The 47,441-nt window shown below is 49.8% G+C and carries 45 protein-coding genes and 1 riboswitch (1 of these 46 running past the window's edge); of the genes, 24 read left to right on the forward strand and 21 right to left on the reverse strand.

Annotation, left to right across the window (positions count from 1 at the left end):
- The 4 genes from B152_RS0117630 to B152_RS24230 all read left to right on the forward strand — a co-directional run.
- Positions 1–673, forward strand: the 3' portion of a protein-coding gene (locus tag B152_RS0117630; RefSeq protein WP_020593761.1) for an ABC transporter ATP-binding protein. Its footprint begins 83 nt before the window's first position; only the last 673 of its 756 coding nucleotides appear in the window; the start codon falls outside the window, past its left edge; its stop codon occupies positions 671–673.
- Positions 670–1,419: an ABC transporter ATP-binding protein gene (locus B152_RS0117635; RefSeq protein WP_020593762.1), complete on the forward strand. Its 750-nt coding sequence runs from the start codon at positions 670–672 to the stop codon at positions 1,417–1,419. The genes B152_RS0117630 and B152_RS0117635 overlap by 4 nt, the downstream gene beginning before the upstream one ends.
- 176 nt (positions 1,420–1,595) lie before the next feature.
- The gene (locus B152_RS0117645) at positions 1,596–2,243 is read left to right on the forward strand and encodes a LysE family translocator (protein ID WP_020593763.1); all 648 of its coding nucleotides are present in this window, start codon (positions 1,596–1,598) and stop codon (positions 2,241–2,243) included.
- 63 nt (positions 2,244–2,306) lie between these two features.
- Positions 2,307–3,086: a retropepsin-like aspartic protease family protein gene (locus B152_RS24230; RefSeq protein WP_020593764.1), complete on the forward strand. Its 780-nt coding sequence runs from the start codon at positions 2,307–2,309 to the stop codon at positions 3,084–3,086.
- A 221-nt stretch (positions 3,087–3,307) separates the two neighbouring features.
- Here B152_RS24230 and B152_RS0117655 read toward each other — a convergent pair whose 3' ends face one another.
- Positions 3,308–4,027 (reverse strand): helix-turn-helix transcriptional regulator, encoded by a 720-nt coding sequence (locus B152_RS0117655; protein WP_020593765.1) that lies wholly within the window; start codon positions 4,025–4,027, stop codon positions 3,308–3,310.
- An 87-nt stretch (positions 4,028–4,114) separates the two neighbouring features.
- Between B152_RS0117655 and B152_RS0117660 the strand changes: the two genes are divergently transcribed.
- Entirely contained in the window at positions 4,115–5,059 is a 945-nt protein-coding gene (locus B152_RS0117660) for an alpha/beta fold hydrolase (protein ID WP_020593766.1), read from the forward strand.
- Positions 5,060–5,250: 191 nt separating this feature from the next.
- On the opposite strand, the gene B152_RS0117665 is transcribed toward B152_RS0117660, so the two are convergent.
- Positions 5,251–5,520 (reverse strand): hypothetical protein, encoded by a 270-nt coding sequence (locus tag B152_RS0117665; protein ID WP_020593767.1) that lies wholly within the window; start codon positions 5,518–5,520, stop codon positions 5,251–5,253.
- A gap of 279 nt (positions 5,521–5,799) precedes the next feature.
- On the opposite strand from B152_RS0117665, the gene B152_RS0117670 reads away from it, so the two are divergent.
- Complete coding sequence (locus tag B152_RS0117670; RefSeq protein WP_020593768.1) at positions 5,800–6,042, forward strand: CDGSH iron-sulfur domain-containing protein; 243 nt, start codon at positions 5,800–5,802, stop codon at positions 6,040–6,042.
- A gap of 21 nt (positions 6,043–6,063) precedes the next feature.
- Here B152_RS0117670 and B152_RS24235 read toward each other — a convergent pair whose 3' ends face one another.
- The 7 genes from B152_RS24235 to B152_RS0117705 form a co-directional block, all read right to left on the reverse strand.
- Entirely contained in the window at positions 6,064–7,167 is a 1,104-nt protein-coding gene (locus B152_RS24235) for a carbohydrate kinase family protein (protein WP_020593769.1), read from the reverse strand.
- A gap of 86 nt (positions 7,168–7,253) precedes the next feature.
- The gene (gene fbaA, locus B152_RS0117680; RefSeq protein WP_026261674.1) at positions 7,254–8,324 is read right to left on the reverse strand and encodes a class II fructose-bisphosphate aldolase; all 1,071 of its coding nucleotides are present in this window, start codon (positions 8,322–8,324) and stop codon (positions 7,254–7,256) included.
- Positions 8,325–8,380: 56 nt separating this feature from the next.
- Positions 8,381–9,457 carry a Gfo/Idh/MocA family protein gene (locus tag B152_RS0117685; protein WP_020593771.1) on the reverse strand — a complete coding sequence of 359 codons (1,077 nt, stop codon included), beginning with the start codon at positions 9,455–9,457 and terminating at the stop codon, positions 8,381–8,383.
- Positions 9,454–10,611, reverse strand: a complete 1,158-nt coding sequence (gene nagA / locus B152_RS0117690) for an N-acetylglucosamine-6-phosphate deacetylase (RefSeq protein WP_020593772.1) — start codon at positions 10,609–10,611, stop codon at positions 9,454–9,456. The genes B152_RS0117685 and nagA overlap by 4 nt, the downstream gene beginning before the upstream one ends.
- Positions 10,612–11,652, reverse strand: a complete 1,041-nt coding sequence (locus B152_RS0117695) for an SIS domain-containing protein (RefSeq protein WP_020593773.1) — start codon at positions 11,650–11,652, stop codon at positions 10,612–10,614.
- Complete coding sequence (locus B152_RS0117700; RefSeq protein WP_020593774.1) at positions 11,652–12,422, reverse strand: GntR family transcriptional regulator; 771 nt, start codon at positions 12,420–12,422, stop codon at positions 11,652–11,654. Before B152_RS0117700 ends, B152_RS0117695 begins: the two co-directional genes overlap by 1 nt.
- The gene (locus tag B152_RS0117705; RefSeq protein ID WP_211212236.1) at positions 12,412–13,311 is read right to left on the reverse strand and encodes a glucosamine kinase nucleotide-binding domain-containing protein; all 900 of its coding nucleotides are present in this window, start codon (positions 13,309–13,311) and stop codon (positions 12,412–12,414) included. Before B152_RS0117705 ends, B152_RS0117700 begins: the two co-directional genes overlap by 11 nt.
- A 277-nt stretch (positions 13,312–13,588) precedes the next feature.
- On the opposite strand from B152_RS0117705, the gene B152_RS0117710 reads away from it, so the two are divergent.
- From B152_RS0117710 to B152_RS0117750, 9 genes are all read left to right on the forward strand, one after another.
- Entirely contained in the window at positions 13,589–14,497 is a 909-nt protein-coding gene (locus B152_RS0117710; RefSeq protein ID WP_020593776.1) for an N-acetylmuramic acid 6-phosphate etherase, read from the forward strand.
- Between the two features lie 108 nt (positions 14,498–14,605).
- Entirely contained in the window at positions 14,606–15,823 is a 1,218-nt protein-coding gene (locus B152_RS0117715) for an ABC transporter substrate-binding protein (protein WP_020593777.1), read from the forward strand.
- A 111-nt stretch (positions 15,824–15,934) separates the two neighbouring features.
- The gene (locus tag B152_RS0117720; RefSeq protein WP_020593778.1) at positions 15,935–16,867 is read left to right on the forward strand and encodes a carbohydrate ABC transporter permease; all 933 of its coding nucleotides are present in this window, start codon (positions 15,935–15,937) and stop codon (positions 16,865–16,867) included.
- 9 nt (positions 16,868–16,876) lie between these two features.
- The gene (locus B152_RS0117725; protein WP_020593779.1) at positions 16,877–17,710 is read left to right on the forward strand and encodes a carbohydrate ABC transporter permease; all 834 of its coding nucleotides are present in this window, start codon (positions 16,877–16,879) and stop codon (positions 17,708–17,710) included.
- A gap of 81 nt (positions 17,711–17,791) precedes the next feature.
- Complete coding sequence (locus tag B152_RS0117730) at positions 17,792–18,967, forward strand: ABC transporter ATP-binding protein (protein WP_020593780.1); 1,176 nt, start codon at positions 17,792–17,794, stop codon at positions 18,965–18,967.
- A 268-nt stretch (positions 18,968–19,235) separates the two neighbouring features.
- Positions 19,236–19,508 (forward strand): chaperone NapD, encoded by a 273-nt coding sequence (locus B152_RS24240; protein WP_020593781.1) that lies wholly within the window; start codon positions 19,236–19,238, stop codon positions 19,506–19,508.
- A gap of 26 nt (positions 19,509–19,534) precedes the next feature.
- Positions 19,535–22,039, forward strand: coding sequence for a nitrate reductase catalytic subunit NapA (napA, locus tag B152_RS0117740; RefSeq protein WP_020593782.1), 2,505 nt, complete (start codon positions 19,535–19,537; stop codon positions 22,037–22,039).
- Position 22,040: 1 nt separating this feature from the next.
- Complete coding sequence (locus B152_RS0117745) at positions 22,041–22,493, forward strand: nitrate reductase cytochrome c-type subunit (protein ID WP_020593783.1); 453 nt, start codon at positions 22,041–22,043, stop codon at positions 22,491–22,493.
- Positions 22,493–23,101, forward strand: a complete 609-nt coding sequence (locus tag B152_RS0117750; RefSeq protein WP_020593784.1) for a NapC/NirT family cytochrome c — start codon at positions 22,493–22,495, stop codon at positions 23,099–23,101. The genes B152_RS0117745 and B152_RS0117750 overlap by 1 nt, the downstream gene beginning before the upstream one ends.
- 80 nt (positions 23,102–23,181) lie before the next feature.
- On the opposite strand, the gene B152_RS0117755 is transcribed toward B152_RS0117750, so the two are convergent.
- Positions 23,182–23,352, reverse strand: coding sequence for a periplasmic nitrate reductase, NapE protein (locus B152_RS0117755; protein ID WP_020593785.1), 171 nt, complete (start codon positions 23,350–23,352; stop codon positions 23,182–23,184).
- A 168-nt stretch (positions 23,353–23,520) separates the two neighbouring features.
- Positions 23,521–23,633: riboswitch (TPP riboswitch) on the forward strand.
- A 75-nt stretch (positions 23,634–23,708) separates the two neighbouring features.
- Here B152_RS0117755 and thiC point away from each other — a divergent pair.
- The 5 genes from thiC to B152_RS0117780 are packed head-to-tail and all read left to right on the forward strand — an operon-like array spanning position 23,709 to position 28,205.
- Positions 23,709–25,598: a phosphomethylpyrimidine synthase ThiC gene (gene thiC / locus B152_RS0117760; protein ID WP_020593786.1), complete on the forward strand. Its 1,890-nt coding sequence runs from the start codon at positions 23,709–23,711 to the stop codon at positions 25,596–25,598.
- Positions 25,588–26,643, forward strand: coding sequence for an FAD-dependent oxidoreductase (locus B152_RS0117765; protein ID WP_020593787.1), 1,056 nt, complete (start codon positions 25,588–25,590; stop codon positions 26,641–26,643). Before thiC ends, B152_RS0117765 begins: the two co-directional genes overlap by 11 nt.
- On the forward strand, positions 26,628–26,825 hold the full coding sequence (thiS, locus tag B152_RS0117770) for a sulfur carrier protein ThiS (RefSeq protein ID WP_020593788.1): 198 nt from the start codon (positions 26,628–26,630) through the stop codon (positions 26,823–26,825). The genes B152_RS0117765 and thiS overlap by 16 nt, the downstream gene beginning before the upstream one ends.
- Positions 26,826–26,833: 8 nt before the next feature.
- Positions 26,834–27,622: a thiazole synthase gene (locus B152_RS0117775; RefSeq protein WP_020593789.1), complete on the forward strand. Its 789-nt coding sequence runs from the start codon at positions 26,834–26,836 to the stop codon at positions 27,620–27,622.
- Positions 27,615–28,205, forward strand: a complete 591-nt coding sequence (locus B152_RS0117780) for a thiamine phosphate synthase (protein WP_020593790.1) — start codon at positions 27,615–27,617, stop codon at positions 28,203–28,205. Before B152_RS0117775 ends, B152_RS0117780 begins: the two co-directional genes overlap by 8 nt.
- An 89-nt stretch (positions 28,206–28,294) precedes the next feature.
- On the opposite strand, the gene pyc is transcribed toward B152_RS0117780, so the two are convergent.
- Entirely contained in the window at positions 28,295–31,750 is a 3,456-nt protein-coding gene (gene pyc, locus B152_RS0117785) for a pyruvate carboxylase (RefSeq protein WP_020593791.1), read from the reverse strand.
- 428 nt (positions 31,751–32,178) lie between these two features.
- On the opposite strand from pyc, the gene B152_RS0117790 reads away from it, so the two are divergent.
- Complete coding sequence (locus B152_RS0117790; RefSeq protein ID WP_020593792.1) at positions 32,179–32,739, forward strand: tetratricopeptide repeat protein; 561 nt, start codon at positions 32,179–32,181, stop codon at positions 32,737–32,739.
- A gap of 15 nt (positions 32,740–32,754) precedes the next feature.
- On the opposite strand, the gene B152_RS0117795 is transcribed toward B152_RS0117790, so the two are convergent.
- Positions 32,755–33,264, reverse strand: coding sequence for an A24 family peptidase (locus B152_RS0117795; RefSeq protein WP_020593793.1), 510 nt, complete (start codon positions 33,262–33,264; stop codon positions 32,755–32,757).
- Positions 33,265–33,465: 201 nt separating this feature from the next.
- Between B152_RS0117795 and betI the strand changes: the two genes are divergently transcribed.
- A complete protein-coding gene (gene betI, locus B152_RS24245) occupies positions 33,466–34,068 on the forward strand; it encodes a transcriptional regulator BetI (protein WP_083921937.1) in 603 nt (200 codons plus the stop codon).
- Positions 34,069–34,121: 53 nt separating this feature from the next.
- A complete protein-coding gene (betA, locus tag B152_RS0117805; protein ID WP_020593795.1) occupies positions 34,122–35,786 on the forward strand; it encodes a choline dehydrogenase in 1,665 nt (554 codons plus the stop codon).
- A 75-nt stretch (positions 35,787–35,861) separates the two neighbouring features.
- Here the strand turns inward: betA and B152_RS0117810 are convergent, their stop codons facing one another.
- Both B152_RS0117810 and B152_RS0117815 read right to left on the reverse strand, forming a co-directional pair.
- Entirely contained in the window at positions 35,862–37,448 is a 1,587-nt protein-coding gene (locus tag B152_RS0117810) for an ABC transporter substrate-binding protein (protein WP_020593796.1), read from the reverse strand.
- A gap of 191 nt (positions 37,449–37,639) precedes the next feature.
- On the reverse strand, positions 37,640–38,464 hold the full coding sequence (locus B152_RS0117815) for a helix-turn-helix domain-containing protein (protein WP_157231153.1): 825 nt from the start codon (positions 38,462–38,464) through the stop codon (positions 37,640–37,642).
- 239 nt (positions 38,465–38,703) lie between these two features.
- Between B152_RS0117815 and B152_RS0117820 the strand changes: the two genes are divergently transcribed.
- Positions 38,704–40,701, forward strand: a complete 1,998-nt coding sequence (locus B152_RS0117820) for a CocE/NonD family hydrolase (RefSeq protein ID WP_211212237.1) — start codon at positions 38,704–38,706, stop codon at positions 40,699–40,701.
- Between the two features lie 166 nt (positions 40,702–40,867).
- On the opposite strand, the gene bioB is transcribed toward B152_RS0117820, so the two are convergent.
- The 7 genes from bioB to B152_RS0117855 all read right to left on the reverse strand — a co-directional run bounded on the left by bioB (position 40,868) and on the right by B152_RS0117855 (position 47,419).
- Positions 40,868–42,007, reverse strand: coding sequence for a biotin synthase BioB (gene bioB, locus B152_RS24250; protein ID WP_020593799.1), 1,140 nt, complete (start codon positions 42,005–42,007; stop codon positions 40,868–40,870).
- Positions 42,008–42,204: 197 nt separating this feature from the next.
- A complete protein-coding gene (gene bioA, locus B152_RS0117830) occupies positions 42,205–43,521 on the reverse strand; it encodes an adenosylmethionine--8-amino-7-oxononanoate transaminase (RefSeq protein WP_020593800.1) in 1,317 nt (438 codons plus the stop codon).
- A 3-nt stretch (positions 43,522–43,524) separates the two neighbouring features.
- Positions 43,525–44,178 carry a dethiobiotin synthase gene (gene bioD / locus B152_RS24255; RefSeq protein ID WP_020593801.1) on the reverse strand — a complete coding sequence of 218 codons (654 nt, stop codon included), beginning with the start codon at positions 44,176–44,178 and terminating at the stop codon, positions 43,525–43,527.
- A gap of 42 nt (positions 44,179–44,220) precedes the next feature.
- Positions 44,221–45,033 carry a methyltransferase gene (locus tag B152_RS0117840; RefSeq protein WP_020593802.1) on the reverse strand — a complete coding sequence of 271 codons (813 nt, stop codon included), beginning with the start codon at positions 45,031–45,033 and terminating at the stop codon, positions 44,221–44,223.
- Entirely contained in the window at positions 45,030–45,674 is a 645-nt protein-coding gene (locus B152_RS0117845; protein WP_020593803.1) for an alpha/beta fold hydrolase, read from the reverse strand. Before B152_RS0117845 ends, B152_RS0117840 begins: the two co-directional genes overlap by 4 nt.
- A complete protein-coding gene (locus tag B152_RS0117850; RefSeq protein ID WP_020593804.1) occupies positions 45,674–46,870 on the reverse strand; it encodes an aminotransferase class I/II-fold pyridoxal phosphate-dependent enzyme in 1,197 nt (398 codons plus the stop codon). The genes B152_RS0117845 and B152_RS0117850 overlap by 1 nt, the downstream gene beginning before the upstream one ends.
- A gap of 201 nt (positions 46,871–47,071) precedes the next feature.
- On the reverse strand, positions 47,072–47,419 hold the full coding sequence (locus B152_RS0117855) for a pterin-binding domain-containing protein (protein ID WP_425402034.1): 348 nt from the start codon (positions 47,417–47,419) through the stop codon (positions 47,072–47,074).
- Positions 47,420–47,441: the final 22 nt, after the last annotated feature.

Genomic DNA, 47,441 nt, shown 5'->3' on the forward strand with positions numbered 1-47,441 from the left:
AGGCTCTGTTCACGCCATTATCGGCCCCAACGGAGCTGGAAAATCCACTTTCCTGAATTGCCTGGTCGGAAGGCTCACCCCCGATACCGGGAGCGTCACCTTCAACGGCGGATCTCTACTGGGGATTACGCCGCATGAAATCAACCAGGCTGGTGTGGCCAGGGTGTTTCAGACCCCGGAAATTTTCGGTGATCTGAGCCTGTTGGATAACGTTATTATTCCAACATTTGCCACCCGAGACGGCTCCTTTACCCTGAATGCCTGGAAGCGGGCGGATCAGGACTGGGAAGTTCGGGAAAAAGCTGAACATATGCTTGAAGATGTGGGATTGATCGAAAAGAAAGATGCCATTGCGGGCAGCCTTTCGCGGGGGGACAAACGTCGCCTTGAGTTGGCCATGTGTTTGGTACAAAACCCGAAGCTGCTGCTGCTTGATGAGCCAACCGCGGGCATGTCCCGCGCAGATACCAATAATACAATCGACCTGCTGAAGCGTATCGGCAAGCGGGGGATTACCAAGATCATTATCGAGCACGATATGCATGTGGTCTTTTCGCTTGCCAACAAGGTCAGTGTCATGGCGCAGGGCACCGTAATTGCCGAGGGACTGCCCGAGGATATCAAGGGAGACCCTCGTGTGCAGGAAGCTTATCTGGGGGGAGCCCACCTATGAGTATGACCCGCGTTGAACCCGTTACCAACAAGGGCGGAGCCCCTTCCTTTTTCTCGGCCTGGGACCTGCATGCCTATTACGGGGAAAGTTATATCGTTCAGGGGGTAAGCTTTGATATTCGCGAAGGCGAAATCCTGGCACTCCTGGGGCGTAATGGTGCTGGTAAAACCTCGACCCTTCGGGCAATTGCCCGAACAGCAGATCCCATGTTGACTCACGGAGAGATCTGGCTGGACCATAAACCGCTGCATTCCATGAAATCCTTTGAGGCAGCAAGGAATGGTGTCGGGCTTGTACCAGAAGATCGCAGAATTATTCCTGGTCTGACGGTCGAGGAAAACCTGCAACTCGCGCAGATATCAGAACCTGTCGGCTGGACGATTGAAAGAATTTACGATCATTTTCCCCGTTTGGCAGAGCGACGTAACCAGGAGGGAATAACCATGTCCGGGGGGGAGCAACAGATGTTGGCTGTTGCCCGGGCATTGGCGCGGGATGTCAAACTGCTGTTGCTGGATGAGCCTTATGAAGGCCTCGCGCCAGTGATTGTACACGAAATTGAAAGCATCCTTCGTGAGATCAAATCACATGGCCTGACCACGATTATTGTGGAGCAGAACGCTATTGCAGCGCTCAATCTGGCAGACCGTGCCATCATTCTTGATATGGGGCAGGTGGTGTTTGATGGTACGGCCCAGGAAGTGCTGGATGACGCCGGGCTGCGACAGGAATATTTGGCCATATAATCACTGGGTTATATCACCAGGCTTTGATTCACTTGCACGACTTGAAAGGGAGTTTTTAAACTCCCTTTTTTTACGACAACAGTATCATTCCTACTGATCAGGAATGTTCTTTCTGTTCTTTCTTGCCTCTTTCCCCAAAGGTCTGACATGATTTGAACAGAGCAGGGGAGTTGAGCATGACAGAAATAATCGCAATTTTCAGTATTCTTGGCGTTATTGCCATCGGAGCGATCACGCCTGGCCCCAGCTTTATTCTTGTTGCCCAGATCTCTTTATCCCGTTCACGGAACCATGGTATCGCCGCTGCCGCGGGTATGGGGGCTGGAGCAATTCTGTTTGCTATACTTGCTCTTCTCGGGCTGCAGATGATCTTTATCGAAATTGACTGGCTCTATGCTGCTTTCAAGATCTTTGGCGGTCTCTATCTGGTTTATCTCGGGATCCGGATCTGGCGAGGGGCAAAAAACAGCCTTGTGTCTGTAGATACAGCCGGGTGTGAGGTCGGGATCAGCCAAGAAACAGCAGAAAAAACCACTTGTTTTCGCGCCTTTGTCCATGCCTTTATGACCCAGATCAGCAACCCAAAGGCGGCGATCATCTATAGCGGAGTTTTTGCTGTATTCCTGCCAAGCGAGACATCTTTCTGGTTTCCGCTGGTGCTTTTACCAGCAATCATGCTGCTTGAGACAAGCTGGTATATTGTTGTTGCCTGTGCCCTGTCGGCACCGGTTTCTCGCACTATCTATCTGCGGGCAAAAACTGGGATTGATCGTGTTGCCGGTAGCCTGATGGGGTTACTTGGCCTCAAGCTGATGACAAGCTAGCCCAGAGTTAGTCTGTTTGTGTTTCGCTGCTATCTTACTCTGTTAATCTGGATGATATTCACCATGTCAGAACGCCCGGGCAATCCTTTTCCAAACAACAATAAAAAAGATCGAAAAGTAATTGAAAAAAAAGGAATATCACCTTTTCTACTTGTCCTGATTCTCTTGGTATTAACTGCCGTCGGGCTTTATTTTCTTGCGGAGAGTTTTCCCGCGACCTTAACCAACGAAGACAACCAGATTGATCTGGTCAGGCTGCTGGCAATCCTTCTGTTGATTATGTCCTCGGCAGTTGGCCTGCGCCGCATCAGCGTTGCAACTTTGCCCAGATACTTGCGGGACATCGCGATCTGGGTCTGTATCTTTGCCGTGCTGTTACTGGGGTATAGCTACAGGGATCTTTTCAGTGACGCCGGGCAACGCATGTCTTCTGTGCTTTTGCCAGGTCAGGCCCATGTTACAGATCATGGAGAGCTGGTTTTTTCCAGATCCCGAGATGGCCATTTTTATATTGATGCCACGGCAGATGGTACAGCGGTACGTTTTCTGGTTGATACTGGCGCAAGCAGTCTGGTGCTCAGTCCATCAGACGCCGACAGGCTGGGGTTCGATTTTAACCAGCTGCTGTTCAACCAGACCTTCGAGACAGCCAACGGCACGGGCAGGGGCGCCAGAGCTCAACTGGGCAGCATGACCCTTGGAACTGCTACCTTTGAAAGCATTCCTGTCTCGATCAATGAAGCCCCAATGTCGACGTCTTTGCTCGGCATGTCGTTCCTCAAACGCCTGCACAGTTTCGAATTCCAGGGAGATCAATTAATCTTACGTGTTGATGGGGGATGAAATGGAAGCCGTTACGGAAACAAAACTACGGTGTCCCGGGGGACAAAATTAATTGAATTTTGCATAGAGATAATTCGCATAATTTATATTATGGAAAATATTTTCCTATAGACATTACAAACTAGTCGGCACCGCAGCGAATGTTGAGTTTATGGAAGTAAAGCAGATTGTCATTGTATTTCCAGTCGCAACCACCCGCGCGCAAAGAGAAATTAAAAGAGTCAGAAAGGTGAAAGTTGAATTGGGCGGACGTTATCCTCGAATGGTACATGCCGTCTCCGAAATGTTGTGTCCTGGACGTATTCCGGTCTGCTGATCCGGTCCATACGAAAATGCCGGAAGTCTTTACGTATAGGATCCCAAGCCACTAAATACCATAGTGGTGGCAGGATCAGCATCGCTTGTGGCTCAACGGTTCGGATGGTTACGCTCCCTTTTGCGTCGCGGTACTGGAATCTCAGATGTTGCCGTTGGAGAAAAGCTGTCTCGAAGGCAGGTAAAAGCGCCGGGTCCATTGTTCCCATGTCGGATATGTCGACCTGTGGTGAGAGCTGTCCGACGTACAGGCAATCCAGAAAGCGTCGCAAATCGCGTACCTTGTCAGAGGGCAAGGCTTTTTCGATTTTGGCAAGTCCGGCATCTGCGAGGTCCGAAAATGGTAGATTTCCGGCGGCCCGCATGGACGCCACGCTGATAAGCAGTGCAAATACTTCCGCGACCGAAAGCCGCGTTGTGGTCTGAAGCGACTGCGGGTCGAGTTGCAGGCCGCCGCCGCGTCCAGGTTCCGAATGAATGACAAAACCCTCATCCCGCAATACGCTGATGTCACGCAATACGGTGCGTCTGGACGCGCCAACCTCCTCGGCCAAGGCGGCGACTGTCGAAGTGCCGTTGCGCCGAAGTCTGCGTACGATAACGTCATGTCGGAGACGAGGTTTCATTTTGCAAGGCTATCCTTCTATGGTGACAGAATTTGGCACCATTGCAAATTAGGTACCCATTGAACATGCCTAAAAGGAGATATTGTTATGTTTAGCCCCATCGATTTTCCCAAACCCACCTCTATCGCTGTCAATGGTATCGAACTCGAAGTCTTTGAAGCAGGACGAAAAAATGGAGGAAATCCGATTGTTCTCTGCCACGGTTGGCCAGAACATGCCTTTTCTTGGCGGTACCAGATACCCGCTCTCGCCGCAGCAGGCTATCATGTGATTGCCCCAAACCAGCGGGGGTATGGCAACTCATCCCGTCCGACGGAAGTAACAGCCTATGACCTTGAACACTTGTCGGGTGATCTGATCGCACTTCTCGATTACTATGGATACCAAGACGCGATCTTTGTCGGTCATGATTGGGGTGCCAGTGTCGTTTGGGGGATGGCCTTGTTACATCCAGAACGGGTGAGCAAAATCATAAATCTTGCCTTGCCTTACCAAGCACGTACTGAAAAACCTTGGATCGAGTTCATGGAAGAATTTCTTGGCGACGACTACTATTTCGTTCACTTTAACCGACAGCCGGGTATTGCGGATGCAGTGCTGGATGAAAATATTTATCAGTTCCTTCGCAATATGTTCCGTAAAAATGTCCCTCCTGCACCACCAAAGCCAGGTATGATGATGATCGATCTCGCCAGAGCAGAAGCTCCACTTGGCCAACCTCTTATGAATGATGACGAACTGGCTGTTTTCGTTTCCGCCTTCGAGAAAACAGGATTCACAAGCAGTATAAATTGGTACAGGAACCTTGATCGCAACTGGCAAATCTTAGCGGATGTTAACCCAATCATTCAAAAACCTGCTCTCATGATTTACGGAGATCGTGATTTAATCCCGAAATCTGAAAATCTAACTGATTTCGTTCCCAAAATTGACGTGGTAAGCCTAGATTGTGGTCATTGCATCCAGCAAGAGAAGCCGGAAGAAACAAATGAAGCGATCCTGAGCTGGTTGCAAAAACAGGCTGAAATTTAGTCCCATTCTACAGAGCTGTGGGCAGCAAGCATCATTGTTCCCAAACAGAGATGTGAAATGCACTAACCTGACTGAACCTTGTATTTCATAATCTCCGGGAAAAATAGATCAGAGAAAAATCAAGTCAGAGGATAACACTGTTATCCTCTGACTTGGATTAAACGCCAAAAATGAATGGAGATTGTGTCTCCCTAGGGGGAAACGGTGTGATCTTGAAATTGATCACCATATTTGTGGTCGGCCCATTTGGCCAAAACGATTCCTCCAATTGCAACAACAGCAGCAATAACTGCTGATGTAAGGAGAGGCTCCAATAGTAACTGAGTATTATTTCCCAGACTCGGCACAAGACTGGCAAATGCGCTGGCTGCAAAAATTGTTGCCAACAGAGTTCCAATTCGGCTTAAAACCCAGCCGGAAGACTTAAGTATCACTGGTAAATACGCTGTTTTCTTACTCATGATACAACCACCTTTCTCTGTAGCTGAAGAAGGTACCTTACTGGAGATCAGTTCGCTTTTCAATCTTCTACTCAAAAAAGTCACAGCTTTGGGGTAAATATCTACCGATTATTTCTTATGATGATTTCTTCCTTACCTATGGTAATTAATTGAAATATATTGAATATTTATAAATGTAAGCAATGAATTTTAATATTCTTCTTTTGGGTGTTTTAATGATAAAATATCTAAAAAATTCAATTGTTTGTTAAAAAGCAATACAAGTAATAGGAGAAATTTATGGAAACCCCTGTTGTTGCAGAGGCTGCTCCTGCGATTGTTGATCTGGTCGAAGGAAAAACTTATTTCTGGTGTGCCTGTGGGCGCTCTAAAAAACAACCCTTTTGCGACGGTAGCCACAAAGGCACTTCTTTTCAGCCAGTTTCTTTTACCGCGGACAAAAGCAAAAAACACTTTCTTTGCCAATGTAAACACAGCACAAAGAAGCCCTTCTGTGATGGCAGTCACAAACATCTGCTGTAAAATCTACGCTAGACGGGGTATTCAGTTTTTGGCCGGATAGCGATTGAATTTACCCCAATCAGACTTGGGTATCCGTTGTAGAATCTCGTCTTTGCCAAGCAGGCCGGACTGGGTATCCATAACCGAAACAACTGATGCCGCGTTGATAGCAGCTGCTTTCAGGGCTGTTTCATCCCCCTGCCCCACGGCAATAAAGGCAGAGAAGGTCGAGGCAAAGGAATCTCCGGCCCCGGCCGTCCCCATTACCCTGGCTTTTTGCGCAGGACAGAAAACGATCTCCTGATCGGTTCCAAGATAAGCGCCTTCCTTGCCATTCGTGACCAGCACCTGTTTGGGGCCAAACTGGGTAATGGTCGAGACGAAACCCTCCAGAGACAGACGTGCACCGGGTATACCAACCCCTTTCTTGAGAAGTTCAGGAAGATTTTTTTCGTTTGAATAGGCACAGCAGCCGGTAAAATCCTGTTCCGATTTTGCCGAGACAAAGGGTAACAGACGGGCAGCTTCAACCTCGTTGAGAACCAGCACGTCTATATGGGCAAGAGAATCCCAGAATGACTGGGTTCGCGAGGTCAATTGACGTATTCCCGGGTTGGCCACGACGAGACTGCCAGCTTCTTTTGCCAGGCGAACGATCTTTGGAAAACAATCTGCCGATGCGCCACTGAGACCTGTAACATAGGTAAGGCCGACATCGGCAAACATCTCTGGCGTAATTTCATCGGGTGTAAGTAGGGTATTGGCACCACGGGCGACAAAGATTGTCGGATTGCGGACGTGGGAAGAAACCATAACTGCGCAACCCGTCGGCAGTTCAGAGCCGTTAATCACCCACTTGCTGTCAATACCTGTTTGTTCCAGACGTTTGAGTACCATCTGGCCTTCGATATCATCGCCAAGCTTGACGACACAAGATATATCGAGGCCGAGTTTGGCCATAGAGACAGAGGCATTGATGGCACCGCCACCGGTGTGGGTTTCAATCGTTTCCGCCTCAACCTTCTTGCCTTCCTCGAGCAAAAGAAAGTTGGTGATGGCGTTGTGCATTGTCATGCGTTCGATTTCATCATCCGAAACCGAAGCGATGATGTCTACCGTTGCCCCACCCAGTGCCAGTGCCTTCATTATTATTACCCTGCCTTAAACAATTGCTCCCGAACCCAGAGAACCCAGGTTCTGGTCATTATTCTGCTTGCTGTCGCCTCGCCAGATTAACTGGCGAGGGTTTTCCCGGGAGAGCCGAGCACAGTAAAGATTTCATCCAGTTTTGCCCCAAGGCCTTTTTCTGCCTGCCGCATCCACTTGCGTGGATCATAGGCACTTTTCAGCGGTTTTCCGGTTTCCGGGTCAATCTGGGCCAGAAAGGCGTTCTGGTTGGCATTAACATAGGCACCGACGGGTTCAGAATAGGCGTACTGGAGGTCCGTATCGACGTTCATTTTGAAGACGCCATAAGACACGGCTTCACGAATTTCTTCTGCAGAAGAACCTGAGCCGCCATGGAAAACCAGATCCAGAGCATTTTCATCGAGATCAAAACGCTGTGATGCAAGAGCCTGGGAATCCTTGAGGATCACAGGGCGTAGCTTGACGTTGCCGGGCTTGTAGACACCATGAACGTTGCCGAAAGAGGCCGCGATAGAGAAATGCCCCAGTGGACTCAAGCGTTTGTAGGCCAAAGCAACGTCTTCTGGTTGGGTGTAAAGTTTGGGATTGTCGGCACCGGTATGTTCCGTGCCGACACCGTCTTCCTCGCCACCAGTCACACCGAGCTCGATTTCCAGGCTCATATCCAGCGGTGCCATCTTTTCCATGTAGCTGGCACAGGTCTCAATGTTTTCCTCGATTGGCTCTTCAGAGAGGTCGATCATGTGAGAGGTATAAAGCGGTTTCCCTGTTTCTGCGCGGAATTTGGTGCCCTCTTCAAGCAATCCGTCAATCCAGGGCAAGAGACCGCGATTGGCGTGATCGGTATGGAGGACAACACAGACCCCATATCCTTCGGCCATCAGGTGAACATGCCGGGCAAGGGAAACTGCGCCCAGAACTTTGCCTTTCATGCCATCGGGGTAAGCCGGGCCACCAAAGAAAGCAGCGCCACCGTTCGAGACCTGGATAATTACATCGGACTTGTTACGCGCTGCGGCTTCAAGTACGGCGTTGACGGTGCTGCTGCTGGTTACATTGATAGCGGGAAGTGCATAATTCCCTGCTTTACAAGCCTGCACCAGTTTCTCGTAATCCTTACCGGTGACCACACCGGGGCGAAGTTTTTCGGACACCGCCGTTCCTCCCTCTTGTCGTATTTCATCTCTGCCCAGAACAGGCATTGACCCTGTTACAGATAGACCACCTGTCCGCTTCGGATCGATTGATCCGCCGCCAGCACAATCTTCATGCTGTTGACCGCATCCTGCAGGTGGTTATCCAAATCTAAATCTTCCGTGATTGCCTTTAGCAGAAAATCCTGCTCTCTCAAACAAAGAGCGTCATGATCAGGCTCATCCTGCATCTGAATCAAGTGATCTTTGTGAAAAAGTCCAGACTTTTTATCCAAACTTGCGGAATGACAGAGAATTGCCGAAGTTTTTGTGTGGCTGTCGATACTGTCCGATTCCATATCCGGGTTCTGTTCAGCCGCAACAATGGATACTGAGCCTTTGGGGCCAATGACATCTTTCACAAAATAGGCTGTCTCGCTCATCATGGGGCCCCAGCCTGCTTCATACCAGCCAATCGACCCGTCTTCGTAAGTAACCTGAAGCTGGCCATAGTTGTACATGTCCGGGGCAATTTCGTCGCTCAGACGGGCGCCAATCGCGTGTACCTTTACCGGACGGGATTCGGTCATCAGACACATCATATCCACGTAGTGCACTCCACAGTCGATAATGGGCGAAATACTCTTCATCAGCTGTTTGTGAACCTGCCAGGTATCCCCCCTGCTCTGCTGGTTGAGGTTCATCCGCATTACCAGGGGTTTCCCCAGGGTTCTGGCCTGGCGGACAAATTCCTGCCAGGAAGGGTGGTGCCTGAGAATATAACCCACCACGAGTTTGCGGTTTTTGGCCTTTGCGGTGGCAATAACCCTTTCGGTGCCCTCGACAGTTTCGGCAACCGGTTTCTCCATAAACACATGAGCATCAGATTCCAGAGCCTTGATTGCAAAGGTTTCATGTGTGTCAGGCCAGGTGTTGATCGAAACGACATCGGGTTGCAGTTGCTGCAAGGCCGCATCATAGTCGCTGAAGCGGGGATATCTGGAAAGTTCATCAGGCAAAACAGTCTGCTGGTCCAGGCTTCTACTGCACAGTCCGACGATCTCAAATCCGGCGAGGGCATGATAAGCCTTGGCGTGTGAAATGCCCATGTTGCCCAGACCAACGACCAGTACCTTCTGTGGTTTCCTCATCATACAATTCCGTCTGCAGCCATATCCTTGCCCCTTATCCAGCATTCCTGGACTTCAATGTCTTTGCTTAGCTGAACCAGCGAGGCTTCGTACCCCTTTTCAATACGGCCATAGCTTTCTCCTAACCCCAGGAACTCCGCAGGGTAAAGTGATGCCATGCGCAGAGATTCATCGAGTGTAAGGCCAAGCAGGGAAACGCTGTTTCGCACGGCAGATGCCATATCAAGGTCGGCACCCGCGAGGACGCCATCATCGGTTATACAGCGCCCTTCCCTGCTCCAGATTTTTTGGCCGTAAAGTTCAAAAAAATCTTTACTGCTGCCAACTGTTGGCATGGCATCGGTTACCAGCAGCATTTTGCCAGGGTTTTTGGCTTTGATGGCTGTTCTCAGACTGGCCGGATGAACATGATAGCCATCAACAATAAGCCCGCACCAGCTCTCTTTATGATCCAGAGCAGCACCAACGGCACCGGGTTCCCGGCTGCCCAGGGGGGACATGGCATTAAACAGATGAGTGAAACAGGATAATCCCTCGCGGAAGGCCCGCTGGAAATCTTCGTAGTCCCCCGCTGTATGACCTGCGGCGACAAGAACACCTTTGCTGACAAGTTCCTGTATTACCCCGGGTGCGGCCCTTTCCGGCGCCAGGGTGATCAGGGTTTTCCCCTGCTCAAGGCCTGTGATAACCGAGAGGGCATCTGCTTCCATAAAGCGTATCCGGGATTCCTGATGCACGCCTTTTCTTAAAGGATTGAGATAAGGCCCTTCCAGATGTATTCCCAGCACCCCTGGTTCTTTGGCGTGAAGAGCTTGTCGCATCGCCGAGATTGCCCGGGTCATAACGGAACGTTCATCGGTAATCAGCGTCGGCAGCATACCCGTGGTGCCAAAACGCCTGTGGGCACGGGCAATGGCCCGGATGCCCTCGATGTCTGGCTGATCGTTGAAAAGCACTCCTCCGCCACCGTTTACCTGGATATCAATAAAGCCCGGAACCAGCATATCACCGGAGAGATCGCGAAGTTTATATCCCGAGAGATCTGCTTTTGCCTCAGTTCCAACAGTTTCAATGATGCCTTTATCAAGGGTGACAGTTGCCTTTTCCAACCACCTGTCGCCGGTAAATACGCGGGCATTGACCAGAGCAGTTTTCATTTACACTGTCTCCGTAACTTTTTTCAGATTACGCGGACTATCGGGGTTAAGTCCGCGTAATGCAGTAATTTTTTCAGCCATGATGTAAAAGCTCTGGATCATGACCGGAAGCTGGCAGAAGGGATGAACATTTGTTTCAATTGGTAAAATGCCTTTTCCGCCCTCCCCCTCCTGAACGGTAAAGACGGCGCCGCCCATTTCCCGGAAGCCTGTTGCCAGTTGACCGACAGAATCCCAGGACTGGTCTCGTTGACGGAATATCAGAACCGGGTAGCCATCAGCAACGAGGGACATGGGGCCATGTTTAACCTCGGCTGCACTGAAGGCTTCTGCGTGAATATAGGCTGTTTCCTTGAATTTTAGAGCGGCCTCAAGGGCAATACCAAAGCCAGGCCCACGACCAACGGTAAAGAGATTTTCTGCCGAAGAAAAAAGCTCCAGAGGTTCTGCCCAATCATTGCGCAGTCCCCTGTCGAGTTGATCGGGCAGACGATCCAGTGCCGGGAGCAGGCCGCTGTCATAGCCCCAGACCGCGCTCAACTGTAATAAGGCGGTCAGGGAAGCGATGTAACTTTTTGTCGCTGCAACAGACTTTTCCGGACCGGCATGGAGGGGCAGATAATAATCAGACAACGCCACCAGCGGTGATGCAGAATCGTTACAGATGCAGACAACAAAGGCTCCCTGATCCTTGGCGTTCTGTGTTGCTTGAACAAGGTCCGGACTGCGGCCGGACTGGGAGATGGCGAGGAACAGACAGTCCTGCATTTTCAAAGATTGTCCATAGAGCGTCGCAATCGAAGGAGCGTAGGACACAACAGGCAAGCCGAGATTGATTTCAAGCAGATACTTGGCAAAGGCGCAGGCATGGTCTGAGCTGCCCCTGGCACAGGTTGCAATAAACCTGATGTTTCTCGAGCGCAGTTCCCGGGAAAGTTCTTCGATGATATTCCTGTTGGCCAGGAGCTGTCGAGACACCACTGCAGCAGTTTCTTCTGTTTCTTTCAACATCAGGCTTTGGGGTTGCGTACTTCTTGTCATCAATCGTTTCTTTTCTGATTATCCAGATGCAGTTCGGCGATAAAATCATAACTGTCGCCACGATAGTGTGATCTGGTGAATTCTACGGGACGCATATCCGGTAAGAAGGAGCGTCGTTCGATATAGAGGGCCGGGCCACCGGGAGGCATGCCCAGGAGTTCGGAATGTTCGGGTTGCATCAACTCAGCCCGCAGGCGTTGCAAAGCTCTCAGAGGACGCAGACCCGTTTTGTCGAGTATGCTGTAGAGGGAGTCTTCGACGGCCATCGGGTCTGGTAGAAAAATTTGTGGAATGGATGCCAATTCAATTGCAAGGGCTTTATTGTCAGCGCAGCGAATACGATGCAGCCGTGAAACCCCGGCCCCAGGAGAGAGGTTCAGAGCCATAGCCTCTTCCGGCGTGGCCAAGCCGATGGTTCGTTCAATCCATATAACAGAAGACTGCATGCCCCGGGCGGAGATATCTTCGGTAAAACTGGTCAGTTTTGAGAGCGGCTGTTCGAGGCGCGCAGCAACAAAGGTGCCAGCGCCATGTTTTTGTACAAGAAGACCGTCCTTAACCAGATCCTGTACGGCTTTGCGTACCGTGACCCGGGATACTTCCAGTTCTGCAGCAATATCCCTCTCGCTGGGCAGGGCGTCTTCAACTTTGAAAGCACCTGTTTCTATCGCTTGGCGAATAAGGCTGCGAAGCTGTTTATAAAGTGGTGTCGGGTTGGCAGTATCCAGACGGGACTTGACCTGCAAGGCCCTGAAAGTACTAGCTTTCACACTCAGATACTCCTGTGTTGGGGGGGCTGGACTTCACCATAAGGATGCCGCCATCCATGGCGTCGCCTTCTGGTTCAGTGAGGACCAGCCTCAGATCGTCCGGGAGCCTCGGGCCTATACGTCTAGAAACGCTGCCCATCAGACTGACACTCGTGACGCCCTGGTCCAGCAAGGACCGGATCATAGATCCGGCCTCATATACAGCTTTGGCAACAAGCTTTTTGGCCAGCGGATCTTCCTGATCAGCGCTATCGAAAATCAACGGAGCAAAAGCACCATATTGATGTGGTTCGGCTTTTTCGGCCCATTTCACCATTTCTTCGGGATCACTGTTAAAGTGCTTCATGATCGCCCGGGTCAAATCGGTTTCGGGCCGACATCCTTCATGGGCGAAAAGTGCACTGCGAACAGCACTCAACCCCAGCTGGGCTCCTCCTGCGTGATCAGATATTTCGAATCCCCAGCCCCCAACGTTTATTGTTTTTCCTTTGACAATACCCAGGGCGCAAGAACCTGTTCCGAGAATAAGAATGCCGCCATCCCGCCCTGCATGGGCTCCGAGGCAGGCCGTATAGGCATCGGTTGCTCCGCAGACTGAGGCGAAAGAGTGCTTGAAAGACAGCATATTGTGCAGTTCGCGTTCAAGACCGAGGCCAGCCAAACCCAAACCGACGTGCAGACGGGAAAAATCTTCACGTCCACGCCCTGCCTGCTGTAAAGCGAGAACACAGGCTTTTTCGATTTCATAATAAACGCGCGCAGCTCCAAGCCGGGAATTTGAGGGCCCGGACTCACCTTCTCCGATCAGCTGTCCATCGCTCGTCTCTATACGAACACGGCAGCGTGTTCCCCCACCATCTACTCCGACAAAGAGCGTTTCGTTATCCACCCGAATCTCCAAGACCACTAAGATACCAGTACTAAAAACCATTCGAATACCAATTTAACGCATTTTATAGATCAGGTAAATTGGAAAGCCGTGAGATTTTTCTTAAATATAATTTTTTTCTATTATCTATCTATTATTAAACAATAAATATATTAAAAAATTGCATGGCAAGGTGTATTTGATTTGTAAAAAAATGATAACAATAAAAAAACAGATTTAAAATTGGTTTCTTTTTGGTATTGTAGTTGTGCAATGAAAATTTACTGAAAGCGATGTCTTGTCCAATTCTGAAAAACATACCGAGCAGAACAGCTCCCGTTACAAGGGGCTGGATGGCTGGTCAGACACAGAAATTCTCGAAAGTCTTTGGGCCTCTCAGGCCAAGGCTCTCGCGTCGGTTCAGCCTGCTTTGCCTGTTCTTGAGCAGGCTGCAGGCGATATTGTCGATCGCCTGGGCCAACAGGGGAGACTCTTTTATATCGGCGCAGGGGCGTCCGGGCATCTCGCAATTCAGGATGGTTTGGAACTGCATCCAACCTATGGCTGGCCGCTTGAAAAAACGATCCTTATGGTTGCTGGTGGAGCTGAAGCACTTCTCTATTCTATGGGGGGCGTCGAAGATGATAGATCTCTCCCGGTCAGGAAACTGAGAGAAAACAATCTCTGTTCCGGGGATGTTGTGATTGCCGTCGCAGCCAGCGGTTCTACGCCCTATACATTATCAGCAGTCGAGTATGCCCGGAGCCTTGGCGCGCTTGTTGTTTCCATTGCAAACAATCCGGAAGCGCCTCTTTTCAGTCTTTCTGACCACAAAATCTTTCTGGGAACTGGCGCTGAAGTGGTTGCCGGGTCAACCCGGATGGCTGCCGGGACCGCACAGAAAATAGCTTTGAATATGCTCTCTACTTTGGTGATGACAAAATTGGGCCATGTTCACGACGGTTTGATGGTCTCCATGACAATCAGCAATGAAAAACTGGTCAAAAGAGCCGTGGCGATGGTTCAGGAAATCACTGGCGTGACGGCCACTATGGCAGCAGAAGCACTTTCAGTAGCTGAAAATAATATCAAGCTGGCATGCCTTGTTGCATTGGGGCACAGCAAACAAAACGCAGAACAAGCCCTGGATCAGAATGTCGGGATACTGCGTCAAGCCATCAAGGCACTTGAAACACTAAAAAAATAACCGGGATACACCTGGAATTATTGTCTTAACTCGGAGGATAACATGATCACTAGAAAACTTATTTTGTGTAGCGGTGCTGCCGCTGTTGCATTCGCTGTCACAGGAGCTATGACTGGATTTTCACCTGTCGCTTCGGCCCAGGCAGAGGAACTTGTCATCGAAAGCTGGCGTAATGATGACATTGACATCTGGAACAAACAGATTATTCCTGCTTTTAACAAATCCCATCCTGATGTTCAGGTGCGTTTCGCCCCTACTCCACCCGCAGATTACAATGCCAGCCTGAATGCAAAACTCGCGGCTGGAACAGCGGGTGATCTGATCACCTGTCGTCCTTTCGATGTCTCTCTGGATCTTTATAATCAGGGGCATCTGACCAAGATTGATGCGGTTGAGGGGATGGAAAACTTCTCGGATGTGGCCAAAAGCGCCTGGCAGACGGATGATGGATCAACCACCTTCTGTCTTCCCATGGCGTCAGTTATTCATGGTTTTATCTATAACAAAGAGGCCTTCAAGGAACTGGGGCTGGAAGTACCCAAAACCATTCCCGAGTTTATGAAAGTCCTGGCAGCCATCAAAGACGAAGGCTCCTATGCCCCTATGTCTATGGGAACAGCTGACCAATGGGAAGCGGCGACAATGGGCTTCCAGAATGTGGGACCAAACTTCTGGAACGGTGAAGAAGGTCGTAAAGCCCTCATTGCCGGAAAAGAAAAGCTGACTGATGCCCAGTACATCAAGGTGTTCGAACATCTTGCGGAATGGGGGCCCTATCTGGGCAAAGGCTATCAGGCCCAGTCCTATCCGGACAGTCAGAACCTGTTCAGTCTTGGTCGTGCCGCGATCTATCCTGCAGGTTCCTGGGATATTGCAACCTTCAATTCCCAGGCTGACTTCGAATTTGGTGCTTTCCCGCCCCCGGTTCCTGAAGGGCAGTCAACCTGTTACATCTCAGACCACACGGATATCGGTCTGGGCATCAATGCCGCCTCGAAGAACGTCAAGGCTGCAGAGACTTTCCTGAGCTGGATGACGACAGCAGAAGCAGGGGAGCTGATGTCAAATGCCCTGCCCGGTTTCTTTGCTCTTTCCAACCACAAGATCAACCTTACTGATCCGGTTGCAAAAGAATTTGTTGGCTGGAGGGACAGCTGTGAATCAACCATCCGTAACTCCTACCAGATCCTTTCACGCGGCACACCAAGCCTTGAAAACGATCTCTGGAATGTCTCTGTTGGGGTAATTAATGGAACGATGACAGCAACAGAAGCTGCTGAAAAAGCCCAGACAGGCCTGTCGAGCTGGTATAAACCACAGCAATAAAGACGCCTGAAGCAAGCGCCGGTGCCCTGGGCATCGGCGTTTGTCTGTATTTGTTGTAAGGTGTCGTGTGAAAGACGATAACCTGCAAGTGTTACCGGAGTATGCGTCCTTATGGCCTCGCAAAGCAACAAGGGTAGCCCCTTTAAAACACACCTTTTTGTGTTTCTCCTGCCAGCGGTTCTGATCTACAGCGCTTTTATGATATTGCCACTGATCGACACGCTACGGCTTAGTTTCTATTCAATCGAGACAGATGGTGCAACCAGCTTTGCTGGCTGGGCGAACTACATAACCATCTTTACCGATGAACGCTGGTCAACTGATTTTGTAAATGCACTGAAGAACAACTTCCTGTTTTTTCTTATTCATATGCTGGTGCAAAACCCGATCGGTATTTTTCTTGCGGCGCTTCTGAGCTTGCCGCGACTGAAGCTGAAAAACACTTATCGTACGCTGATTTTTATGCCGACCATGTTATCCGTCGTCATTATTGGCTTTATCTGGCAGCTCATCCTCAGCCCGATCTGGGGAGTAGGCGATACGCTGGTTGGCTTTGTTGGCATGAACGATGGTCTCCCGCCTTTACTGGGCGAAGAATCAACCACCCTGCTGACCCTGTCTCTGGTCTCGGTCTGGCAGTTTGTCGGTATTCCCATGATGCTGATTTACGCTGCTCTCCTGAACGTCCCAGATGATCTTGTAGATGCTGCGATTGTTGATGGTGCAAATCAATGGACAGCTTTCTGGAGGATCAAGCTTCCCTTGATTTTACCAACTGTTGCAATGGTTTCTGTTCTGACATTCGTTGCTAACTTTAATGCATTCGACCTGATTTATGCAGTAAAGGGTGCCTTGGCAGGGCCAAATTTCTCCAGCGATATTATGGGAACCCTGTTTTATCGTACCTTCTTTGGTTTCCAACTGCAGCCAGGCAATCCCTCCATGGGGGCAACTGTTGCCAGTCTTATGTTCCTGGTCATTCTCTGTGGAGTAATGATCTATCTTTATGCCATTCAGCGGCGGTTGCGCCGTTATCAGCTTTAGGAGGCCAGAATGAGAAACTCTCGTCGTCTCGGTCCCCTCGCCGTACACGCCCTGCTGATCAGCTACACCATCATCGCGCTTTTTCCGATTTTGCTGATCATCTTCAACTCTTTCAAAAGCAGAAAGGCGATTTTTAAATCACCGCTGTCGCTGCCTGATGCCAATACCTTTGATCTGGTTGGTTTTGAAAAGGTTTTGGGCAGTTCTTCCTTTGATGTCTACTTTCTCAACTCGATCTCTGTCACGGTCATGAGCTTGGCCTTTGTTCTGGTTCTGGGGGCAATGGCCGCCTGGGCGTTGGCGGAATACGACTTTCCAGGCAGCGATTTTGTTGCACTTTTCCTCGCCATCGGGATTATGATCCCGATCCGGTTGGGGAGTGTCAGTCTGCTCAAGATTATTGTTTCTCTTGGCCTGATCAATACCCTGACGGCTCTGGTTCTGGTCTATACGGCGCAGGGATTGCCTCTGGCGATCTTTATCTTGCGGGAATTCATTGCCCAAATTCCGGATGACCTGAAAGAGGCTGCCCGCTGTGACGGCGTTACCGAGTACAGGATTTTCTGGTCGATTATTCTTCCGCTGATCCGCCCTGCTCTGGCAACTGTTGCGGTCTTCACCATGATCCCCGTGTGGAATGACCTTTGGTTTCCACTTATTCTGGCCCCAGGAGAAGACACTGCGACTGTAACTCTCGGTATACAGCAGTTTATCGGCCAGTATGTGACTGACTGGAATGCTGTGCTGGCATCCCTGACCCTGGCTATCGTGCCGATCCTGATTCTCTATCTTGTCTTTTCAAGGCAACTGATCAGAGGTTTGACTTCCGGAGCGGTCAAATGAGTGCTGTCACTGAGCGCCCCCATCCCCAAAAATTCAAGAAGAAGCTGTGCACAGCAGTGTATCAGGAGAGGTTAAATTTAAATGGCTGATATCAAACTTTCAGGCATCCGCAAATCCTATGGAAGCAGCGAGGTGCTGCACGGGATCGATATCGATGTCAAAGATGGCGAATTCGTCGTTTTCGTTGGCCCTTCCGGCTGTGGCAAGTCGACACTTCTGCGATTGATTGCCGGTCTGGAAACCATATCGGATGGAGAACTTCAGATTGCCGGACAAAAGGTAAATGACCTTACCCCCTCGCAACGGAAAATCGCCATGGTGTTTCAGTCCTATGCTCTCTATCCGCATATGACGGTTTATCAGAATATGGCTTTTGGTCTGACTCTTGGCAAAAAAGGACCGCTGGGTGGTCTGCTGGGAGGTGGTGAAAACAAAAAGATGATTGAGGAGAAGGTTCACAAGGCTGCAGCAAGTCTGAAGCTGGAACCGTTGCTCAAAAGATACCCGCGTGAACTCTCTGGCGGGCAACGTCAGCGTGTTGCGATCGGACGGGCTATTGTGCGTGATCCCAATGTCTTTCTGTTTGATGAGCCCCTTAGCAACCTGGATGCAGCACTTCGGGTCAACACCCGCCTTGAGATTGCCCGTCTGCATCAGGAGCTGGAAGCGACAATCATCTATGTGACACATGATCAGGTTGAGGCCATGACTCTTGCGGACAAGATTGTGGTGCTTAACGACGGTTACGTGGCTCAGTGCGGCACACCACTGGAACTTTATCACCAGCCAGCCAACAAGTTTGTTGCAGGGTTTATCGGTTCTCCTTCCATGAATTTCCTCGAGGCGACGGTTACGGATATCGGTCCGGAGGATATCGAGGTGGTTTTGTCTTCTGGCAAGGTCAAGGTACGGCTGCCAGTTCTTCCAGGTGATCTTGCTCTGGATGCGCGTGTCTCAATCGGTATCAGGCCAGAGCATCTGCAAGAAGGAAGCGGCGAAGTATTTCGTATGTCTTCAAGGGTCAAAGTGGTCGAGCAGCTTGGTGAAGCCAGTTATCTTTATCTGGAAAACGGCGAGGATGACCCCTTCTGTAATGAACCGTTTTGTGTCAAAACCAATGGTCACAGCTCAATCCGGACTGGCGATAGCGTTGATATCTGTGCAGCCCTTTCCGCCGTCCATGTGTTTAATGCCTCGGGCATAGCCCTTACCCGTACCACGACAGACAGCCGGTATATTGCTCCCCGCAGAGCTTAGGTATAAATTATCTGATATTCGTATCAGAAACTTGACAACAAAGGGGCGTCTTTGCAGGCGCCCCTTTGTTGTGTCTGTAACCGACAAAATTCTTGTTCATAAAGCCCCCCTCTTGATCCATATCAATGCCGCAGTATCGGGCTTGGATATAATTTCTTTAGAAGGTGGATTAAAACCATCATGAAACGAGAGATGAAAACACAAAACCGGATTTTTTTTCAGCGAGCAGAGTTGAAATAAGCGAAGCCGGCAGGGGAATGTCCAGATTATGAATGATGAAACTGATCTTTTTATCTCCAGTCACATTGCCCGAATATCACCAGATGCTTTCGAAAAGGTGCTTGCCGACATCCTGAAACATCCTTTTGCCGATGTCCCCCTTGTTGATGACAAGGGAAAGATTGTCATTTTGATTGATGCCCCGACAAGCAGGGATGCCGTCTCGACAATTGACAGTATCAGGGCGACAGAAGGTGTGTACTCCTTTTCCCCCGTCTATCAACACGAAGAAGCAGGAACCGGAACGACAGGTTCGATTTAACCGGTAAAACTCAAGGACATCATGTGATGAAGTTAACAAGACGTGATTATATCAAGGCCAATGCCATTGCCGTTGCGGCTGGTGTTGCTGGCATGACAACCAAGGTATCCGCAACCAATCTGGTAACGGACAGTTCCAAAACAGAATTGAAGTGGTCCAAGGCCCCCTGTCGGTTCTGTGGGACAGGTTGCAGCGTCATGGTTGGAACAAAGGAAGGTCGTGTCGTTGCGACCCACGGTGATGTCAAAGCCGAGGTCAACCGGGGCTTGAACTGCGTCAAGGGATACTTCCTGTCTAAAATCATGTATGGCAAAGATCGTCTGACCACACCGCTTCTTCGGATGAAAGACGGCAAATATGCCAAGGATGGCGAGTTTACGCCTGTGTCCTGGGATGTAGCCATGGATATTATGGCTGAAAAATTCAAAGCGGCGGTCAAGGAAAATGGACCGACATCGATTGGTATGTTCGGGTCCGGACAGTGGACAGTATGGGAAGGTTACGCGGCTTCCAAACTGTTGAAAGCCGGTTTTGGTTCCAATAACATTGATCCGAATGCCAGGCATTGCATGGCATCAGCGGTTGGCGGCTTTATGCGTACCTTTGGTATTGATGAGCCAATGGGGTGTTATGATGATATCGAGGCCACAGATGCTTTTGTGCTCTGGGGCTCCAACATGGCCGAGATGCACCCGATCCTCTGGACCCGGGTTACAGACCGTCGCCTCAGTGCCCCGAACACAAAAGTTGCGGTCCTGTCTACCTTTGAACATCGCTGTTTTGACCTGGCAGATATTCCCATGGTCTTTACGCCCCAGACTGATCTGGCGATCCTGAATTTTATCGCCAATTACATCATCCAGAACGACAAGGTAAATCATGACTTTGTCTCAAAACATGTCAACTTCCGTCGTGGTAATGATGATATTGGTTATGGTCTGCGTCCGGAACATGAACTGGAACAAAAAGCCAAAAATGCCGATGATGTTGGTGGCTCTAGCGAAATGAGCTTTGAAGAATTCAAAGCTTTTGTTGCAGACTATACGCTGGAGAAGGTATCTAAACTTTCCGGTGTTCCTGAAAATCGCCTGGTGGAACTGGCCGAACTCTATGCCGATCCGGATCGCAAGGTCGTCTCCTTCTGGACCATGGGCTTTAACCAGCATACCCGTGGGGTCTGGTGTAATAACCTGATCTACAACATCCACCTTCTGGTTGGAAAAATCTCAACTCCGGGAAATTCCCCCTTCTCTCTGACAGGGCAGCCTTCGGCCTGTGGAACGGCGCGTGAGGTTGGTACTTTCTCTCATCGCCTGCCTGCTGACATGGTTGTCACCAATCCGGAACATCGGGCCTATGCCGAAAAAGTCTGGAAAATTCCGGCTGGGGTTATTCCAGAGAAGCCCGGATATCACGCGGTTTTGCAAAACCGGATGTTGAAAGACGGAAAACTCAATGCCTATTGGGTCATGTGTAACAACAACATGCAGGCAGCTCCTAACCTCAATGAAGAAGGTTATCCGGGCTATCGCAATCCGAAAAACTTTATCGTGGTTTCTGATCCCTACCCGACTGTAACCGCTGAAGCTGCTGATCTGATCCTGCCCACTGCCATGTGGGTGGAAAAAGAGGGGGCTTACGGGAACGCTGAGCGGCGCACCCAGTTCTGGCACCAGCTTGTTACCGCGCCCGGTGAAGCGAAATCAGATCTCTGGCAGTTGATGGAGTTCTCCAAACGGATCACGACAGATGATGTCTGGCCGGCAGAGGTTTTGTCTGCAAACCCCGAATTCAAGGGAAAAACGCTGTTTGAAGTGCTTTATGCCAATGGCAATGTAGAAAAATTCCCGCTGTCAGAAATACATCCCGACTATGAAAATATAGAGTCCAAACATTTTGGTTTTTATGTTCAGAAGGGTCTGTTTGAAGAGTATGCCGAGTTTGGCCGAGGCCATGGTCATGACCTGGCACCCTTTGAACGGTATCATGAAGAACGTGGCCTGAGGTGGCCTGTTGTCGATGGTCAGGAAACCCGTTGGCGCTTCAAGGAGGGCTCGGATCCTTACGCCAAGCCAGGCAGTGATTTTGACTTTTATGGCAAGCCTGACGGTCGCGCGGTGATCTTCGCTCTCCCCTATGAACCGGCAGCCGAAAGCCCGGATGAAGAATATGATCTCTGGCTTTCAACCGGACGAGTGCTCGAACACTGGCACTCCGGTTCCATGACCCAGCGCGTTCCAGAGCTTTACAAGGCTTTCCCTGATGCTGTTGCCTTTATGCATCCCGATGATGCCGCTGCCCGTGGATTGCGTCGTGGGCAGGAAATCAAGGTGATCTCCCGGCGGGGTGAAATGGTAACCCGTGTTGAAACGCGCGGCAGAAACAAACCTCCCAAGGGATTGATTTTTGTTCCTTGGTTTGATGCCAGCCAGTTGATCAACAAGGTAACGTTGGATGCAACGGATCCAATTTCCAAACAAACTGATTATAAAAAATGTGCTGTCAAAGTGATTGCCACGGGGAGAGCGTAAAATGAAACGCATTCTTATCAATATAACCACAGCGCTTGGCCTTGTCTTCTATGCAACAAGTGCATTTTCTGATGGCACAGCAACCCTGCGTCAGGGAACGCCCATTACATCTGAAGCCGAAGCTCCTCCAATTACCAAAGAGGAAAACACCGATGTAAAACGGGTCAGAAACTACCCGGAACAGCCTCCGACAATCCCGCATCAAATCAGGGATTACCAGATCACACTGAATGCAAACAAATGCCTTTCCTGCCATGCCCGGACCCGGACAGGAGAATCCCAGGCACCAATGGTGAGTGTGACCCATTATATGGATCGGGATAATCAGGTGTTGGCAACGGTCTCCCCACGTCGTTATTTCTGTAACCAGTGTCATGTTACCCAGGTATCTGCACGGCCACTGGTCGAGAATGAATTCATTGACGTGGAAGACCTGATCAAAGGTGAACAATAATGGCGCCTTTTAAAAAAATCTTCTGTCTGGTCGCGGGGCTCTGGTCTCGGGCCAATCGCCCGGCAAAACACCTTTCAATCGGGTTTTTGACGATTGGCGGGTTTGTCGCCGGAGTTATGTTCTGGGGTGGTTTCAACACCGCGCTTGAACTGACCAACACTGAAGAGTTCTGTGTCAGCTGTCATGAGATGGGAGACAACGTTTTTGCCGAGTTGAAAACAACGATCCATTACAGCAACCGTTCCGGTGTTCGGGCCAGTTGTCCGGACTGTCACGTCCCACACAACTGGACCGACAAGATTGCCCGGAAAACCCAGGCATCCAAGGAAGTCTGGGGTAAACTTTTCGGCACCATCGACACGCGCGAGAAATTTCAGGCTGAACGTCGCAGACTTGCTGGACATGAATGGGACCGACTCAAGGCGAATAATTCACTTGAATGCCGGAACTGTCATTCCGTTGAATCCATGGATATTACAGTTCAAAGTGCCCGGGCAGCCACGGCACACCAGACCTTCCTGTTTACAGGTGAAAAGACCTGTATCGATTGTCACAAGGGGATTGCACATCACCTGCCAGACATGACTGGTGTTGAGGGTTGGGAGTAGAATTTAACTTTTGCAATAATGCACTAAAAAAGGGAAGTCATTGATTTGACCTCCCTTTTTTAATGCCGTGATGTCAATAATCAGTTTGTTGGCGGACCGGCAATAAAAATCTGGTACATCCAGATGCTGAAACCATAGGTCCCAACCAGTGCAATCGTCAGTACAGGAATTAATACGGCTGCGAGAAAGAGGAACAGGCTTACTTCCCGCCCCTTGCTTGGTTCTGTTGAAGTCACATCAAGATTTTGCACAAATTTGCCCTCAAGTCCTGGAGTGATACGTTAGGAATGCTTTCATTCGATTATCCATCATAAAGCCATCCGGGCGAAACACATTGACATAAATCAAACCCGGATCTGAAATTAAACTGGTTTCAGCTAATCCCGTGCTTGAAACCATTCAGAGCCTGTTCTATAAATAAATCATCCAAGGGGTGTCCTCAGAAGAGGGCTGAGATTGTGCTGTTACTGCACGGGACTCTTTGAACCTGATCCGGGTCATGCCGGCGAAGGGATAGGAACCGCAGCAGATAGTCGCGCGACGATTTTCTGTTCACCTCCCCATAGCGCCCCGGATCTCCTGACTATAAAATGGGAGATCTTTTATCGTGTCTGAAACAAATAACATAAATCTAAAACCGAGACCCCGGGTTACGACCGGATCTCTTCCTGCCTCTCAAAAAACCTACACATCACCAGAGGATGCTCCCCATCTTCGGGTTCCTTTTCGCGCGGTCAGAACATCTGATCCGCAGGACCAGCTTGTCAGAGTCTATGATACTTCAGGACCCTATACAGACCCCCAGTTCCAGATAGATATTGATCAGGGACTACCCGGGGTGCGCAAGGACTGGATCAAGGCCCGGGCTGTCGAAATTTATCAGGGGCGACAGATAAAACCCGAGGATAACGGCACCGTAAATCCCGCTCAATTGGCAGAGAAATTTCCTCACCATTATGAACCCCTGCGTGGAACGGGTGAAGCGCCCCTCACCCAATATGAAATTGCCTGTGCAGGACTTGTCAGCGAGGAAATGATCTATGTTGCCGAGCGGGAAAATCTCGGGCGTAAACAGCAGCTGGAGCAAGCTCAGCAATCCCTTGCGGGGGGAGAAAGTTTTTGGGCAGACCTGCCCGCTTTTGTCACACCGGAATTTGTGCGCAGCGAGATAGCCCGTGGCCGGGCCATTATTCCGGCAAATATCAATCATCCTGAACTGGAACCCATGATCATCGGGCGGAATTTTCTGGTCAAGATTAATGCAAATATCGGGAACTCTGCAGTTACCTCCTCAATTGAAGAGGAAATTGACAAGATGGTCTGGGCCATTCGCTGGGGTGCGGATACCGTGATGGATTTGTCAACCGGGCGGAATATTCACCACACAAGGGAATGGATCATCCGCAACAGCCCGGTCCCGATTGGGACAGTGCCGATGTATCAGGCACTGGAAAAGGTAAACGGTATTGCCGAAAAACTGGATTGGGAAGTTTTTAAAGACACCCTGATCGAACAATGCGAACAGGGAGTGGATTACTTTACGATCCACGCCGGCGTTCGTCTGGCCTATATCCACCTGACCGCCGATCGTGTGACCGGAATTGTGTCGCGCGGCGGATCGATCATGGCCAAATGGTGTCTTCACCATCACAAGGAAAGCTTTCTCTATGAGCATTTTGGCGACATCTGCGATATCATGCGCCGTTATGATGTCTCTTTTTCGTTGGGAGACGGTTTGCGCCCGGGGTCTATTGCAGATGCAAATGACAAAGCGCAATTTTCTGAGCTGGAAACCATTGGCGAGTTGACTCGTGTCGCCTGGAGCAAGGGCTGTCAGGTCATCAATGAAGGGCCTGGCCATGTTCCCCTGCACAAGATCAAAGAGAACATGGACAAGCAGCTAAGGGAATGTGGTGAGGCCCCCTTCTATACGCTTGGCCCTTTAACAACCGATATCGCACCGGGCTATGATCATATCACCTCGGGGATTGGGGCAGCTATGATCGGCTGGTACGGCACGGCCATGCTTTGTTATGTCACGCCAAAAGAGCATCTGGGCCTGCCGAACAGGGATGATGTCAAAACCGGTGTTATCACCTATAAGATCGCTGCCCATGCCGCTGATCTGGCCAAAGGTCATCCGGCAGCCCAAATCCGGGATGATGCCATTTCCAGAGCCCGGTTTGACTTTCGCTGGGAAGACCAGTTCAATCTTTCCCTCGACCCGGAAACCGCCCGATCTTTCCATGATGAAACACTGCCCAAGGAAGCTCACAAGCTTGCTCATTTCTGTTCGATGTGTGGCCCCAAATTCTGTTCAATGAAAATTTCGCAGGAGGTCAGGGATTATGCGAGCAAGCTAAACGATAAAACTCAGGGAATGGCCCGGATGAGCAACAGGTTTCAGGAACTGGGCAATGAACTTTATGTGCCCTCGAAGGTGCAGGAAAAAAACACGAAAGAAGCTTTGGATGGGAGCTTGAAAAGTGCGGATTGAAATCATTGGCTCCGGCATTGTCGGTCTGTCCTGTGCAGCCGTTTTTGCCGAACAGGGGCATCAGGTAACGGTTATTTCGGGGAGCAAAGGCCCGGATGACAGCTGCTGTTCCTGGTGGGCTGGCGGCATGCTCGCACCCTGGTGTGAAATGGAAAGCGCCGAACCGCTGATTGGGGAATTGGGTGTGGAAAGTATGAATTTCTGGTCCCGCTTTTCCTCCCGGCACTACAGCCAGAAGGGAACGCTGGTTGTGGCTCCTGCCCGGGATCTACCTGATCTGAAGCGTTTCGGCCGCAGGACCGAGACGTGGAGGAATGTATCCGCCGAAGAGATTTCCGAGCTGGAACCTGCCCTGGCTGGTCGCTTCCAAAGTGGACTGTTCTATCCTTCCGAGGCCCATTTTGATCCCCGTAAAATGTTGAAAGCACTTGAAGACTTTCTCAAGGGCAAGGCTGTGCATTTTCAGTACAACAGGTTACTTGAGGAAGCGGATCTTCAAGCTCCGACAGAGGCAGATTTTAGGATTGATTGCCGGGGGTTGGCTGCCCAGAAAAAATTACCGGACCTGAGAGGTGTAAAAGGAGAAATGTTGCTGATTCAAAGCAATGAAATCCAGCTTAACCGACCAGTACGTTTGCTCCATCCCCGTATTCCTCTTTATATCGTTCCCCGGGATGACGGGGTTTTTATGATCGGGGCAACGATGATTGAAAGCGACGAGCGGTCACGGGCTTCGGTTCGCTCCATACTCGAGCTTTTATCTGCGGCCTATGCCTTGCACCCTGGATTTGGCGAGGCCGAAATTCTGGAGATCGGTGTGGATGCCCGCCCCGCTTTTCCAGATAATCTTCCTGCGATTATTCAAACGGGCAGCACTATTTATGTAAATGGGATGTACCGCCACGGGTACCTGGCCGCCCCGGCAATCGCCTCTCTGACAGCAGATCTCGTAACGCAGGGTTATTCCTCAATCCGGGAAGACCGGAAATCCTTGATTTCTATCGGCCATAACTCACAAGGACCTCAAAGATGCGCATCAGTTTGAACGGACAGCCACTAGAAACTTCTGCTGAAAACCTGGCTGATCTTCTGGACGAGCAGGGATATGGCTCTGCCCGTGTTGCCACAGCTTTAAATGGTGCGTTGGCACCGGCAAGCTGTCGAAAAGAGATGGTGATAAGTCAGGGGGATGACATCGAGATTGTTGCCCCGATGCAAGGGGGATAATAAAGATCATGACACTTCAGTTCTATGAACAGGAGATAACCTCCCGGTTTCTGATCGGCACAGCCCTGTACCCTTCCCCGGCGATCATGCTTGATGCTATCCAGGCTTCAGGTTCAGAGATTGTTACAGTTTCTCTGCGACGTGAATCCGGTAAGGACCTCGCGGGGCAAAAATTTTGGAACATGATCCAGAACTCAAATTTGCGAATTTTGCCGAATACGGCGGGTTGTAAAACCGTTAAAGAAGCCGTTACCACAGCCCAGATGGCCCGGGAGGTTTTTGATACTCCCTGGGTGAAACTTGAGGTTATCGGCGAAGATGACACGCTGCAGCCTGATGTTTTTGGTTTGGTTGAAGCAGCCCGAATTCTCTGTAACGAAGGTTTTCAGGTTTTTCCCTATACAACAGAAGATCTGGTGGTTGCTGAAAAACTGGTTGCTGTCGGCTGTGAGGTCCTGATGCCCTGGGGGGCGCCGATTGGAAGTGGTCGCGGCCTGAATAATGTTTATGGCTTGCGGAGCTTGCGGGCCCATTTCCCTTCCATTCCGCTGGTTGTTGATGCCGGACTGGGTTTGCCTTCTCATGCTGCAGCAGCAATGGAGCTGGGTTATGACGCCGTTTTGTTAAACACTGCTGTCTCCAAGGCCGGAGATCCCGTAGCAATGGCCCGAGCTTTTGGGCTGGCTATCGAAAGTGGCCGGCTGGCGTATGAAGCAGATCCCATGGAACAAAGAGACATGGCTGCACCTTCTACGCCGGTTATCGGCCTCCCCTTTTGGAACCAGAAACATGATTGAGCCTTTTTATCAGATTGTTGACGATGTGAAGTGGTTGCCCCGGTTTCTTCCACTTGGCCTGAAACTGGTTCAATTGCGGATCAAAGATAAAGAACAGGATGAGATCCGGGAACAGATACGACAGGCCCGTGATCTCTGCCAGCAACACAATGCCCGGCTGGTGGTCAATGACTATTGGGAATTGGCTCTGGAGCTGGGCTGTGACTATATCCATCTGGGGCAGGAAGATCTGGATCAGGCTGATCTGGCAATGATACGTCAGGCCGGAATCAAACTTGGTATCAGTACCCATGATGAAGCTGAACTGGACCGGGCTTTGGCCCTTTCCCCCGATTATGTGGCATTAGGTCCGGTTTATCCGACAATTCTCAAGCAGATGTCCTGGGCGCCACAGGGGCCAGAGAATGTCCGGCGGTGGAAAAAACGGGTTGGTCAGGTTCCACTTGTTGCAATTGGCGGCCTATCGGTTGAAAAAGCCCCGGAGATTTATGCCGCCGGGGCAGATTGCATCTGTGTTGTTACCGATGTTCTTTACCATCAGGCTCCAGAAGAGCGTCTTGGACAATGGCTCAGTATAAAATGATAAAGCACATTACATATACGTCGTATCATATTGATATATCATTATATAGGCTCTGATCGCCATGATCAGAGCCTATAGAGCATGACGACTTAAACAATAACGGCCAGAAGATCCTTGGTTTCGACCTTGGAACCTGGAGAGACAAGAATCTGTTTTACAGTGCCAGACCGCTCAGCCAGAACCGAGGTTTGCATCTTCATTGCTTCAATCGACATAAGGACATCGCCCCGTTCTACTGCCTGTCCCTCGGTAACCGTGACACTGACGATCAATCCGGGCATAGGGGCGCCAAGATGTTCGTTGTTGCCCGGGTTAGCTTTGGGCTGGGCGGCTTTTATAGGTGCGCGGCTGCGATCTGTAACCTTGACGGTACGTGGTTGGCCATTAAGTTCGAAGAAGACGGTGCAACTTCCATCTTCATCAGGGTCACTGATTGCCCGGAACCTGATGATCAGTGTTTTTCCCTGATCGATGTGAACCGAAAGCTCCTCCCCGACTTCCATACCATAGAAAAAGACATGTGTCGGCAGGACAGATACGTTGCCGTAGTCCCGCTGATGTTTGGCATAGTCGAGAAATACCTGCGGGTACATCAGATAGGAGGCAAATTCAAAATCGCTGACAGTTCGCTCGAGTTTCTTTTCGACAAGAGCACGTTCCGCTGTCAGGTCTGCAGCAGGCATGAGGGCACCGGGACGTTCGACGATCGGCGTGATGTCCTTCAGGATTTTTTTCTGTAACACCGGCGGAAAACCACCGGCGGGCTGTCCAAGGTCACCCTTGAAGAAAGAAATCACAGATTCCGGGAAGGCAATTTCCCGCTCGGGGTTTTCGATGTCTGCTCTGGTGAGATCGCTTGTCACCATCATCAGAGCCATGTCGCCCACGACTTTGGATGAAGGTGTCACCTTGACCACATCACCAAACATGTCATTGACCTCGGCATAGGTCCGGGAGACTTCAGGCCAGCGTTCCTCAATCCCGAGAGATCTTGCCTGTTGCCGCAGGTTGGTATACTGGCCACCTGGCATTTCGTGGTGATAGACATCGGATGTTCCGCTGCGGATATCACTTTCGAAACCGATATAGTTGGCTCTGACCTGTTCCCAGTAGCCGGATATTTTCTGTAGCGCTGCATCATCAAGGCCAGTGTCCCTGTCCGAGTTGCGCACTGCTGCGGCAATGGACCCGAGGTTGGGTTGTGATGTCAGGCCGCTCATGGAATCAACACAGGCATCTACGGCATCAATCCCGGCTTCGGATGCTGCCAGAATTGTTGCTGCGGAAATTCCGCTGGTATCGTGGGTGTGCAGGTGGATCGGCAGGCCGACTTCGTCCTTCAGCGCCTTGATCAAAACCCTGGCAGCTGCGGGTTTAAGCAAACCGGCCATATCCTTGATGCCAAGAATATGGGCACCGGCCTTTTCCAGCTCTCGTGCCATGGTGACATAGTACTTGAGGTCATATTTGGGACGTTTCGGGTCCAGAATATCCCCTGTGTAACAGATCGCCGCTTCACAGATCTTGCCACTGTCACCTACTGCATCCATGGCCACCCGCATGTTCTCGACCCAGTTCAGGCTGTCGAACACCCGGAAAAGATCCATACCTGCATCGGCGGACTGCTTGACAAAATATTGCACCACATTGTCAGGGTAATTGGTATATCCAACACCGTTTGACGCACGCAGCAGCATCTGGGTCAAAAGATTGGGCATGGCGGAACGCAACTGGGACAGGCGATCCCAAGGACATTCCTTGAGAAACCGCATGGCAACGTCAAAGGTTGCACCGCCCCAGCACTCCATGGAGAAGAGCTGATGAAGGTTTTCGGCATAATAAGGGGCAATCCTGACAAGGTCGTCAGTGCGGACCCGGGTTGCGAGCAGGGATTGATGCGCGTCCCGAAAGGTCGTGTCTGTAATCAGCAGGCGCTGTTCGTCTTTCATCCAGCGGGCAACAGCAGCTGCACCTTCCCTCTCTAGCAGCTGTTTTGCCCCATCAGGAACTTCCAGATTTTGCGCTTTGGGGAGCTTTGCAACATGGGGATGGGGCGGGTGTGTTCTCCCGGCCACCTCTTCGTTGCCGTTGACCATAATGTCGCCGACAAAGCGCAACAGTCTGGAAGCGCGGTCCCGTCGGCGCGGCATATGGAAAAGTTCTGGCGTATCATCAATAAACTTGGTCGTGTATTCCCCATTGCGAAACTTCGGGTGGGAAAGCACGTTTTCGAGGAAAGTCAGGTTGGTTGAAACGCCTCTGATCCGAAACTCGCGCAAGGCACGATCCATGCGGGCAATGGCCTCGTCCGGTGTCCCGCCCCAAGCTGTAACCTTTTCCAGCAGAGAGTCATAATGCCGGGTTACGACAGCGCCTGAAAAAGCAGTCCCGCCATCAAGCCGGATGCCAAAGCCCGTAGCACCGCGATAGGCCAGAATTTTTCCATAGTCCGGGATAAACTTGTTTTCCGGGTCTTCTGTTGTCACCCGACATTGAATGGCATTGCCATGCAGTTTAATTTCTTTTTGTGCAGGAACTCCGCTGGAGGGAGAGCCGATGGAGCCCCCGGCTGCAATCTTGATCTGGGCCTGGACAATGTCAATTCCTGTAACGGTTTCGGTTACAGTGTGTTCAACCTGCACGCGGGGATTGACCTCGATAAAATAAAATCGGTCATCGTCCATATCCATCAGGAATTCGACGGTGCCTGCATTGACATAACCTGCAGTCCGGGCGATTGCCAGAGCGGCATCACAGAAGGCAGTTCTCTGTTGCTCGGAAAGATAGGGGGCTGGTGCCCGTTCAACGACTTTCTGGTTGCGCCGCTGTACGGAACAGTCGCGTTCAAACAGATGGACAACATTGCCATGACTGTCGCCGATAATCTGGACTTCCACATGGCGGGCCCGGCGGACCAGCTTTTCAAGGTAGATCTCGTCGTTGCCAAAAGCGGCCATGGACTCGCGGCGGGCGGCATCAACCTGTTCGTGTAGTTCATCTGCGTTTTCGATCACCCGCATACCGCGGCCACCCCCGCCCCAGCTGGCTTTGGTGATCACCGGATAGCCAACTTTTGCCGCCTGAGTTGTGACTTCGGCATCATCATAGGGTAATGCTTCGGTTGCGGGCATTACCGGGGCTCCAGCCTGAATGGCCAGAGCTCTGGCAGAAACCTTATTTCCCAGCCCGCGCATGATATCACCGGAAGGACCAACAAAGATAATCCCGGCAGCTTCGCAGGCATCGGCAAAATCCGGATTTTCTGAAAGGAAACCATAGCCCGGGTGAATCGCATCTATGTTGGCTTCTTTTGCGATGCGCAGAATATCCTGGATGTCCAAATAGGCCTGAATTGGCCCCTTCCCTTCACCGACAAGATAACTTTCATCAGCTTTAAAGCGATGCAGGGCAAAGCGGTCTTCATTTGAATAGATTGCAACAGTCTCTATGCCCAGCTCTGTTGCGGCACGAAAGATACGGATCGCAATCTCGCTGCGGTTGGCAACGAGCAGACGTTTGATTTTTTTATGCCCCAGATTGCTCATGCTTTTCTCCTCCGGCAGAACCGGATTTCTTATTATATGTTATCTATCTCACGATGAACGAGTATGTCTTTCATCTCTCGGCTTGCTGTTCTGAATGCGACGAGGAGTACTTTGTCACTCTCTCCGGTTATATTCTACGGACTTTGAAAATAAATACTCAGACCTGGAGAAGAAGGGCAATTACTTGTCTATACATTCTTGTGGGGTTCGATTCTATTAACCACGTATTTTATCTAGCATAATAAATCAGAAGATTGTTTCTGATCTGGTGAATTTTATTTCCTGAATGCTTTTGTATCGAGACAATATATATTGTGGCGGACAAACTGTGCTGGTTTTGAGGACACCAGATAAAGCCCCGGACAGATAACTGTCGATCACGTACAGATGATTTTCTATTTTAGAACTGGCGATGCAAGATTCACCCCATGAAAAACAAACTGATTTATCTGGTGCTGTTCTCCCTCTGCCTTGTCATCAGCCCGTACAAGGTTCGGGCTGACCAAAAAGACAACCGCTTGCCCCTTCTTTTTGAAAAGCTCGGGGTGGCTTTGCCAGGAGTGGAGAGTTTTCTTATCGAAGGAAAGATCTGGTCAATCTGGCTGGAAACCGAAGACAAGGTTATCGCGGATCTGATGGCCGGGGCAGAAAAATCAACCGGGAAAGGAGCTTATGACGAAGCATTACAAAACTATACTTCGATTATAGAACGGAATCCGAACTATGCCGAAGCCTGGAATAAACGGGCATTGATCCATTATCTTATGGGGAACCTGGAAAGGTCCCTGAGCGATATAGACAGGACACTGTTACTTGAACCACGGCATTTTGGGGCACTGGCAGGCCAGGGACTGATTTATATTGCCCAAGAAAAATGGCGTCTGGCCCAAAAATCCCTGGAAAAAGCACTTGATGTGCACCCGACAATGCCCGGACCAAAAGAAAATCTGCGATATGTCAAAACACAGATACAAGGAAAGGAGATATAAAAGGAAACGCCTGCTTCATGATAAAAATAAAGGAAGCTTATCCATGACGATAAACAGGGCGATACCGATCGCCACACCATAGGGAACCTCGCCTCCCCTGCGTAACCAGCCCGGCATACTGTCGGTGACGTTAACCTTGGCCAGAAGATATTCAAAAACGTGACTGTAGCGGCGCAGCAGCAGAATAAGCAGGACCTGTCCGCCCCCCACCAGCGAGAGAAGCGTTATAAAGACAGGCAGCAGTTTTAAACCGGTCCAGAGCGCGAGTACGGTCAGTAATTTTACATCTCCGCCGCCTAGAATTCGAAAAGAAAACAGGACAATTCCCGAGACCAGAACAATCCCCATTGCCATAAGGTGATCAAGAATATCAATCGATGATCCACCTGTGACAAAAGTTATGGCAAACAGTAAAGCCAGCGCAAGGCAGACAACGTTGGGAATACGCATCTGGATCAGGTCGGATAACATTGCCACCCCGACCAGAATTGCCAGAACCAGTTTTGTTATAAGAAGTGCATCCATTCAGGACCTCTGTTCGTGTGTTTTTCTGTTACCGCATACCAATGGATTCACAACAGGGATATTTTCTCTGTTTCTGGTTAATGCTGTCTTAATCAATGGATTTTCTCTGAACAGAACGGCGGATATTTTTTTTGGTTGATCGTCCAATAAAAATTGCCTACAGCTTGTTGTTACGAATTTCTTCCGGTTTGTCAGGGGCTGATGATGCCAAAAGTGGGAATGGAACCGATCAGAAAACAGCAGTTGATTGAAGCCACGATTGCTTCAATTCACGCTCGAGGTTTCTCCGAGACCAGCATCCGTCAGATTAGTCAGGCTGCCGGGGTCTCTCCCGGGATCGTTCACCATTACTTTCGGGACAAGGATGATTTGCTCCAGTCTACCATGCGCAAATTGCTGCAGGATCTGAGAATAAGGGTTTTAGCGCAACTTGCCTTGGCCAATACCGCGGAAGAGCGGGTTGTTTCCCTGATCCACAGCTATCTGGATGATTACCTGTTTGAGCCGGAAACAGTTTCGGCCTGGCTCGCCTTTTGGGCTCATATCCCCCATTCAGACAAACTCAGGCGGTTACAGAAGATTTATGAACAGCGGCAGATGAGTACCTTCAGACATGCTCTGAAACAAATTCTGCCTTTCGAGGAAGCAGACAGAGCCGCCAGGGGGATCGTTTCCCTGATCGACGGTTTGTGGGTCAGAACCTCACTTCAGGAAAAACCGATGGATAAGCAAAAGGCCCAGGAAATTGTTCTGGATTATTTTGCCATGCTGATTCGAAAACCGGCAGCGTTTCATAACAAATGATATATCTATTCCGTATTGGCCCGGGGGTCACTGCGCAGCAGGAGTAAAGACAGATGTCGAACGAAACTTTTGATTTTATTATTGTCGGAGCCGGATCGGCGGGCTGCGTCTTGGCCAATCGTCTGAGTGAAGATCCTAAAAACTCGGTTCTACTGCTCGAAGCTGGCGGCAGTGACAGCAGTATCTTTATCCAGATGCCGACCGCCCTTTCCATTCCGATGAACATGTCCCGCTATAACTGGGAATTTGAATCGGTTCCCGAACCCCATATGAATGATCGCCGGATGCACTGTCCTCGCGGCAAGGTTCTGGGGGGATCTTCCTCAATCAATGGCATGGTTTATGTGCGTGGCCACGCCTGTGACTTTGATGAATGGGAAGAAAAAGGCGCTGAAGGCTGGGGCTATCGACACTGTCTACCCTATTTCAAACGGGCAGAAAGCTGGAAAGGCAAAGCTGATGCCTATCGCGGCAATAACGGTCCTCTGGCGACCTGTAACGGTAACGAGATGCAGAACCCTCTGTACAAGGCCTTTATTCAGGCTGGTGTAGAGGCAGGCTATGGTTCGACAGAAGACTATAACGGATACCGCCAGGAAGGTTTCGGCCCCATGCACATGACGGTCAAGGACGGTGTGCGCTGGTCTACGGCCAATGCCTATCTCAAGCCCGTTCTGGACAGACCGAACCTGAAGGTTGTTTCCGCTGCCCTGACCAAACGTATTGTCATGACCGGGAAAAAAGCAAGCGGGATCGAATATCAGGTCGGCGGTGTTGATAAAACCGCGCTGGCAAATCGTGAAGTGATACTGTCATCCGGTTCTGTCGGCTCTCCTCACCTGTTACAGGTTTCCGGAATTGGGCCAGCAGATGTTCTCAAAAAAGCCGGAGTAACTGTGGTTCATGATCTGCCGGGTGTCGGCAGTAACCTTCAGGATCACCTGGAGGTTTATTTCCAGTTCCGCTGTAAAGAGCCGATCACTCTTAACGGTGAGCTAAGTCTGTGGCGCAAGTTTTTGATCGGTGCCCGCTGGATGCTGTTCAAGAGCGGCCTTGGGGCAACCAATCACTTTGAATCCTGTGCTTTTATCCGCTCAAAAGCCGGATTGAAGTGGCCGGATATCCAGTATCACTTTTTGCCAGCTGCCATGCGGTACGACGGACAGGCGGCCTTTGACGGGCATGGGATCCAGGTGCATGTGGGACCGAACAAACCCAAAAGCCGGGGCCATATTCATATCACCAGCGGTGATGTAAACGACAAGCCGGAGATCCTGTTCAATTACAATGAACACGCAGATGATCGGGAGGCCTTCCGGGCCTGTATTCGCCTGAGCCGGGAAATCATGGAACAGCCTGCTATGTCCCCCTACTGTGCTGATGAAATCCAGCCTGGTGCCGCATTGACGTCAGATGACGAACTGGATGCCTGGATCAGAGAAAATGCTGAAAGTGCTTATCATCCTTCCTGTACCTGTAAAATCGGTTCTGATGATGATCCAATGGCAGTGCTCGACAATGAATGTCGGGTGCGCGGCGTTGAAAATCTGCGGGTGGTGGATAGTTCGATCTTCCCGACCATTCCAAATGGCAATCTGAATGCCCCAACCATTATGGTTGGAGAAAAAGCGGCTGACCTTATTCTTGGAAAAGAACCGCTTGCCCCATCAAATGCTGAAACCTGGATACATCCGGAGTGGGAGACAAAGCAGCGTTAATAGCGATGTTGAGTTGGTATTTAATGTGAGTTCGAAAATGGCACTGAGGTAACTCAGTGCCATTTTCTGTATAGATCAGGCGAGCCACCAGCGTTCAACAATTCTGGCACCATCGAAATCCCTGTCGGCTCCCAAAGCACCATGTTCAACTGTGTCATTCTTGGCCATAATTGCATTGGCGAAGAAAGGAGCGATGACTCCCCCTTCATCACGAATGATTAATTGCATTTCTGTATATATTTCCCGCCGCTTGTTTTTATCAAGTAGCGGACGTGCTTCTTTCAAAAGCTTATTGAATCGTTCATGGTGCCAGAAGGTATCATTCCAGCTTGCAGACGTGGCGTAGCCAGTTGAAAACATGGTGTCTTCAGTCGAATATCCTCCCCAATAACAGGCGCAAAATGGCTTGTTCATCCAGACATTTGACCAGTATCCGTCATTTGGCTCTCGTATGATATTGATGTTAATACCAGCCCGGGCCGCCTGCTCTTTATAAAGTACTGCTGCATCGACAGCCCCGGCAAAGGCTGCATCAGCCGCGCTTAGATCGACTGTAAGACCTTCTGCTCCTGCTTTTTTCAGATGGTGTTTTGCCTGGTCAGGATCATAGGCGCGGGGAGAAATTTCAGAGGCAAAATAACGGTATGACGGACCAATTGGGTTGTCATTGCCAATAGTGCCATGGCCTCGTAGTACCTTGTCGAGAATTTCCTGCCGATCAATGGCATACTTCAAAGCGAGACGAACGTTGTTGTCCGTAAAAGGACCGATATCTGTTCGCATCGGGAAGGTATAGTGCAAGGGGCCAGCTGTTTCCTCAACCTTCACGCCCGCCTTTCGCGAAAGGAGGCGTGCTGTTTTGGGATCTACCTTGTCAATCACCTGTACTGCCCCGGTTATTAAGGCGTTGGTACGGGCCGATATATCATGAATTACCAGAATATCGACACTATCGACATGGGCGCGTCCCGCCTTCCAGTAGTTTTTATTTCTGACAAAGGAGGCTTTCACGCCTGGTTCAAATTCTTTGAGTTGATATCCTCCAACACCGACCCCAGACATCCAATCGAGAGATCCATCTTCTTTTGCCTGAAAGATAGCAAATTGTGGGAGAGCCAGGTTATAAGGAAAGTCCGAATTGCCTTCGAGTAATTCAACAGTAACTGTATAATCATCAGGTGCTTCAAGCTGCACAATTGATTGAGCTATTGGCCTTACTGCGGATTCCGATTTTTCTCCGCGATGGTGATTTAATGAAGCGATGATATCGCTTGCTTTCAAATTTTTCCCATTATGAAAGGTGATGTCTTTACGGATTTTAAATGTCCATATTCTGGCATCAACCCCACCATCCCAACTTTCGGCAATCGAAGGGACTAACTCTCCTGTAGAGGCTATCTCGGTCAAAGTATCTGTCAGGGCCAAGATAACAACACCTTGAAAGTTGTTTTCTGACCTGGCGGGATTATAGCTATCGGTCGCAGCGCCATGTCCCATGGCGAGTGTTAGGTGGCCACCTTTCTTGGGAGTTTCTGTTGCTAAAGCTGCTGGTGACCAGCCCGAAGCTGAGATAATGCTGACACTGGCTGTTCCGGCAATAAATCCTCGACGTGTCAGTCCTGTATTGTTTGTATTTTGAGTATCGTGCTGTCCATTTTTCATAGAGAAACTCCCAATTTATCTTTTCCCTGCTTTTTAGGGCGATGGCTTCTGTATTTGTGGTGCCCTTTATTTTGTCTTTTAATTAGACAGGGAGAGCCTTTGGTAAGGCAATTTCGCTACTGAAAAATAAATTATGCTTTTGGGTCTTTATATGGCTTCACTATGCTTCAGATATATAGATCTCTGGATGGTTAAATTTGATTGTTTGCGTAAAGAGCCTGATTTTCTCCAGTGATATTATTCCTGATTAATTCCTCTATCCTTTTGGGGATAGCATCGCTGTCCGCGTCAAAGCGGCCACAGTCCCCCAAGGCCAATCTCAGGCTGTACTGGGGATCAAGTTTTTCGAAAATGACACGGGCGCATGCTGGTACACGCCCCCTTGTACTTGGAACCCCCAATGTAAGCCCAGATAGTAAGCCTACCCTACTGTGATAGGAGGGCATCAGGGTTGTTTGGGATATCGTGCCTTTAACAAGTGTCTCGTGTTCGCGGATGTAGATTGTTTCCTCCAGATAGGCAACAGACCCTAGATATTTGAACAGACAGGCGTTGGATAACCTCTCTCCTGGTTCCCGGATCACCTCAATGCCTTTGCTGTAAATTCTTCCATCATCCTCAAACAGATTGATCAACGATTTTGTAATCATACCCGGCGCAGCCAGAGAATAGAAATAGGTGTGATAGTAACCCAGGTATTTCTGCAACCGTTGGGTTGAATTCTGATACACCTCATCAAGATAACCAAGGCGTAGTTTAAGGCGAGAATCACCCATTGACCGCTGATTGCGTTCATGGAGCAGGATAGAAAATTTACTGTGCTCAATATGCAAATCCCCAACGCTGATCCCTAAAAATTCTATTATCTTGGCCAGGTTGTGACGGGAGGGCTGAACTGCCCCACTAAGATATTTGTTAAACTGCTGTCGATTGATCCCAATCTTACGGCAGATATGCGAGATCGAACGATGTTGGCTACAAGCCAGTTTCAGGTTTAAGGAAAAATCGTCCATCATAAATTTCTTGAGCAATATGAAGCAATTTATGTATTATAAAGCATAAAAAATAATTTAATAGCGAAATTGGTTTTATAGGCTATCCCCACTAACCTTGTCTCGAGATTTGGTGCGATACGGTTCTGTACCTGGATATTACTCCTGTAAAGAAAGCAGGAAATCTAACAGCCGACAGCATCAAGAATAATAAAAGTAATGTTGGTCGAGGCAAAGAAGGAGAAGATATGGGGAACCTTCCAATGGGAACATATAAAGTAAGGTCGGAAGAAAACCTCTGGATAACACTTTCTGATGGCTGTCGGCTTGCAGCACGTATGTGGTATCCGGATGATTATCGGGAAAATCCTGTACCTGCGATTATCGAATATATTCCCTATCGAAAAAGAGACGGTTCTCGCTTGCGGGATGAAGGAATGTACCCTCACCTGGCCAGTTATGGGTATGCCTGTCTTCGTGTTGATATCAGAGGTAATGGTGAATCTGACGGTCTGATGGAAGATGAATATAGCCAGCAAGAGCTTGATGACGGTGTTGAGGTCATCAACTGGGTGGCCGCTCAACCCTGGTGTAGTGGCAGGGTAGGAATGGTTGGAATCTCCTGGGGAGGATTCAATGGCTTGCAGATCGCAGCTATGCAACCTGAAGCCCTCAAAGCAATTGTTACGATTTGTTCGACTGATGATCGCTATGCAGATGATATCCACTATATGGGCGGTTGCCTGCTAAACGATAATATGAGCTGGTCATCTCAGATGCTTGCCTATTCATCCAGACCTCCTGATCCAGACATTGTCGGGGAAAGTTGGCGTAATCTGTGGCTTAATCGCCTGGAAAACATGCCGTTATTGGCAGCGAACTGGTTGCGTCATCAACATCGTGATGAGTTTTGGAAGCACGGATCGGTTTGTGAAAACTACAACGATATCAAGGCTGCTGTTTATGCAGTCGGTGGCTGGACAGATGGCTATAGCAATGCAATCCCGCGCCTTCTGCAAAGTCTGAACAGCCCGGTTCATGGCTTGATTGGCCCCTGGGAACATAAATATCCGCATATTGCAAAGATAGGACCTGATTTAGATTTTTTGTCTGATATGCGTCATTGGTGGGATTATTGGCTAAAAGGCTTTGAAAATGGTGTCGATCAGGAACCAAAATTCAGAGCCTATATTATGGATTCAGTGAAACCTTCTATCGATTATGAGTATCGTCCTGGTTTTTGGATTGAAGAGAGTGAATATCCAACTCCTTCTATTACCAATATGTCGTTTTACCTTTCGGAATCTGGTCTTTCCCTAGGCTGCCCGATCGAAGGGCCAGAACTTGAAATCTGCTCTCCTCAACACACCGGACTGAACGCTGGCAGGTGGTGCGCTGGCATGCGCCTTGATATGGAAAACCCGCAAGATCAGCGCCCTGATGATTGTTATAGCTTGTGTTTTGACAGCGAGGTGCTTGAAAACGAGGTCGTGTTGTTGGGCGCTCCTGTTGCCTCACTGGTTATTTCACTCGATAAGCCAAAAGGAATGGTCGCAGTACGCTTATGTGATATTCATCCCGATGGCGCTTCAACCAGAATAACTTACGGGCTGCTCAACCTCTGTCATCGTGATAGCCATGAGTTTCCAGCCGAACTTGAGCCTGGCAAAAGCTATAGTATTCAGGTGAAGATGAATGATATCGGATATCGAATACCACCGGGACATAAACTGCGCCTTGCTATCTCAACAACTTATTGGCCTATTGCCTGGCCCTCCCCTGAAGTGACAACAGCTAAAGTATCAACACTGGGCAGTTGTCTTTATCTGCCGCTGCTCAAGAGCAAGAGTAATAATCAGTCGAAGATGCCACCGGCAATGTCGATAAAAGAGGATGATGTCATTATTCATAGGGCAGCAAATTCTTCACGCAAGATCGAACATGATTGTAAGAGCGGAAGAATTTCGGTTCGTACTACCGAGGATTTCGGTCATAAAACCTTTCCAGCAAACGCCCTTGAGGTGAGTAGTTATGTGGAGGAAAGTTTCACCATTCACCCCAATGATCCCCTGTCTGCATCGGCAGAGGCAACCTGGATTATGACTGTTGGCAGAAAAGAATGGCAGACCCGTACTGTCGGAAAGACAGAAATGCACACTGACAGAGATAACTATTTTCTCAATGCCAGCCTTGATGCCTATGAAGCGGGTGAAAAAATATTCAGTAAGGAATGGCAGGAGGTTATCCCGCGAGAGCTATAGCTCCTAATATTCATTCAAATCTAGGGCTCTTTGCCCTTGATGGCAGAAGGTCATTTCATATGTCTTCTACCAAGCTTTACCCGGACCGGTAAAGCTACCTGCCTCTCTTACGCCGTGAGTAACCAGCTCACGGCGTCTTTTTTATCGTATGGAAAGACCAGAAAAATCAGACACAGCCGCAATCGGGAGAACCACAGCCGCGAGGCGGCTCTTCCTTGTGTTCGACAACAGCGCCCTTGTGTTCTGTTTGCAGACCAAGACGGGCAAAGAGAGCCATGTCTTCGTTTTCTTCCGGATTGGCGGTGGTTAGAAGCTTGTCACCATAGAAGATCGAGTTGGCACCGGCCATAAAGCAAAGAGCCTGTCCCTCATCACCAAGGGAACGCCGTCCGGCTGAAAGCCGCACATAGGACTTGGGCATCATCAGGCGGGCAACAGCAACAGTACGTACCATTTCAAAACTGTCGATGCGCTGCATGTCACCAAAAGGTGTTCCCTTGACCGGAACCAGCATGTTGATCGGCACAGAGCCGGGATGTTTCGGCAGGTTAGCCAGAGCCATAAGCAAACCAACACGATCCTTGCGTTCTTCGCCCATGCCAATAATACCGCCGGAACAGACATTCAGGCCGGCATCCCGCACGTGGGAAAGCGTTTCGATCCGGTCATCAAAGGAACGAGTTGTGATCACTTCCGGATAATATTCCGGCGAAGTGTCGATGTTATGATTGTAATAATCCAGTCCCGCTTCTTTCAGGCTGTCAGCCTGATCCCGGTTCAGCATTCCAAGGGTCATGCAGGTTTCCATGCCCAGGTCTTTAACCGCGGTTACAATCTCGGCAATCTTGTCGATGTCGCGATCTTTGACATTGCGCCAGGCAGCCCCCATGCAAAAACGTCCGGAGCCATTGGCTTTGGCTTTTTTGGCATATTCGACAACACTGTCCTTATCCATCAGCTTGCTGGCGCCAACATCGGTCTGATAGCGCGAAGACTGTGAACAGTATTTACAATCCTCGGCACAGCCGCCTTGCTTGATGTTCAGCAGGGTCGAAAGCTGGACCTTGTTCGGATCAAAGTATTTGCGGTGCATGGTCTGCGCACGGAACAGCAGGTCCATCAAAGGCAGATCATAAAGCGCCTCGATTTCTTCGCGTGTCCAGTTCGTCCGCAGGTCGCCAGTGGCGGACGTCACTGCATCTTCAGCCGCAAGAGTATCCATCATGACCTGTGTGGTAACAGGTGCGTCAGTATGACGGCTATCCGTAATTCGGGATTCATTTTCCATGGCGGCCTTTACTCCCATGTTTGTTTGCTGTGCTGTTTTAACGTTCCCGACCAGTTACGGCAAGCAACAAGCAGTTTTGTTCTCATTCTTTTATCGCATAAAACAGCCCGAAGAACCCAGGATTTCTGCCTAAGTGTTTTGCAAAAATCCCTCGGGTATGAACATGAACGGTTTATGTCGCAACTCTTCTTTTAATAACAATGCCTTGTTTGTTTTTATCGCGGGTTCAGCTTTATCATTGCTTCGGCCATTGCTTTCCATCCCGCATCAATCTGTTCGTCTGTAATGCAATAGGGTGGCAGAAGATAAAGGACATTGCCGAGGGGGCGAATCAACATGTCCCGATCCCAGAACCATTTTTTCAACTCCCCCCCGAGAGACGAAGTGTAACCGCCATCATCAACAACCGCGTCGAAGGCGGCAACGGTACCTGTCACACGGTGATGCCGGGTCTGGGGCAGATCCCTCAGGTAATCCAGCCCTCTGTGATGGGCCTGTTCAATACGTTTCAGGCTGTCACGGGTTTCTTTCTGTTGCAGCAGTTCCATAGAGGCAAGAGCCGCAGCGCAGCCCAGAGGGTTGGCCGTGAAGGAATGACCATGGCAGAAAGCCTTGTCAAAGGTCTCACCCAGGAAAGTCTCGTACAGTCGATCGGTCACCACCGTTACCGAAAGTGGCAGGAAACCTGCGGTAAGACCTTTGGACAGGCAAATCAAATCAGGGACAACACCGATTTTTTCGCAGGCAAAATTTTCGCCCGTGCGTCCGAAACCGGTCATGACTTCGTCAAAAATAACCAGAATACCCTGTGCTTGAATCTTGTTTACCAGCTGCTTCAGAAACGCCGGGCGCACCATCCTGATTCCACCCGCCCCCTGGATCAAAGGTTCGAGAATCATGGCACAGATTTCTGATCCATGTTCGGCAAGATGTTGATCAACTGCAACCAGTGCAGCGGTTTCCTTGGCCTCAACCTCGGCATCATTTTCCCAGGTTTCCGGATAGGGCATGATATCAACGGAAAACAGCAGTCCTTCCCAGGCATCAAACATTTTTGAGGCTATGCCTGCAGACATAGCACCTACCGTATCGCCATGGTACGCGCCATCAAAGGTCATAAAGCGTTTGCGGTTGGGTTGACCGATGTTGCGCCAGTGCTGATAGGCAACCTTCATTGCCACTTCAACAGCTGTGGAGCCGTTATCGGAAAAGAACACCCGGTTTAGCTCACCAGGAAGAAGATCAGACAGCGTTTTTGCTAGTTTGACGGCAGGTTCATGGGTGAAACCGGCAAAGATCACCTGCTCAAGACGTGCGGCCTGTTCGGCTATCGCCTGGGAAACGGTGGGATGGGCATGACCAAAGAGATTGACCCACCAGGAAGAAATATAGTCGACGATCTCCCGTCCGTCCTTGGTGCGTAGAAATACACCCTGGGCTGAATCGATAACAATAGGGTCCGGAGCAGTCTGCGCCTGGGTGAAAGGGTGCCAGACGTGGCGTTTATCCAGTTCTAGAAAGGTCTCTGTCATCGGTTATTCTCTTCCAAAATATTTGGCAACCCGGTCGAGCCGGGGCATCAAGGTATTAAGGCTTTCCGGACTGACATCTGTACAAAAGGGAAGTTCAGCCAGGACCTCTGTCTTGCCATACTGTTCGATTGCCTCAAGGTTGGCCCTGTTTTCCGGACCGTTCATAATCACACCAGCCAACTTTATTCCATGGTTGCGCAGGGCTGTAATGGTCAAAAGAGTATGATTGATTGTCCCCAGACCGGAACGGGCCACGATCAATGCAGGCAAACCGAGTTGCCCCACAAGATCAAGCATCAGGTACCTGTCATCAAGCGGGACCATCACGCCCCCTGCCCCTTCGACAACTACAAATTCTCCATCCTTGATATCGGGGAGTTTGAAATTCTCAAATTCGATTTTTTGCTGCACCCGCTTTGCTGCCTCGTGGGGCGACAGTGGATCGGGAAAGGAATAGAGACAGGGAAATATATGATCGGCTTTAAGACCTGACAGACGCTTTACTTCCGGAGCATCATGTTCTTCGACAGGGCCTGTTTGTACTGGTTTCCAGTAGTGCGCTTTTAGTCGTTTAACCAGAGCAGCTGCAGCAAAAGTCTTGCCGACACCTGTGTCTGTTCCGGTAATAAAGACACCTTTTTCAACTTGCTTGCTCATACGGACGCAAATTCCTGATCAGAGATGATACGACGGCTGTTTTTAAGAAAGCAGCCGTCCTTTATTGCTGCATAGCACAAAAGCAATCTCATAATTGGCTTCGACAGTCCCGTCTGTAAAGCAGCTTTCGTATTTTTTCATCAGGGATCGCAATTGTCCGGGGGCAATCGGGGATTGTCCCAAACCACTGGAATGGGCCCCAATCTCTTTCAGGGACCGGAGGAAATTGAGTGCCGAGTTATGACGCTGCAAAAATGTTTTTGTATGGACATTGACCGAGTACAGATCATTATTCGACCAGAGAGTGGAGGCATCCAGAAAGTCAGGTGCACGCCGGTGAATAGCCATTTCCTCTTGGCACTTGTTCCAGCAATCGAAAGTTCCGGTATCAAGGGTCGTAAAAGCCAGCAGACCTTCCGGGGTTAACAATTTAGCCAACCGTTCTACTGATCCCTTGAGATCATGGAACCATTGAAAAGCCATATTGGAACAGATCAAATCAAAGGAACCGGATAAATCAGGGGTCTCTCCATCCATGACCTTAAAATGGATTTGAGTTGTTTTGGCACTGTTATTCAGAGAGATATTATGTTGGCATTTTTTTATCATATCACTTGAGATGTCGGTGATAACCCATTCTATATTAGGAAAAAATGGCATTAAGTGTTTTGTTAAATATCCGGTTCCACAACCAATCTCAAGTATCCTTACAGGTTTGCGCCCGGACAGGTTTCTCTTTATCCGTTCAGCCAGAATTTTTGCAGAGCTCTGCTGCACTTCGGAATTCTGTTCGTAACGCTCTGCTGCTGCACCAAAGCGGCGGGCCAATCCGTCTTTCCAGTGTTTTTCGATCATTTCCGGGTACCGGCCTTCAGGATAAATTGACTACATAACCCGGGATCTTCCCAGGGAAGCAGATGTCCGGCCCTTTCGCTCCAGTTTATTTTAAAGTTTGAAAAGAGTTGCGTTATCATGGCTTCAGAAACAACAAGATCAGATTTGTCGGCGAGGATAATTGTAGCGGCCGGATTGATTTTTGATCGCAAATCCAGATCCCGCAAGAATTCAAGCCCCCACATAAGCCGTTTGACATCAGGAGTGCCAAAAGAATTTATCTTCTCCCCTTGCCGTTTACCAACGGGCTCACAAAGAGTGTGAAAATCTTGCAAGACGCTGTCACAGGCCTTGGGTAATTTTCGCATCATCCTATCGACAAATTTGGGCGAAATACCTTCAGGAAAGTCTTCTCCTGCGCAAAAGCGGGTGAAACCATTAATGGAGACAAGTTTATCCCAGGAAATCTCCTGTTGTGACAAAAGCCACGGGACACCGAGAGAGTGTCCGGCAGCAACTTCAAAATGCCCTGTTGGAATAACCACCTGGCCATTAAAACCAAGATCTGCACAGATAATGTCATGCTCATTACCCAAATCGGCGATAACTCTTTGCCATATTTCAGGATCATACCCCCAACCATGTACCAGAAGTATCCGCATCAGCTGCCCACTTCTTCAAGCGTTGAGACCAGAGCCTCAAGCAATCCGGCAACTTGATCATGGCTATGTGCGGCACTCAGAGTGATTCTCAGACGCCCGGACCCTTCAGGAACCGTTGGTGGTCTGATCGCCCCCACGAGATATCCTTTGTCTTCGAGCTTACGGGCAACCTGAATGACTGTGGCATCATCACCGATGATCACTGGAATAATCTGGCTTGTTGATCCCCCGGTGGAAAAACCCCTTGCCTCCAGTCCTTCTCGCAGGAAAGAACCAAGTTCTTTCAGATATTGCCTTTGTGTTTCCATACCAGGCACCAGATCAAGTGCAGCGTCGATAGCCCCAAGAACCTGTGGTGGCAGAGCTGTGGCATAGATCAGACCGGGGCAGGCGTTGACCAGATAGTCCCGAACATTCTGGGAACAAGCAATATAGGCACCGTATGATCCAAGGCCTTTACCAAAGGTGCCGAGGACCAGCTCATCCCGTGAAATGCCTCCGGCACAAAGCCCCATACCATTTTTGCCGAAAACCCCGGTTGCATGTGCTTCATCAATGTAAAGAAAAGCGTCATGTTGACGTGCCAGCTGCCTGACTCTCTCTACATCCAGAATGTCGCCATCCATGGAAAAGACGCTTTCCGTGACAATGATCCGGTTTCCGGGCTGTTCTTTTGATTTTTCAAGCAGCTCTTCCAGGTGGCCCAGATCGTTGTGTCTGAAGCGGATCTGTCTTGCCTGTGCGGCCTGGGCGCCAAAATGCAGGCTGGCATGATTGAGCTTGTCCGTAAACAACAGCGCTTCTGACTTTCCAGGTCCCCGGTGCAAAAACTTGTTCAACAAGGAGGCCAGTACCGTTGCATTGGCCTGAAAGCCTGAGTTGAGTAACAAGGCTGCCTCGGTTCCTTTTAGATCAGCCAATTTCTGTTCGATCAATTCATAAGCGGGACTGTTCCCTGTAACCAACCGGGATGCACCGCTGCCCGTGCCAAATTCCCGGGCATAAGACGTCGCACGTTCTACCAGCCGAGGATCCTGTGCCAACCCCAGATAATCATTGGAGGCAAAGTTCACCAGACGAATCTCGCCGCGCTTGATTATTCCCCCAGATAGTGGAGTTGAATTTTTCAAAATTCTGTAACGGGGCTCAGGAATAGCCTTGAGGTATTCCTGAATAGAGCTGGAAAGGCCGACCACTTTTATTTCTCCGCTTTACCCGACTGGAACATGATTCGATCCCGAAAATCTGATGTTCGAAACTGGCGTCTCACACGAAGATGGTTTTAGTCTTTTGGGATAACAAGGGCAACAGTCAGTATTGTTCTTGAGAACAAGCAAAGGAACAAAACGGAAAAAGGCGACCGAAGCCGCCTTTTAGGGAAATCTATAAAATTAAGATCAACCGCGACGACGGCGGCGTTCGCCTCTGGCAGAACCGGCATCGCCTTCAGGGGCTGGTTCACGGTATTTCTTGATCCAGTTGAGGCAGTTTGCGTCTTTGGCCAGCAGCACGTCAGAGGCGCGGATCCCGGCCAGCTCTTCTTCGTGCAGCGGGTTCATGATCGCAGAAGTCATGCCAGCAGCTGCCGCCATGGCGAGGAAGTGGGCGTTCATGGCGTGACGGTTNGGCAGACCAAAAGAAACGTTGGAAGCACCACAGGTGGTGTTGACCTTCAGCTCGGTTTTCAGACGGTGCAGCAGGGCAAAGACCTGTTTCCCGGCTGTGCCCATGGCACCGATTGGCATCACCAGGGGATCAACCACGATA

This window comes from Kiloniella laminariae DSM 19542, assembly GCF_000374005.1.
Classification (GTDB): Bacteria; Pseudomonadota; Alphaproteobacteria; order Kiloniellales; family Kiloniellaceae; genus Kiloniella; species Kiloniella laminariae.

What these genes read in the sequence shown, in the direction of transcription:
- B152_RS0117635 (WP_020593762.1), top strand. Translation starts at nt 670, where the DNA reads ATGAGTATGACCCGCGTTGAACCCGTTACCAACAAGGGCGGAGCCCCT.
- B152_RS0117645 (WP_020593763.1), top strand. Translation starts at nt 1,596, where the DNA reads ATGACAGAAATAATCGCAATTTTCAGTATTCTTGGCGTTATTGCCATC.
- B152_RS24230 (WP_020593764.1), top strand. Translation starts at nt 2,307, where the DNA reads ATGTCAGAACGCCCGGGCAATCCTTTTCCAAACAACAATAAAAAAGAT.
- B152_RS0117655 (WP_020593765.1), bottom strand. Translation starts at nt 4,027, where the DNA reads ATGAAACCTCGTCTCCGACATGACGTTATCGTACGCAGACTTCGGCGC.
- B152_RS0117660 (WP_020593766.1), top strand. Translation starts at nt 4,115, where the DNA reads ATGTTTAGCCCCATCGATTTTCCCAAACCCACCTCTATCGCTGTCAAT.
- B152_RS0117665 (WP_020593767.1), bottom strand. Translation starts at nt 5,520, where the DNA reads ATGAGTAAGAAAACAGCGTATTTACCAGTGATACTTAAGTCTTCCGGC.
- B152_RS0117670 (WP_020593768.1), top strand. Translation starts at nt 5,800, where the DNA reads ATGGAAACCCCTGTTGTTGCAGAGGCTGCTCCTGCGATTGTTGATCTG.
- B152_RS24235 (WP_020593769.1), bottom strand. Translation starts at nt 7,167, where the DNA reads ATGAAGGCACTGGCACTGGGTGGGGCAACGGTAGACATCATCGCTTCG.
- B152_RS0117685 (WP_020593771.1), bottom strand. Translation starts at nt 9,457, where the DNA reads ATGATGAGGAAACCACAGAAGGTACTGGTCGTTGGTCTGGGCAACATG.
- nagA (WP_020593772.1), bottom strand. Translation starts at nt 10,611, where the DNA reads ATGAAAACTGCTCTGGTCAATGCCCGCGTATTTACCGGCGACAGGTGG.
- B152_RS0117695 (WP_020593773.1), bottom strand. Translation starts at nt 11,652, where the DNA reads ATGACAAGAAGTACGCAACCCCAAAGCCTGATGTTGAAAGAAACAGAA.
- B152_RS0117715 (WP_020593777.1), top strand. Translation starts at nt 14,606, where the DNA reads ATGACTGGATTTTCACCTGTCGCTTCGGCCCAGGCAGAGGAACTTGTC.
- B152_RS0117720 (WP_020593778.1), top strand. Translation starts at nt 15,935, where the DNA reads ATGGCCTCGCAAAGCAACAAGGGTAGCCCCTTTAAAACACACCTTTTT.
- B152_RS0117725 (WP_020593779.1), top strand. Translation starts at nt 16,877, where the DNA reads ATGAGAAACTCTCGTCGTCTCGGTCCCCTCGCCGTACACGCCCTGCTG.
- B152_RS0117730 (WP_020593780.1), top strand. Translation starts at nt 17,792, where the DNA reads ATGGCTGATATCAAACTTTCAGGCATCCGCAAATCCTATGGAAGCAGC.
- B152_RS24240 (WP_020593781.1), top strand. Translation starts at nt 19,236, where the DNA reads ATGAATGATGAAACTGATCTTTTTATCTCCAGTCACATTGCCCGAATA.
- napA (WP_020593782.1), top strand. Translation starts at nt 19,535, where the DNA reads ATGAAGTTAACAAGACGTGATTATATCAAGGCCAATGCCATTGCCGTT.
- B152_RS0117745 (WP_020593783.1), top strand. Translation starts at nt 22,041, where the DNA reads ATGAAACGCATTCTTATCAATATAACCACAGCGCTTGGCCTTGTCTTC.
- B152_RS0117750 (WP_020593784.1), top strand. Translation starts at nt 22,493, where the DNA reads ATGGCGCCTTTTAAAAAAATCTTCTGTCTGGTCGCGGGGCTCTGGTCT.
- thiS (WP_020593788.1), top strand. Translation starts at nt 26,628, where the DNA reads ATGCGCATCAGTTTGAACGGACAGCCACTAGAAACTTCTGCTGAAAAC.
- B152_RS0117775 (WP_020593789.1), top strand. Translation starts at nt 26,834, where the DNA reads ATGACACTTCAGTTCTATGAACAGGAGATAACCTCCCGGTTTCTGATC.
- B152_RS0117780 (WP_020593790.1), top strand. Translation starts at nt 27,615, where the DNA reads ATGATTGAGCCTTTTTATCAGATTGTTGACGATGTGAAGTGGTTGCCC.
- pyc (WP_020593791.1), bottom strand. Translation starts at nt 31,750, where the DNA reads ATGAGCAATCTGGGGCATAAAAAAATCAAACGTCTGCTCGTTGCCAAC.
- B152_RS0117790 (WP_020593792.1), top strand. Translation starts at nt 32,179, where the DNA reads ATGAAAAACAAACTGATTTATCTGGTGCTGTTCTCCCTCTGCCTTGTC.
- B152_RS0117795 (WP_020593793.1), bottom strand. Translation starts at nt 33,264, where the DNA reads ATGGATGCACTTCTTATAACAAAACTGGTTCTGGCAATTCTGGTCGGG.
- betI (WP_083921937.1), top strand. Translation starts at nt 33,466, where the DNA reads ATGATGCCAAAAGTGGGAATGGAACCGATCAGAAAACAGCAGTTGATT.
- betA (WP_020593795.1), top strand. Translation starts at nt 34,122, where the DNA reads ATGTCGAACGAAACTTTTGATTTTATTATTGTCGGAGCCGGATCGGCG.
- B152_RS0117810 (WP_020593796.1), bottom strand. Translation starts at nt 37,448, where the DNA reads ATGAAAAATGGACAGCACGATACTCAAAATACAAACAATACAGGACTG.
- B152_RS0117815 (WP_157231153.1), bottom strand. Translation starts at nt 38,464, where the DNA reads ATGATGGACGATTTTTCCTTAAACCTGAAACTGGCTTGTAGCCAACAT.
- B152_RS0117820 (WP_211212237.1), top strand. Translation starts at nt 38,704, where the DNA reads ATGGGAACATATAAAGTAAGGTCGGAAGAAAACCTCTGGATAACACTT.
- bioB (WP_020593799.1), bottom strand. Translation starts at nt 42,007, where the DNA reads ATGGGAGTAAAGGCCGCCATGGAAAATGAATCCCGAATTACGGATAGC.
- bioA (WP_020593800.1), bottom strand. Translation starts at nt 43,521, where the DNA reads ATGACAGAGACCTTTCTAGAACTGGATAAACGCCACGTCTGGCACCCT.
- bioD (WP_020593801.1), bottom strand. Translation starts at nt 44,178, where the DNA reads ATGAGCAAGCAAGTTGAAAAAGGTGTCTTTATTACCGGAACAGACACA.
- B152_RS0117840 (WP_020593802.1), bottom strand. Translation starts at nt 45,033, where the DNA reads ATGATCGAAAAACACTGGAAAGACGGATTGGCCCGCCGCTTTGGTGCA.
- B152_RS0117845 (WP_020593803.1), bottom strand. Translation starts at nt 45,674, where the DNA reads ATGCGGATACTTCTGGTACATGGTTGGGGGTATGATCCTGAAATATGG.